Source organism: Kitasatospora sp. NBC_00458, assembly GCF_036013975.1.
GTDB lineage: Bacteria > Actinomycetota > Actinomycetes > Streptomycetales > Streptomycetaceae > Kitasatospora.
In genome coordinates, this window is record NZ_CP107904.1 from 6189144 (window position 1) to 6245359 (window position 56216).

At 74.4% G+C, this 56216-nt stretch carries 50 protein-coding genes and 2 tRNA genes (2 of these 52 cut by a window edge); 27 read left to right on the plus strand and 25 right to left on the minus strand.

Features of this window, described 5'->3' with window-relative positions:
* Both OG550_RS25820 and OG550_RS25825 read right to left on the minus strand, forming a co-directional pair.
* Positions 1-280, minus strand: partial view of an enoyl-CoA hydratase/isomerase family protein gene (locus tag OG550_RS25820; RefSeq protein ID WP_327684145.1) — the beginning only. It extends 533 nt beyond the left edge of the window; the window shows 280 of its 813 coding nt (coding positions 1-280); its start codon is at positions 278-280; the stop codon falls past the left edge of the window.
* A gap of 130 nt (positions 281-410) precedes the next feature.
* On the minus strand, positions 411-986 hold the full coding sequence (locus OG550_RS25825; RefSeq protein WP_327681374.1) for a GNAT family N-acetyltransferase: 576 nt from the start codon (positions 984-986) through the stop codon (positions 411-413).
* Between the two features lie 133 nt (positions 987-1119).
* On the opposite strand from OG550_RS25825, the gene OG550_RS25830 reads away from it, so the two are divergent.
* On the plus strand, positions 1120-1788 hold the full coding sequence (locus OG550_RS25830) for a TetR/AcrR family transcriptional regulator (RefSeq protein WP_327681376.1): 669 nt from the start codon (positions 1120-1122) through the stop codon (positions 1786-1788).
* Between the two features lie 259 nt (positions 1789-2047).
* Here OG550_RS25830 and OG550_RS25835 read toward each other — a convergent pair.
* Positions 2048-2120, minus strand: a tRNA-Arg gene (locus OG550_RS25835).
* Between the two features lie 645 nt (positions 2121-2765).
* On the opposite strand from OG550_RS25835, the gene OG550_RS25840 reads away from it, so the two are divergent.
* From OG550_RS25840 to OG550_RS25860, 5 genes are all read left to right on the plus strand, one after another.
* Positions 2766-3299 (plus strand): single-stranded DNA-binding protein, encoded by a 534-nt coding sequence (locus OG550_RS25840; RefSeq protein ID WP_327681378.1) that lies wholly within the window; start codon positions 2766-2768, stop codon positions 3297-3299.
* Between the two features lie 361 nt (positions 3300-3660).
* Positions 3661-5160, plus strand: coding sequence for a Cys-Gln thioester bond-forming surface protein (locus OG550_RS25845; protein ID WP_327681380.1), 1500 nt, complete (start codon positions 3661-3663; stop codon positions 5158-5160).
* 255 nt (positions 5161-5415) lie between these two features.
* Complete coding sequence (gene ettA, locus OG550_RS25850; protein WP_327681382.1) at positions 5416-7080, plus strand: energy-dependent translational throttle protein EttA; 1665 nt, start codon at positions 5416-5418, stop codon at positions 7078-7080.
* 110 nt (positions 7081-7190) lie between these two features.
* Positions 7191-7634: an acyl-CoA thioesterase gene (locus tag OG550_RS25855; RefSeq protein WP_327681384.1), complete on the plus strand. Its 444-nt coding sequence runs from the start codon at positions 7191-7193 to the stop codon at positions 7632-7634.
* A 47-nt stretch (positions 7635-7681) separates the two neighbouring features.
* Positions 7682-8377, plus strand: coding sequence for a hypothetical protein (locus OG550_RS25860; protein ID WP_327681386.1), 696 nt, complete (start codon positions 7682-7684; stop codon positions 8375-8377).
* A gap of 65 nt (positions 8378-8442) precedes the next feature.
* On the opposite strand, the gene OG550_RS25865 is transcribed toward OG550_RS25860, so the two are convergent.
* The 10 genes from OG550_RS25865 to OG550_RS25910 all read right to left on the minus strand — a co-directional run bounded on the left by OG550_RS25865 (position 8443) and on the right by OG550_RS25910 (position 22148).
* Positions 8443-8847 carry a globin gene (locus OG550_RS25865; protein WP_327681389.1) on the minus strand — a complete coding sequence of 135 codons (405 nt, stop codon included), beginning with the start codon at positions 8845-8847 and terminating at the stop codon, positions 8443-8445.
* Between the two features lie 96 nt (positions 8848-8943).
* Positions 8944-10119 (minus strand): ABC transporter permease, encoded by a 1176-nt coding sequence (locus OG550_RS25870; RefSeq protein WP_327681391.1) that lies wholly within the window; start codon positions 10117-10119, stop codon positions 8944-8946.
* A complete protein-coding gene (locus tag OG550_RS25875; protein WP_327681393.1) occupies positions 10116-11033 on the minus strand; it encodes an ABC transporter ATP-binding protein in 918 nt (305 codons plus the stop codon). Before OG550_RS25875 ends, OG550_RS25870 begins: the two co-directional genes overlap by 4 nt.
* A 183-nt stretch (positions 11034-11216) precedes the next feature.
* A complete protein-coding gene (locus OG550_RS25880) occupies positions 11217-12482 on the minus strand; it encodes an FHA domain-containing protein (RefSeq protein WP_327681395.1) in 1266 nt (421 codons plus the stop codon).
* 73 nt (positions 12483-12555) lie between these two features.
* A complete protein-coding gene (locus OG550_RS25885) occupies positions 12556-13914 on the minus strand; it encodes a vWA domain-containing protein (RefSeq protein WP_327681397.1) in 1359 nt (452 codons plus the stop codon).
* A gap of 186 nt (positions 13915-14100) precedes the next feature.
* Positions 14101-15495: a PP2C family protein-serine/threonine phosphatase gene (locus OG550_RS25890; RefSeq protein WP_327681399.1), complete on the minus strand. Its 1395-nt coding sequence runs from the start codon at positions 15493-15495 to the stop codon at positions 14101-14103.
* 3 nt (positions 15496-15498) lie between these two features.
* Positions 15499-18189: a serine/threonine-protein kinase gene (locus tag OG550_RS25895; protein ID WP_327681401.1), complete on the minus strand. Its 2691-nt coding sequence runs from the start codon at positions 18187-18189 to the stop codon at positions 15499-15501.
* 5 nt (positions 18190-18194) lie between these two features.
* Positions 18195-19562, minus strand: coding sequence for a hypothetical protein (locus tag OG550_RS25900; protein ID WP_327681402.1), 1368 nt, complete (start codon positions 19560-19562; stop codon positions 18195-18197).
* A 179-nt stretch (positions 19563-19741) separates the two neighbouring features.
* Positions 19742-20695, minus strand: a complete 954-nt coding sequence (locus tag OG550_RS25905) for a glutamate ABC transporter substrate-binding protein (RefSeq protein WP_327681404.1) — start codon at positions 20693-20695, stop codon at positions 19742-19744.
* Positions 20696-20711: 16 nt separating this feature from the next.
* The gene (locus OG550_RS25910) at positions 20712-22148 is read right to left on the minus strand and encodes a hypothetical protein (protein WP_327681406.1); all 1437 of its coding nucleotides are present in this window, start codon (positions 22146-22148) and stop codon (positions 20712-20714) included.
* Positions 22149-22439: 291 nt separating this feature from the next.
* On the opposite strand from OG550_RS25910, the gene OG550_RS25915 reads away from it, so the two are divergent.
* From OG550_RS25915 to OG550_RS25925, 3 genes are all read left to right on the plus strand, one after another.
* Complete coding sequence (locus OG550_RS25915; RefSeq protein ID WP_327681408.1) at positions 22440-23015, plus strand: nucleosidase; 576 nt, start codon at positions 22440-22442, stop codon at positions 23013-23015.
* Between the two features lie 51 nt (positions 23016-23066).
* Positions 23067-23657 (plus strand): DinB family protein, encoded by a 591-nt coding sequence (locus OG550_RS25920; RefSeq protein WP_327681410.1) that lies wholly within the window; start codon positions 23067-23069, stop codon positions 23655-23657.
* Between the two features lie 108 nt (positions 23658-23765).
* Entirely contained in the window at positions 23766-25322 is a 1557-nt protein-coding gene (locus OG550_RS25925) for a trypsin-like serine peptidase (RefSeq protein ID WP_327681412.1), read from the plus strand.
* Positions 25323-25419: 97 nt separating this feature from the next.
* On the opposite strand, the gene OG550_RS25930 is transcribed toward OG550_RS25925, so the two are convergent.
* Together OG550_RS25930 and OG550_RS25935 are read right to left on the minus strand one after the other, a co-directional pair.
* Positions 25420-26340, minus strand: a complete 921-nt coding sequence (locus tag OG550_RS25930; RefSeq protein ID WP_327681414.1) for a sigma-70 family RNA polymerase sigma factor — start codon at positions 26338-26340, stop codon at positions 25420-25422.
* A 176-nt stretch (positions 26341-26516) separates the two neighbouring features.
* Positions 26517-27137: an isochorismatase family protein gene (locus tag OG550_RS25935; protein ID WP_327681415.1), complete on the minus strand. Its 621-nt coding sequence runs from the start codon at positions 27135-27137 to the stop codon at positions 26517-26519.
* Between the two features lie 95 nt (positions 27138-27232).
* Here OG550_RS25935 and OG550_RS25940 point away from each other — a divergent pair, with 95 nt between their 5' ends.
* Entirely contained in the window at positions 27233-28201 is a 969-nt protein-coding gene (locus OG550_RS25940) for a GlxA family transcriptional regulator (protein ID WP_327681417.1), read from the plus strand.
* A gap of 49 nt (positions 28202-28250) precedes the next feature.
* Here OG550_RS25940 and OG550_RS25945 read toward each other — a convergent pair whose 3' ends face one another.
* Positions 28251-29216 carry a TetR/AcrR family transcriptional regulator C-terminal domain-containing protein gene (locus OG550_RS25945; protein WP_327681419.1) on the minus strand — a complete coding sequence of 322 codons (966 nt, stop codon included), beginning with the start codon at positions 29214-29216 and terminating at the stop codon, positions 28251-28253.
* Between the two features lie 202 nt (positions 29217-29418).
* Between OG550_RS25945 and OG550_RS25950 the strand changes: the two genes are divergently transcribed.
* The gene (locus OG550_RS25950; protein ID WP_327681421.1) at positions 29419-30534 is read left to right on the plus strand and encodes an FAD-dependent monooxygenase; all 1116 of its coding nucleotides are present in this window, start codon (positions 29419-29421) and stop codon (positions 30532-30534) included.
* Between the two features lie 113 nt (positions 30535-30647).
* Positions 30648-31148: a cupin domain-containing protein gene (locus OG550_RS25955; RefSeq protein ID WP_327681423.1), complete on the plus strand. Its 501-nt coding sequence runs from the start codon at positions 30648-30650 to the stop codon at positions 31146-31148.
* Between the two features lie 79 nt (positions 31149-31227).
* Here OG550_RS25955 and OG550_RS25960 read toward each other — a convergent pair whose 3' ends face one another.
* The 3 genes from OG550_RS25960 to OG550_RS25970 form a co-directional block, all read right to left on the minus strand.
* A complete protein-coding gene (locus OG550_RS25960) occupies positions 31228-31926 on the minus strand; it encodes a hypothetical protein (protein WP_327681425.1) in 699 nt (232 codons plus the stop codon).
* A gap of 101 nt (positions 31927-32027) precedes the next feature.
* A complete protein-coding gene (locus tag OG550_RS25965; RefSeq protein ID WP_327681427.1) occupies positions 32028-32405 on the minus strand; it encodes a hypothetical protein in 378 nt (125 codons plus the stop codon).
* A gap of 110 nt (positions 32406-32515) precedes the next feature.
* Positions 32516-33007 carry an ATP-binding protein gene (locus tag OG550_RS25970; RefSeq protein WP_327681429.1) on the minus strand — a complete coding sequence of 164 codons (492 nt, stop codon included), beginning with the start codon at positions 33005-33007 and terminating at the stop codon, positions 32516-32518.
* 169 nt (positions 33008-33176) lie between these two features.
* Between OG550_RS25970 and OG550_RS25975 the strand changes: the two genes are divergently transcribed.
* From OG550_RS25975 to OG550_RS25990, 4 genes are all read left to right on the plus strand, one after another.
* Entirely contained in the window at positions 33177-34130 is a 954-nt protein-coding gene (locus tag OG550_RS25975) for a helix-turn-helix domain-containing protein (protein WP_327681431.1), read from the plus strand.
* Positions 34087-34224 (plus strand): DUF397 domain-containing protein, encoded by a 138-nt coding sequence (locus tag OG550_RS25980; protein ID WP_327681433.1) that lies wholly within the window; start codon positions 34087-34089, stop codon positions 34222-34224. Before OG550_RS25975 ends, OG550_RS25980 begins: the two co-directional genes overlap by 44 nt.
* A 122-nt stretch (positions 34225-34346) precedes the next feature.
* Positions 34347-35672 carry a hypothetical protein gene (locus OG550_RS25985; RefSeq protein ID WP_327681435.1) on the plus strand — a complete coding sequence of 442 codons (1326 nt, stop codon included), beginning with the start codon at positions 34347-34349 and terminating at the stop codon, positions 35670-35672.
* Positions 35673-35742: 70 nt separating this feature from the next.
* Positions 35743-35826: transfer RNA gene (locus tag OG550_RS25990), tRNA-Leu, on the plus strand.
* A gap of 190 nt (positions 35827-36016) precedes the next feature.
* Here the strand turns inward: OG550_RS25990 and OG550_RS25995 are convergent.
* Positions 36017-36766 (minus strand): hypothetical protein, encoded by a 750-nt coding sequence (locus OG550_RS25995; protein WP_327681436.1) that lies wholly within the window; start codon positions 36764-36766, stop codon positions 36017-36019.
* Between the two features lie 617 nt (positions 36767-37383).
* Here OG550_RS25995 and OG550_RS26000 point away from each other — a divergent pair.
* From OG550_RS26000 to OG550_RS26010, 3 genes are all read left to right on the plus strand, one after another.
* Positions 37384-37758, plus strand: a complete 375-nt coding sequence (locus OG550_RS26000; protein WP_327681438.1) for a hypothetical protein — start codon at positions 37384-37386, stop codon at positions 37756-37758.
* A 290-nt stretch (positions 37759-38048) separates the two neighbouring features.
* On the plus strand, positions 38049-38369 hold the full coding sequence (locus OG550_RS26005) for a hypothetical protein (protein WP_327681440.1): 321 nt from the start codon (positions 38049-38051) through the stop codon (positions 38367-38369).
* 284 nt (positions 38370-38653) lie between these two features.
* Complete coding sequence (locus tag OG550_RS26010) at positions 38654-38944, plus strand: hypothetical protein (RefSeq protein WP_327681442.1); 291 nt, start codon at positions 38654-38656, stop codon at positions 38942-38944.
* Between the two features lie 277 nt (positions 38945-39221).
* Here OG550_RS26010 and OG550_RS26020 read toward each other — a convergent pair whose 3' ends face one another.
* Positions 39222-39821 carry a TetR/AcrR family transcriptional regulator gene (locus OG550_RS26020; protein ID WP_327681444.1) on the minus strand — a complete coding sequence of 200 codons (600 nt, stop codon included), beginning with the start codon at positions 39819-39821 and terminating at the stop codon, positions 39222-39224.
* 113 nt (positions 39822-39934) lie between these two features.
* Between OG550_RS26020 and OG550_RS26025 the strand changes: the two genes are divergently transcribed.
* The gene (locus OG550_RS26025) at positions 39935-40987 is read left to right on the plus strand and encodes an alpha/beta fold hydrolase (protein WP_327681446.1); all 1053 of its coding nucleotides are present in this window, start codon (positions 39935-39937) and stop codon (positions 40985-40987) included.
* Positions 40988-41217: 230 nt separating this feature from the next.
* On the opposite strand, the gene OG550_RS26030 is transcribed toward OG550_RS26025, so the two are convergent.
* Positions 41218-42426 carry an alpha/beta hydrolase family protein gene (locus OG550_RS26030; RefSeq protein WP_327681448.1) on the minus strand — a complete coding sequence of 403 codons (1209 nt, stop codon included), beginning with the start codon at positions 42424-42426 and terminating at the stop codon, positions 41218-41220.
* Between the two features lie 400 nt (positions 42427-42826).
* Here OG550_RS26030 and OG550_RS26035 point away from each other — a divergent pair, with 400 nt between their 5' ends.
* The 4 genes from OG550_RS26035 (at position 42827) to OG550_RS26050 (ending at position 51574) form a co-directional block, all read left to right on the plus strand.
* Complete coding sequence (locus tag OG550_RS26035; RefSeq protein ID WP_327681450.1) at positions 42827-46189, plus strand: FtsX-like permease family protein; 3363 nt, start codon at positions 42827-42829, stop codon at positions 46187-46189.
* Positions 46190-46394: 205 nt separating this feature from the next.
* Positions 46395-49244, plus strand: a complete 2850-nt coding sequence (locus OG550_RS26040; RefSeq protein WP_327681452.1) for a hypothetical protein — start codon at positions 46395-46397, stop codon at positions 49242-49244.
* Between the two features lie 65 nt (positions 49245-49309).
* Positions 49310-50233 (plus strand): ABC transporter ATP-binding protein, encoded by a 924-nt coding sequence (locus OG550_RS26045; protein ID WP_327681453.1) that lies wholly within the window; start codon positions 49310-49312, stop codon positions 50231-50233.
* Between the two features lie 330 nt (positions 50234-50563).
* On the plus strand, positions 50564-51574 hold the full coding sequence (locus tag OG550_RS26050) for a M12 family metallopeptidase (protein WP_327681455.1): 1011 nt from the start codon (positions 50564-50566) through the stop codon (positions 51572-51574).
* Between the two features lie 181 nt (positions 51575-51755).
* Here the strand turns inward: OG550_RS26050 and OG550_RS26055 are convergent, their stop codons facing one another.
* From OG550_RS26055 to OG550_RS26065, 3 genes are all read right to left on the minus strand, one after another.
* The gene (locus OG550_RS26055; RefSeq protein WP_327681457.1) at positions 51756-52334 is read right to left on the minus strand and encodes a rhodanese-like domain-containing protein; all 579 of its coding nucleotides are present in this window, start codon (positions 52332-52334) and stop codon (positions 51756-51758) included.
* A 121-nt stretch (positions 52335-52455) separates the two neighbouring features.
* On the minus strand, positions 52456-53292 hold the full coding sequence (locus OG550_RS26060) for a sulfite exporter TauE/SafE family protein (protein WP_327681459.1): 837 nt from the start codon (positions 53290-53292) through the stop codon (positions 52456-52458).
* The gene (locus OG550_RS26065; RefSeq protein WP_327681460.1) at positions 53289-53462 is read right to left on the minus strand and encodes a hypothetical protein; all 174 of its coding nucleotides are present in this window, start codon (positions 53460-53462) and stop codon (positions 53289-53291) included. Before OG550_RS26065 ends, OG550_RS26060 begins: the two co-directional genes overlap by 4 nt.
* A gap of 217 nt (positions 53463-53679) precedes the next feature.
* Between OG550_RS26065 and OG550_RS26070 the strand changes: the two genes are divergently transcribed.
* From OG550_RS26070 to OG550_RS26080, 3 genes are all read left to right on the plus strand, one after another.
* On the plus strand, positions 53680-55224 hold the full coding sequence (locus OG550_RS26070; protein ID WP_327681462.1) for an MBL fold metallo-hydrolase: 1545 nt from the start codon (positions 53680-53682) through the stop codon (positions 55222-55224).
* 137 nt (positions 55225-55361) lie between these two features.
* A complete protein-coding gene (locus tag OG550_RS26075; RefSeq protein WP_327681464.1) occupies positions 55362-55628 on the plus strand; it encodes a metal-sensitive transcriptional regulator in 267 nt (88 codons plus the stop codon).
* Between the two features lie 336 nt (positions 55629-55964).
* A protein-coding gene (locus tag OG550_RS26080; protein WP_327681466.1) for a glycoside hydrolase family 18 protein crosses the window boundary here: on the plus strand, positions 55965-56216 show its beginning. It continues 1116 nt past the right edge of the window; only the first 252 of its 1368 coding nucleotides appear in the window; it begins with the start codon at positions 55965-55967; its stop codon lies off the right edge, out of view.

Below are 56216 nucleotides of genomic sequence, written 5' to 3' on the forward strand. Positions count from 1 at the left end.
CCGGATCGCCGTAGACCCCGGCGAGTTCGTCGATGTCGGCGCCGGCGCTGAAGGTGCCGCCCGCCCCGGTGACCAGCAGGACGCGCACGCCGGGCTGTTCGGCCAGCCGCAGCAGCACCTTCGGCAGGGCCTGCCAGATCTCCAGGGTGACGGCGTTGCGGCGGTGCGGGCGGTCGAACTCCAGGACCGCGACGCCGTCCTCGCCGAGGTGGGCGTTGAGGCCGTCGACGTGGGTGGGCAGCGGGGCTCGGTCCCGCGTCAGCAGCGGCCGGGCGGCCATGGGCACCTCCGGAAGGGTGTGGGTGCGGCCACTCTCTCAGCACCCGCTCCGCCGGAGCGGGCCGGGGGCGCGCGTCCGGTCCGGGAGGTCCGGGCCGGCCCGTCGGCCGGCCCGGGCGCCGCCGGCGGGGTCAGGACGCCGCGGTGGCCCCGGACGCGCCGGTTCCGGGCTTCCACTCGTGGGTGAGCATCGACCAGACCTCGCCGTCGTGGTGGACGCCCTGGTGCAGGTAGGACTCCCGCATGACGCCCTCCAGCGTGAAGCCCAGCCGCTGGGCGACCGCCCGGCTGCGCAGGTTGTCGGGCCGGTTGTGCCACTCGATCCGGTGCATGCCCCGGGTGGTGAAGGCGTAGTCGACCAGGAGCCGGACGGCGGTGCTGATCAGCCCCCGGCCCTCGGCGGCCGGTTCGGTCCAGACGCCGATCTCGCAGGTGCCGGTCTTGGAGTCCCACTGCACGAACATCACGCCGCCGACCAGCGTGCCGTCCAGCCAGATCCCGAACAGCCGGGCCGAGTCGGCGGCCTGCCGGTCGGCGTAGCGCTGCAGGACGGTGCGGGCCGATTCGAGGTCCGTGGCGAGGGCGGCCCAGCCGATCCACCGGTCGATGTGGGCGCGGCCGCGCTCGATGTGGGCCAGGTACTCGGGGGCCTGCCACGGCTCCAGCGGGCGGAGCACGGCGTTCTCGGCGAGGGGGATGGCGAACATGGGCGGGCCTTTCGCGGCGCGTGGGGCGGACGTGGTGCGGACGTGTGGGGCGGGGCGCGGTGGTGCCGGTCGTTCGTGTCGGTGTTCGTGCTGAGTCCATACATAACAAACGTTTGGTACGTAAGATAGCCCCATGACGCCGGCCCGTGGAGATCATGAAGCCCGCCGCACCGAGGTCTCGCAGGCCGTGTGGCGGGTACTGTCCACGCGCGGTTTCGAGGGGCTCACGCTGCGTGCGGTGGCCGCCGAGATGGGCTCCAGCACCGGGCTGCTCACCCACTACTTCCCGAGCAAGAAGGCCCTGGTCGCGCACGCGCTGGACGTCCTGGAGCGGCGTTCGGGCGCGCGGCCGCGGCGCACCGCGCCGACCGACGGCAGTCCGCCGCCGACCGAGGGCCTGGCCCGGCTGCGGGCGGCGCTGCTCGACATCCTGCCGCTGGACGCGGCCGCGACGGCGGGCAACCGGATCTGGGTCGGCTCCTGGGACGTCGCGCTGGCCGATCCGGACCTGGCCGCCGCGCACGCGGCGCGGTACGGGCGGGCCCGTACCGTGCTGGCGGAGCACGTCGAGGCCGCGCAGCGGCGCGGGGAGCTGTCCCCGGAGGTGCCGGCGGCGCAGCTCGCGGCGGGGGCGCAGGCCTTCGCGCTGGGGCTGGTGGTGCAGTCGCTCTTCGCCCCGGGGGAGTTCCCGGCGGAGCGGCAGGTGGAGCTGCTGGACGCCTACCTGGTGGGGCTGGTGGCCGCGGCGGGTGGTGCCGGTCCGGACGGTGCGCCGGGTGCGGCCGTGGGCGCCGGGGGCTGAGCGGCGGTCGGGGCGGACGGTGCGGCCGGTGCGGACGGGCCGGGGCCGACCCGTCGGGGCGGACGGCCGGGCGGCGGAAGGTTCGAAAACGGGCATTCCGCCGGGCGCGGATTGCCGTTGTCCCTTTTCGCGGCGCTTTTGTGCGCGGTCATGACACGGATGGTCACGGGTTATGCGCTGTGGGTGCCCGGCATTCGCCGCGGCGGGGGGCGTGATGACAGGTCCGCCGTCTGCGCGGCCTGCGGGGAAAACGGTGTTGCGCCCCCAGCAGGATTCGAACCTGCGACCTACCGCTTAGAAGGCGGGTGCTCTATCCGCTGAGCTATGGGGGCGGGACGGGCGGCGCCCGGATGGGCGTGACCGTTGCCGGGATCGGACGGTGGGCGCCAGGCGCCCGCTGTCCGTCCCCGTACCTGAGGGTGGGGTGTGGGGGTAGGCGGGCCCTTGCCCTGTCGGGGACAGGATAAGGGTGTCCAGAACCTCGGCCGGTTGTTACGACACCGCCGTTGGTGTGTCGGCCTCGGTGGAGCGGTCCGATAATCGCAGGTGAAGGCCGTGAGTGCAGCGGTCTGGCGGTGTTCCGCGCCGGACGTTGTGCACTCGTTACGGGGCTGTCTCCCCACCCGTTATGGATTCGGCACGGAGAAAGCGCCGCCGTCGAGGCCGGTCCCGGTGCGGGTGGGGGGCCGCATTCGGGTTCGCCCGGTCGGATGACGTGCGCGGACGGTCGGCCGCCCGCCCGCGGGGGCGTGCCGGACCCGGGCCCGACCGGGGCGTTTGTTGTCATGGACCCGCAGATCCGGAGTCGGATGGTCGCACAAAGGCTGAAATTCACCCCTGCGAGTGACAGCGGTTTTCCACAGGCCCGAGTTGTCCACAGGATTTCCGATCCCCCTCGCGCGAATTTCCCGGGAAGCGCACTCTCGGCACGCACCGGTCGATTCCGTACGGTGCAACCGAGAGGACGGAGCGTGGCTGTGAACGAGACCCTCGTGACGGTGATCGGGAATGTCGCCACCGATGTGAGCTACACCCGGACGGCCGGCGGGGTGCCGGTCGCGACCTTCCGGCTGGCCTCGACCGAGCGCCGGTACGACCGGGCCGGGGAGGCCTGGGTGGACGGCGAGACGCAGTGGGTGACGGTGACGGCCTGGCGGACGCTGGCGGGTCACCTGGTCGACTCGCTGGCGAAGGGGCACCCGGTGGTGGTGAGCGGGCGGCTGAGGGTGCGGGAGTGGACGGAGGGGGAGGCCCGGCGCAGCAGGGTCGAGATCGACGCCCGGTCGGTCGGGCACGACCTGAGTCGCGGCACGGCGGTGTTCAGCTGGGCGTCGGGGGTCCGGGGCGGGTCGGCGGGCGGCGCCGGCTCGGCGGGGGAGGGGGCCGACGGGGGCGCGGGGGAGGCGGTGCCGGGGTGGATCGTGGACGCCCTGAGGGTGCGGCAGGCCTCGGCCGCGGAGGCGGTGGGTGTCGGCGAGGTGCCGGGGGAGGGGATCGGAGGTGGCGGCTAGTGGGTCTCCGGGTGGTGCCGGGGCGCCTGGACTGTCGACAAATATGTTGATCGAGAAGGTTGTTGGGATCGTGTGTGCAATCTCGTTCCGGTTAACGGAAAGATCCTCACTTTCTGGCAGATCGTCAGCTTGTGTGGATACTGAGAGCGTTGATAACGATACAGATACGGTATCGTCCTAATTTCGCATGGGGGTTTCAGGGCTCCTGGGGCTCAATAGGATTCGTCTGGTTCACATCGTGAAGCAGCGCCACAGGGGGCGCGGCAAGCAAGGCGGGCTGCCCATCGGCAAGGCCCGGCCCCGGAGGGATCCCAGGATGTTCAAGAGGCAGGGGCGGAGTCTTCCGCGCATAACCACTGTCATGCTCACGACCAGCGCTGCGCTGGGCGGGGGCCTGTTCGCGGCCGGTGCGGCGGCTGCGGCCGACGCGCCGGGCGGCGGTGTCACGGCAGTGGTCCAGCCGACCATGATGAGCGAGGAGATCGCCATCGAGGGGGGCCACTCGGTCCAGGGCGGGCTGTTCACCCTCAAGACGGCCGACGGCGAGATCAAGACGTACTGCATCGACATCGACCACCCGGTCGACATCACCAAGGCGATCGAGTACCGCGAGTCCGACTGGAAGTCGAGCTCCCTCGGCCGCCCGGAGAAGGCCCAGGACGCCTCCAAGATCCGCTGGATCCTGGAGAACTCCTACCCGCAGGTCACGGACCTCAAGAAGCTGGCCGCCGACGCGGGCGTCAAGGGCGAGCTCACCAAGGAGGACGCCGCCGCCGGCACCCAGGCCGCGATCTGGAAGTTCTCCGACGGCAAGAACGCCGTCCCGGTGGACGCCGAGGCCAAGCAGCTCCGCGACTACCTGGTCAGCGAGAAGAACAAGGGCATCGCCGCCGAGCCCAAGCCCTCGCTGAGCCTCACCCCGGACTCCGTGTCGGGCAAGCCGGGCACCAAGCTCGGCCCGTTCACCGTCAACTCCAGCGCCAACGAGGTGAAGCTGGCGCTCGCCGGCGACTCCGCCGACAAGGTCAAGCTGGTCGACAAGGACAACAAGCCGGTCTCCGACCTGGCCGGTCCGATCGCCAAGGACACCCAGCTGTGGCTGGACGTCCCGGCCGGCACCCCGGACGGCACCGCCACCATCGACGCCGCCGCGGAGACCGTCGTGCCGAGCGGCCGCGTCTTCCTCAGCAAGGGCTACACCGCGGAGAAGCACAGCCAGACCATGATCCTGGCGGGCTCCACCAAGCTCAGCGTCAAGGACGCCGCCAAGGCGACCTGGAAGGCCGCCAAGGGCCCGCTGGTCGACAGTACCGCCGTGGTCGAGTGCGTCGCCAACGGCGTCAAGGTCTCCGTCGCCAACGGCGGCGACGAGGCGGCCACCGTCTCGGTGAAGCCGGGCAAGGACCTCACCGTCCAGCCGGGCAAGATCGAGACCGTCGTCGTCCCGGTCGCCGAGGACACCGCCTACGACATCACGGTGACCGGCCCGAACGGCTTCACCAAGAACTTCAAGGGCATCCTGGACTGCAAGACGGCCAGCGGCGCCACCCCGACCCCGACGCCGAGCGCCACCCCGACGACCAAGCCGTCGACCCCGGCGCCGACCACCCCGGCCCCGACCGCCACCGCGTCGGTCACCCCGAGCGCCACCGCCACCCCGTCGGCGTCCGCCAGCACCACGGCCGCCCCGGCCCCGGTGGCCACCAGCTCGGCCCCCGGCACCACCGGCGGCCTGGCCGCCACCGGCGGTAACGACGCCACCCCGGTCATCGCCGCCGTCGCCGGCGGTCTGGTCGTGGCCGGCGGTGCCGCGGTCTTCCTGCTGCGCCGTCGCGGCCGCCACGGTGGCACCGCCGCCTGAGGCAGCCGCCTCAGCGACCGGAGCGACCGGAGCGCCCACTGAGGCGCCGAGGCACTGACGACGGCCCGGCCCCCCGCACCACGTGTGCGGGGGGCCGGGCCGTTCCGCGCGGGAGTTCCGAAGGGGAGCAGGCGGGCGGGGAGCCCGTCCGGATACCCCACCGGGGCACAGCGGGCGGTTCTGGGCTCCCGGTCGGGTGCGGCACAATGGAAGGCTGCAAGCCGAATACTCCCGACGACGCCGGAGCGATCTCACGTGGCGGAATACATCTACACGATGCGCAAGGTGCGCAAGGCGCACGGCGACAAGGTCATCCTTGACGACGTGACGCTCAGCTTCCTCCCCGGGGCGAAGATCGGCGTCGTGGGCCCCAACGGCGCGGGCAAGTCCACCGTGCTGAAGATGATGGCCGGCCTGGAGCAGCCCTCCAACGGCGACGCCTTCATCTCGCCCGGGTACACCGTCGGCATGCTGCTCCAGGAGCCGCCGCTCGACGAGACCAAGACCGTCCTGGAGAACGTCGAGGACGGCGTCAAGGAGATCAAGGGGAAGCTCGACCGCTTCAACGAGATCGCCGAGCTGATGGCCACCGACTACTCGGACGCCCTGCTCGACGAGATGGGCAAGCTCCAGGAGGAGCTGGACCACGCCAACGCGTGGGACCTGGAGGCCCAGCTGGAGCAGGCCATGGACGCGCTGGGCTGCCCGCCCGGCGACTGGGCGGTCACCAAGCTCTCCGGTGGCGAGAAGCGCCGCGTCGCGCTCTGCAAGCTGCTGCTGGAGGCGCCCGACCTGCTGCTCCTCGACGAGCCCACCAACCACCTGGACGCCGAGTCGGTGAACTGGCTGGAGCAGCACCTGGCCAAGTACGCGGGCACCGTCGTCGCGGTCACCCACGACCGGTACTTCCTGGACAACGTGGCCGGCTGGATCCTGGAGCTCGACCGCGGCCGCGCCATCGGCTACGAGGGCAACTACTCCACCTACCTGGAGTCCAAGCAGTCGCGGCTCAAGGTCGAGGGCCAGAAGGACGCCAAGCGCGCCAAGCGGCTCAAGGAGGAGCTGGAGTGGGTCCGCTCCAACGCCAAGGGCCGCCAGGCGAAGTCCAAGGCGCGTCTGGCCCGCTACGAGGAGATGGCCGCCGAGGCCGACAAGATGCGGAAGCTGGACTTCGAGGAGATCCAGATCCCGCCGGGCCCGCGTCTGGGCAGCGTCGTCATCGAGGTGGAGAACCTCAACAAGGCCTTCGGTGAGAAGGTCCTGATCGACGACCTCAGCTTCACCCTGCCGCGCAACGGCATCGTCGGCATCATCGGCCCGAACGGCGCCGGCAAGACCACCCTGTTCAAGATGCTCCAGGACATGGAGACCCCGGACAGCGGCTCGGTCAAGGTCGGCGAGACGGTCAAGATCAGCTACGTCGACCAGAGCCGCGCCAACATCGACCCGAAGAAGACGCTCTGGGAGGTCGTCTCCGACGGCCTCGACTGGATCAACGTCGGCCAGGTCGAGATGCCGTCCCGCGCCTACGTCTCGGCGTTCGGCTTCAAGGGCCCGGACCAGCAGAAGCCGGCCGGCGTGCTCTCCGGCGGTGAGCGCAACCGCCTCAACCTGGCGCTCACCCTGAAGCAGGGCGGCAACCTGCTGCTCCTCGACGAGCCGACCAACGACCTCGACGTCGAGACCCTCTCCTCGCTGGAGAACGCGCTGCTGGAGTTCCCCGGCTGCGCCGTGGTCATCTCCCACGACCGCTGGTTCCTGGACCGGGTCGCCACCCACATCCTCGCCTACGAGGGCGAGAGCAAGTGGTTCTGGTTCGAGGGCAACTTCGAGTCGTACGAGAAGAACAAGATCGAGCGGCTGGGCGCCGACGCGGCCCGTCCGCACCGGGCCACCTACAAGAAGCTGACCCGAGGCTGACACCCAACCGTCACAACGGCCCGGCAGACTCGCCCCCGAGGGCGGCCTGCCGGGCCGCGGCCCACCGGCACCAACGCCCGGCGGGTCACCGGACGTCGAGGAGAACACCCGTGGCACGCCACATCTACGCCTGTCCGCTGCGCTGGTCCGACATGGACGCCTTCGGGCACGTCAACAACGTGGTCTTCCTGCGCTACCTGGAGGAGGCCCGGATCGACTTCATGTTCACCCAGGCCGCCGCGGCCGGTGCGGGGGAGTTCGCGGGCGGTTCGGTGGTGGCCCGCCACGAGATCGACTACAAGCGTCCGCTGGTGCACCGGCCCGAGCCGGTCACCGTCGAGACCTGGGTGACCAGGATCGGCGTCGCCTCCCTGACGGTCTCCTACGAGATCAAGGACACCGCCGAGGACGGCACCGAGACGGTGTACGTCCGGGCGTCCACCGTGGTCGTCCCCTACGACCTGGCGGAGGCCCGGCCGCGCCGGATAAGCCCGGTCGAGCGGGGCTTCCTGGAGCGTTTCCTGGACGGGGAGCCGGTCGCCGCCGCGGTCTGAGCGGACCCGCAGCACCCCCGCCCCGCAACCGGATGTGAGCTGAAGCGTTGATCAGTACCGCCCCCCTCGCCCTCGCCGACACCGGGGAGGCCGCCGACCTGGCCGCCTTCCTGGTCCGCCTGCTGCGCTTCGACAAGGCGGCGGCGGTCCGGTTGCAGGGGGTGCCGCGGTCCGGGTCCGGCGACGGCGTGCTGGCCGTCTTCGGGCGGCTGCCGCTGGGCGGTTCGGGCGCGCTGGCGGTGCGGACGGTCCGGCTGCTGGCCGGGCTCGGCGGGCCGGTCGACCTGACCGTCTCGGCCGGGCAGCTCCTGGACGGCGTCGACGGGGAGGCCAACACCGTCACCCTGCCCGCCCCGGTCACCGGCCCGGCCTGGGCCGGCCTGCTGCCGCCGCGGACCGGCTGGCGGCCGGCGGGTGAGCCGCCGGTGGCCCGGGTGTACCCCGAACTGATGGCCGCCGTGCGGGAGTTCCGGGAGCGCAGCGAGGCCGTCCCGGCCCATCACCGGACCCGTGCGGTCCTGGACGCGCTGGCCGACGAGATCTGGTCCCGCCCGGTCTCGGCGCTGCCCGAACTGCCGCTGCGCGCCGCCCACGCGGCCTACGTGATCGGCTTCCTCACCCCGGCCGCCCCGCTCACCGTGCACCGGGCCGGCGGCTGGCTGCGGCTGAGCGCCCCGGCCGGGTCGGTGGCGGTGCGGACGGCGGCCGCGCCCGGCGCGGGGCTGGGGCTCAGCCCGCTCTGACGCGGGCCCCTCCGGGGACCGGCCCCTCCGGGTACCGGCGCCGCAGGGCCCGGGCGTCCGCCGGGTCAGCCCTCGGTGTTGACCATCGAGGCGGCGGCGTAGGTGAGGTAGTCCCAGAGCTGGCGCTCGGCGTCGGCGGGCAGGGCCAGTTCGTCGACGGCCACCCGCATGTGCCTGAGCCAGGCGTCGTGCGCCGCGCGGTCCACCCGGAACGGCACGTGGCGCATCCGCAGCCGGGGGTGGCCGCGCTGCTCGCTGTAGGTGCGCGGGCCGCCCCAGTACTGCATCAGGAACAGCGTGAACCGCTCCTCGGCCGGGCCGAGGTCCTCCTCGGGGTACATCGGCCGCAGCAACTCGTCCTCGGCGACGCCCTGGTAGAACCGGTGGACCAGCCGCCGGAAGGTCGGTTCGCCGCCGACCTGCTCGAAGAAGGTCTCCTCGCTGAGCGTGCCACGCCGGATCTCTTTCACCCGACCATGGTCGCAGACGACGGCGGGGCCGTACACCGGGACCTGGGGACCAGGTCCGGAGGTGTACGACCCCGTGGCCGCGGAGGCCGCGCCGGGTCAGTCCTCCCAGCGGAAGAGCTTCCAGGAGATGGCGGTGAACACGGCGGCGAAGGCCAGCAGCCCGCCCATGGCCGGCAGCGCGTCCGTCACGCCGCCGCCCCGGGAGAGCACCGACTGGGCGGCGGTGACCAGGTGCTTGAGCGGCATGGCCTCGGAGATCGCCTTCAGCCAGCCCGGCATGTCGTCGGTCGGGAAGAAGGAGCCGGACAGGAACGACATCGGCAGCACGATGATCTGCGAGAGGCCGTTGGCGGCCTCCTCGGTCTTCGCGATCGAGCCGGCCAGCAGGCCGATCGACATGAAGGCGACGGTCGCGCAGACCACCAGCGGGATGACCAGCCACCAGTCGCCGGTGAGCTGGAGGCCGAAGAACGGCGTGGTCGCGACGACCAGGAAGATCGCGGTCTGGGCCAGCGCCGTCAGCACCGACACGGCGATCCGGGAGGCCACGATCGACCCGGCGCTCACCGGGGCCAGCCGCAGCCGGCGCAGCACCTTCTTCTGCCGCCAGCCGACCAGGGTCAGCGAGGCGCTGAACACCGCGCCGGTGGCCACCGCCCAGCCGAGCAGGCCGGGGGTCAGGAACTGGATCGGCTTCAGCGCCTCGTCCTCGACCCTGCTCGCGTCCATGGTGAACGCCGGGGGCTTGCCGGACGCGGCCTGGTTGGCCTGCTGGACCACGGAGTTGACGATGCCCTGGACCGAGCCGGCGCGGACCTGGTCGGCGGCGCTGTAGCGCACCACGACCCTGCCGTCCGGGCCCTCCTTGATCATCGCGTCCAGGTCGCCCTTGCGGACCTTCTCCAGCGCGGCGGCCTCGTCGTCGCCGCGGGTGATGGTGAGGACCTGCTCCAGCCCGGCCCGGCCCTCGCCCTGCACCGCGTCCAGGACCTTGACCGCGCCGACCTGTTCCACCTTGGCGTGCGGGCTGGAGGCGCCCTTCAGCAGGGTGCCGAACAGCAGCAGGAACATCAGCGGGAAGAGCATCACGAAGAACAGCGCGGTGCGGTCGCGGAGGAACGCGACCACCATCACCCGCGAGAGGCTCGCGAAGGCGGAGACCCGCTCGCGCCCGGGCGGGTCGCCGGCCCCGTCCGGTCCGGCGGGCGCGCCCGCCGGGGTGGTGGTCCGCTGGCCGGGGACGGCGGCGGACCCGGTGCGTTCGGCGCTCATGCGCGGTACTCCCGTCCGGTGAGCTGGAGGAAGACGTCCTCCAGGGTGGCGCCGCGGACCTCCAGGCCGCGCAGCGCGTTGCGCTCGGCCAGGACGGCGAGCACCGGGGCCGGCAGCCGGGTGGACAGCGAGAGCGAGACGCCGTCGTCCTCCAGCGAGGTGATCTCCGCCCCGGCGGCGGTGAACAGTTCGCGTGCGGTGTCCAGGGCCAGCTGGCCGGACTCCACGGTGATCCGCACGCTGTCGTCGATCTCGCGGACCAGGATGGCCGGGGCGCCGGTGCGCAGGATCCGGCCGCGGTCCATCACCGAGACGCGGTCGCAGAGCACCTCGGCCTCGTCCAGGTAGTGGGTGGTCAGGACGACGGTGCGGCCCTCGGCGTTGATGTCCCGCAGGAGGTCCCAGAGGTTGCGGCGGGCCTGCGGGTCGAGGCCGGTGGTGGGCTCGTCGAGGAAGACCAGCTCCGGGCCGTGGACCAGGGCGCAGGCGATCGAGAGGCGCTGTGCCTGGCCGCCGGACATCTTGTCGGTCATGACACCGGCGGACTCGGTCAGGCCGACCCGCTCCAGCATCGCGTCGGCGCGCTTGGGGCCGACGCCGTAGAAGGAGCCGAAGGTGCGGATGGTCTCACGGGCCGTCAGCTTGTTGAAGAACGCCGAGGCCTGGAACTGCACGCCGATGCGCGGCAGCAGCTTCGGGTTGCGCGGCCAGGGCGCCATCCCGAGCAGTTCGACCCGTCCTTCGTCGGGCTTGCGGATCCCCTCCAGGATCTCCATGGTGGTGGTCTTCCCGGCACCGTTCGGGCCCAGGATTCCGTAGAATTCGCCGGCCTCGACGGTGAGCGACACCCCGTCGACGGCCTGCACGTCCCCGTACCGCTGACGGATTCCGTCGGCGGATATAGCAGCAGTCATGGGCAGTGAGCGTACGGGCGCCGGGGGGTCTTGGGCAGGGCCTGGCACGCGATTTGATGATCATTTTTACAACGATGTCGATCACCCCGGTGGAACGGACGGTGAGGTCCGTTCCACCGGGGCGGCGAGGTCCGTGCCGGCGGGGCGGTCGGGCGGCCGCGGCGGGGGCGGGCCCGGCGGGGCTCAGGCGCGGTGCAGGGTGATCGTGGTCCAGGCGCCGATGTGCACCCGGTCGCCGTCGTTCAGCGGGATCGCGGTGTGCGGGGCGATCGGCTCGCCGCCGCCGTTCACCGTGGTGCCGTTGGTGGAGTCCTGGTCGACCAGCACCCAGCTGCCGTCCGCCTGTTCGGCGAGCAGGGCGTGCTGGTGCGAGGCGCCCGGGTCCTCCGGCGGCACCGAGAGGTCGATCTCCGGCACGGTGCCGCGGTGCTGGCTGCGCCGGCCGATCCGCAGCTGGCCGCGCCCGGTGAGCGGGATCCGGCGCTCGGGGCAGTACGGCGGGAAGAACAGGCCGGCCGCCTCGGGGCCGCTGCGGGCCATCATGTCGGTGAAGTAGTCGCGGTCGGCCGCGACCACCGCGAACCAGGTGCTCCGGACCGGCTCGGGGGCCGGTGCCTGGGTCTGCTGGGCCGGCGGGGGCATCGGCGGGGCGAGGTGGAACGAGGTGCCGAACTCGTCGCCGCGCCGGGTCGGACCGGGCTGGGCGTAGACCGGCCCGGAGTCCTCGCGCGGCGGGGCGCCCGGGTGCGGGGCCTCCCGGTACGGGGCTTCCTGGTACGGCGCCGCCTCCTGGTAGGGAGCCTCCTGGTACGGGGCTTCCTGGTACGGGGCTTCCTGGTAGGGCGCCGCCGCCTCCTGGTACGGGGCCTCCTGGTACGGGGCGGCCGGGTAGCCGGGTGCCTCCTGGTAGGGCGCCGCCGGGTAGCCGGGCGCCTCCTGGTAGGGCGGGCCGGCGTGGACGGGGGCGGGCCCCTCCGGTCCCCCGTGCGCGGGCGGCGGGTAGCCGTAGCCGGAGGGCGGACCGGGCTGCGGCGGGGCCGCGGGGGGCTGCGGCGCACCGCCGTACGCCGCGGGGATGTTCAGCGGCGCGGGCGGCGGGGGCGGGGCCTGGGCGGGGACGCCGAAGGGCTGCTGGGGGCGCTGCGGTGCCGAGAGGTCGTAGTCGTACCCGCACTCCTCGCAGAACCGGCCGGTCTGCGGGCTGCGGCAGATCGGGCAGACCACGAGGCCCTCGGTGAGGTCCGGGAAGCCCTGCGGGTTCGGCGGCGGCGTCGGAGCGCCGTACGGCGCTCCGGGCGCACCGTGGCCGCCGTGCGCCCCCGGGCCCCCGGGCGCGCCGGGGAGTGTGCCGGGCGGCGGCGGTACGGGCTGCGGCGGCGTCATCGGAAAGCCGCAGAAGTCGCACCAGTCCTCGGCCTGCGACTCGTGGCCCCTCGGGCAGATCGGCATCAGGTCCCCCCTCAATTCCCAACAAGCCGGGGCAGTGTCCGACCGGGCTGCGGCCCGGTCGGCTCTTCGGCGGTCACTTCTTCACACGGACGGTTTTGGTCGACCGGGTCTCAAGGGTCATCGAGTCGGCCTCGCTCACGTTCTTACGGAACCGAACGGTACCCTCCTTCGGGTCCACCACGTCGACCACCTTCTGCAGCAGTTTGAAGGTGCCCTCGTTGCCGGTCGCGTGGGCGATCCGGACGGCGGCGCCGAGCTTCGAGGTCGCCCGGTCGACGTCCCCGGCCCGGTGCGCCTCCAGGCCCTCCTGGATGGACGAGGCCAGCTCGGCCTGCCCGGTGTAGTGGGCGACCTGCGGGCTGATCCGGGTCGACGAGGCGAGGTCGTCGGTCCAGAAGGCCCTGACCAGGCCCTGCGACAGCACCTCGGGCGTCCCCCCGGCGACCGACGGCGGCAGGACCAGGCTGATCCGCGCGGCGAGCATCTCGTTGCCGACGGAGGCGGCCGGGACCTCCACGCAGACGTGGTAGTCGCGGCTCTCGTCCCCCCACGAGCCGGTCGGGTAGTCGCCGGCCCGCGGCCCGGCGTCGGCCCGGCGGGCGGTGAGGTCCTCGACCGCGGGGGCGACCTGCTTGACGAACCTGACCACCGCGTTGGCGGGCGTCCAGATCCGCAGCGCGACGTCGGCGACCTGCTTGCCCATCGCGCCGGCCATCATCGAGCGGAAGTCCTCGGCCAGGCCGGAGGGCTCCGCGACGATGTCGACGGTGCCGAGCAGTGCGGAGGAGATCCTGCGCAGCTCGTCGACCCGCCAGTCGGTGCCGACGCCGCGGCAGTCGGCGGTGAAGTGGCCGCTGACCCTCTCGATGGCGCGCTCCAGGTCGGCGGCGGTCTCGTGCTCGTTGTTGCCGTCGGTGAGCAGGATGGCGTGCCGGATGGCGATGTCGCGGCGGGTCAGGAAGAGCTGGTCGGCCTTGGCCAGCCAGGTGCCCATGGCGGTGCCGCCGGCCGCGGTGAGCCGGCGCAGCGACTCCTTGGCCTGGGCCCGGGTGCCGTCCGAGGCGATGGCGAGGGTGCCGTCGCCGGGGAAGACGTCGCGGGCCTCGTGGGTGCCGGCGACCACGGCGAAGGCGACGCCGTCGCGGACGGTGTCGATGGCGGCGGCGGTGGCCTCGCGGGCGCCGCGCAGCTTGCTGGCCGGGTAGTCCATCGAACCGGAGCAGTCCACCAGGATCACCACGGCGGCGGACTGCGCGTCGGCGCCGCCCGGTCCGGCGTCGGCGAGGCCGAGCGGGCGGCCGCCCGAGGTGCCGCCACCGGTCGCGGTGACGGTGACGATGGCGTTCACCTCCCGGGCGCCGTCCGCGAGGAACTCGTTCTGGAAGATCTCCACGTCGAACCTGGGCAGGTTCGGCTTAGCCAGTGTTGCCATGGGCCGGTGGCTCCCGTCGGATGGTCGGATGGTGCGAGCGGTCGGTGGGCGGACAGCGGTGGCGCGGTGGCGCTGCGCTGCGGGCGGTGCACGGTCCGGGTGGTTCGCGGTGCGGGCGGTGCGCGGTGCGGCCGGCGGAACGGCGGGCAGCCGGGACGGCGGGCCCGCCGTCCCGGCCGCCCGGTGTCAGCGCGGGGGCTGGGCCGGGGGCCGGGTCGGGCGCGGCGGGACGGCCGGCGGCTGCGGGGGCAGGGGCGGTGCCGGGGGCAGCGGGGCGGCGGCGGAGCCGATCACCGGGATGTCCGGCAGGGTCGGTTCGTAGTCCTCGTCGTCCGCGCCGGCCGGTGCGGTCCCGGCCGCGGTGATCACCGGGAGGTCCAGCGCGGTCGCGGTGCGGCCGTCCTCGTCGTCCGCGGCCCCCGCCACCGCCGCGGGCGGCGGGTCGATCGGCAGGACCGCGACGGTGATGTTGTCGTGCCCGCCGGCCGCGACGGCGAACTTCACCAGGGTCTGGGCGGCCGCGAGCGGTTCGGTCCGGGCGTCCGGGCGGACGTAGTAGGCGAGGTCGGTGGCGGCCTCGGCGTAGTTCCAGAGCCCGTCGGTGCAGATCAGCAGCACGCCGGGGACGTGCGGGGTGAAGTCGAGGGTGTGCGGGACGACCTCCTCGGCGTCGGCGCCGAGCCAGCCGGTGATGGCGTGCGCGCGCGGGTCCGCGTAGGCCTCGGCCTCGCCCATCAGCCCGGCCTCGACCATCCGGGCGGCCCAGGAGTCGTCCTGGGTGAGCCGGAACGGCTCGGCGGAGACCCGGTCGTCCGGGATCCAGTACGCGCGGGTGTCGCCGACCCAGCCGATGGTGACCCGGCCGCCGGTCGCGATCGCGCTGACGTAGGTGCAGGCGGGCGCGTTGACGTCGGGCCTGAGCGGCTTGGTGCCGTCGGTGGCCAGGAGGGCGACGGCGGACGCCGCGTCGGCGATCGCCGCGCGCATGGCCGCGGTGGGCTCGCGCCCGGCCTCCAGCGAGCTGAGCAGGGACTCGGAGGCGGCGTCCACGGCGGTCTCGGACGCCTGGTCCGGCCGGTCGGAGGAGGACACGCCGTCGCAGACGACGGCCACCACGACCGGTTCGCCGCCGGGCAGCGAGGTGGCGGCGACGGTGAAGGAGTCCTCGTTGCGGTGGTGCCGGACGCCCCGGTCGCTGACCCCGGCGACGCCGCCGAGCGACTTCTCCATGTGGTCGCGCGGGCGGGGCTGGGCGCGGCCGCAGGCCTCGCAGTAGCCGTCGCCGGTGACCTGCTGGAGCCCGCAGTGCGCGCAGGCCGGTCCGCCGTGCGCGCCCGGGGCGGTCTGGGCGCCCGGTGCTCCCGGGGCGGTCTGGGCGCCCTGGGCGTTCTGCGCCGGGACGGTGGGGGTGTCGGGCAGGGTCGGCGGGTGCTCCCCGTCACCGCCCCGGGCGGCCGACCAGCTGGGCGGCATCGCGCCGGGGGCGGGCCGGCCGTCCCGGTTCGCCCCGCAGGACCCGCAGAAGACGTCCTCCGGGTCCATCGGCTCGGCACAGCTCTGGCACACGGTCTGCTGTGGCATCTGTTACACCCACGTCCTGGGGCGGGCGCGGTTGGCCCGCTCCACCATCTCGATCCTGTTCTCGGCCCGGTCGGCCAACCGGGCGAGCACCCGGTATGACTGCTCCAGGGCGAACCGCAGTTCCCGTTCCACCGCGGGCCGTCCCAGCACGCTGACCTCGCCGGTCGTCCGGCCGACGCCGGTCTCGCCGGGGGACCCGGCGGTGACCCAGCCGAGCGCGGCGCCGAGCACCTCGACGGCGAGCTCCTCGCGGCGGCGGTCGTCCAGGCGCAGCGCGGTCAGCTGCTCGGAGCTCGCGCCGAGGTCGGCGCCGAGCGGGTCGGTGGCGGGCCGCTCGCGCAGCCGGGCCCGGACGGCGGCGATCCGGGCGGCGGTGTACTGGCTGGAGGTGGCCGGCACGGACTCCAGGACGGCGACGGCGCCGGCCCGGTCCTCGTCGGCGAGCCGGACCCGGGCCAGCCCGAAGGCGGCGCTCAGGTAGCTCTGGTCGGTGCTCCACACCAGGCGGTAGAACTCGGCCGCGTCGCCGCCGTCGCCGAGGAGCTCGGCGCAGGCGGCGAGGGCCAGCTTGGGGGCGGCCTCGCCGGGGAAGGCGTCGTAGACGGCGTCGAAGGCCTCGGCGGCGGCGCGCAGCGCCTCCTCGTCGGGGGCGTCGCCGGGGGTGGCGGGGACGGCGGAGACCAGGGAGGTCAGGCCGCGGTACCAGACCACCCGCCAGTCGTCGGGGTACTGCCGGTCGAGTTCGGCGAGCGCCTCGGCGGCCCGCTCGTGCCGGCCGAGTTCGAGGACGGCGCGCAGTTCGCGCAGCCGGCGTTCGGCGGAGTCGGCGGGTGCGCCGTCGAGGGCGGCGAGCGCCTCCCGCGGGTCGGCGGCGAGCAGGGTGGCGAGGAAGCCGGCGTTGGGGTCGGCCGGGTCGACCCGGGGGACGGGCAGGGCGAGGGAGGCGGCGGCCGGGTCGAGCGCGGTCAGCCGCAGTTGGCCGGGCCGGACGGTGGGGGCGACCAGTTCGTTGTCCACCACGCGCAGTTCGGGGCCGAAGAGGGTGGAGGGCGCGGGCCGGGCGCGGCCGTCCTGGAGGGCGAGCACCTCGCGGAGCACGCCGGTGAGCTGGTCGGCCATCTCCTCGGCGGAGGAGAACCGGCGGGCCGGGTCCGGGTCGGTGGCGCGGACCAGGAAGCGGTAGTAGGACTCGTACGCGGCGAAGACCGGCACGGACTCCGGGCCGGGCAGGGTCTCCCGGTAGGTGGTGGAGTAGCCCTGGAAGTCGAAGCTGAGCACCGCGAGGGTGCGGGCCACCGTGTAGAGGTCGGAGGCGGGGGAGGGGCCGTCGGTGGCGATCTCCGGGGCCTGGTAGCCGATGGTGCCGTAGATCGGGCCGTCGTCGTCGAGGCGGCGGACGGCGCCCATGTCGATGATCTTGAGCGTGTCGCCGCTCTGGATCACGTTGTCGATCTTGAAGTCGCAGTAGATCAGCCCGCGGGCGTGCAGGTAGCCCAGCGCGGGCAGCGCCTCCAGCGCGTACGCGATGGCCTGCTCGACCGGCAGCGGCTCGCGCCGGCCGTCCGGGGTGCGGCGCCCGTTGGCGATGTCCTTGAGCGACTTGCCGCCGACGTACTCCATCACGATGTAGCCGTCGGTCGCACCGGTGCGCAGGTCCGGGTGCTCGGCGAAGTTGATGATGCGCACGATGTTCGGGTGGTCCACCTCGGCGAGGAAGCGGCGCTCGGCCACCGCGACCGCCAGCGCGTCCTCGTCGCCGGTGTCCAGCAGGCCCTTGAGCACCACCCACTTGTCGCTGACCCGCCGGTCCACCGCCAGGTAGATCCAGCCGAGCCCGCCGTGCGCGAGGCAGCCCACCACCTCGTACTGGCCGCCGACCAGGTCGCCCCGGCGCAGCTTCGGCGTGAACGAGTACGGGGTGCCGCACTTGGTGCAGAACCCCTCCGGGCGGCCGGGCGTCCCGTTGCGCTCGCGGCCCACCGGGGTGTCGCACTTGGAGCAGAACCGCTTGCGCTCCGGGACCTCCGGGTTCTCCAGCACCGCCTGCGCCGGGTCGGCCGCGGTGACGGTCGGCACCGTCACCAGGCCGGCGCCCAGCCGGTGGCGGGTGCCGACGGTGCCGCTGCCCCGGCTGCTGCGCACCGAGACGGAGCGGCCGGAGCCGGTCCGGGTGGAGCGGTGCGAGCGGGAGCGGCCGGACAGCGAGCGCGACGAGCCGGTGCGGGAGGAGCCGGTGCGCGACGATCCGGTGTCCGGGTCGAGGGCCACGTGCGCGGTGGCGGGGTACGCGGTGGACCGCGAGGCGGGGGCCTCGGGCGGGGTGAGGCCGCACTCGTCGCAGTAGCCGTCCGCGTCGATCGTGCCGGAGCAGGAGCGCGGGCACGGCAGGCCCGGGCCCGCCGGTGCCGGCTGCCGGGCGGGGGGCACCCAGACCTGCCCGGTGCCCGCGCCGGTGGCCGCGGCGGCTCCGGTGCCGGCGGCCTGCCCGGTGCCCGTTCCCGCGGCCGGTCCGGACCCGGCCGGTCCGGACCCGGTCGGTCCGGACCCGGTCGGTCCGGACGCGGTCCGCCCGGACGCGGTCTTCGCGGAGACGGAGGAGGCGCCCGCCGGGGCGAGCCCGCACTCGTCGCAGTAGCCGTCGGCGTCGATCGTCCCGGTGCCGGTGCACCCGGTCCGTACGCAGGTCTCGCCCATCACCCTCAGCCCCCCAGTCCCTGTCCCTGTGCTGCCTGTCCGTCGACCGGCTCCCCGCCGGCCGCCGCCTGTGCCGCCTCGCCCTGCGGGGGCCGCAGCGACTGCTGGAACCGGGCCACCGCGGCGGCCGCCGCCCGCAGGTCGCACGGCGCGCTCCAGAGCAGCCAGCGCGCCTTCTCGTACCGCTCCACGACTTCCGGGTCCTCGGCCACCCGCAGCCGGGCCGCCATCGCCTTGTACGCGTCCAGGCGCCCGCGCAGCTCGGCCCGGACGGCCAGCGGCTGGGTCACCTCGGTGAGCGACTGCCGGGCCCGGGCCAGCTCCTTGGCGGCCGCGTCCTCCAGCGCGTCCAGCAGCGGCGCCAGCCGGTACCACTGCCCGTTCTGGCGCAGCTCCAGCGCCACCACGATCCGTTCGCGCAGCGCCGAGGCCGGTCCGGGGACGGCCGGCACCTCGGTCGCGGCGATCTTCGCCAGCACCTCGCCGCGCGCCCGGCGGGCCTCCGCCAGCGTGGCGTCGGCCCGCTGCAGGAGGTCCCCGACGCCCTGGAGGCGCTCCTCGGCGTCGTCGCGCAGCCGCAGGAGGTTCTCCAGCTCCAGCCGGACGCCGTCCAGCGCCCGCCCGGCCCGGTCGAAGCGCTCGGTGTCCACCACCCCGGAGGGCGAGGCCAGCGCGCCGCCGTCCGGGACCGTCCCGCGCTGGGCGGGGACCCTGGCCGGCCGCCACAGCGCCAGCGGGTCGCCGCGCACCTCGGTCCGGAGCCCGGTCAGGTCGGCGTCCAGCCCCACCAGGTCGTCGCCGAGCGGGTGGGCGCCGGCGTGCACGCCGAGCGAACCGGCCAGGGTCTGCACCCGGCGCAGCTCGGCGAGCAGCAGGTCGATCCGGGCGGGCAGCGCCGTCCAGACCGCGTCCGCCGCGGAGACCACCTCCAGCACGGTGGCGTACCAGGCGTTCATCCGGCTCATCAGCCCGTCCAGGCTGACCCGCTCGACCAGCCGGGCGGGTGCGCCGAGCAGCTGCGGGCCGTCCGGCGCGCCGCCCGGGACGGTCACCGCGTCGCCCGTCAGCAGCTCGCTCAGCTCGGCGAGTTCGGGTCCGCCCGGCCTGGCCTTGCGGGCCCGCACCGCGCGGGCCGAGGCGAGCGCCTCGGAGTAGCGGTCGAACAGCGCCCAGAGCATCGGCAGGCCCTGCCCGACGACGGCCCAGCGCTCCTGCGTGCGCCCGGTCAGCGCGGCGCCGTCGAGCAGGCGCAGGCCGGGGTGGTCCTGGAGGGAGAGCAGCGCGGACTCGACCGCGTCGCGCTCCGCGCCGAGGCGCGCCAGCGCGCGGTCCACCTCCTCCCGGCTCAGCACCGGGCCAGCAGAAGCCGCCAACGCCCTCTCTCCTCCTTCGCCTGTTCCGTCGTCCGGTGCTCCCCGCCCGCGCGCCCCGCGGGGCCGGTGCCGGGATCCGCCCCGACCCTAGCCGGTGTTCCCCGGGGCACCCCCGTCCCTGCCCCCGCCCCGGCCCGTGCCCCGGCCCGTGCGGCCCTCACCGGGCCCTCATCGGGCGCTCACCGCTGCGTCGGCCAGTAGTGCTCGGCGTCGTTGAGCATGTAGGGCTTCAGCCACTTGTCGTAGCCCGCGCGCCAGGCGCCGCTGTTGTGGTACTCGGCGAGCACCTGGTTGACCCGGGCCGTCAGGTCGGTGCTGTTCTTCAGCATCGCGATGCCCATCACGGCCGGCCGGACCTCGCCGTCCACCACGCGGACGGTCTGGTCCTGGGCGGCCTGGCTGGCCGCCAGCCCGTCGTCGGTCATGGTGGCGTCGATCCTGCCGAGCTGCATCAGCACCAGGCAGTCCAGGTGGTTCTCCACCGAGACCAGCTTGCCGACCTTCGGCCGGGCCTTGAGCTCGTCCTCGGCGGAGGAACTGGACGCCGCGCAGACGGTCTTGCCGTCCACCGCCTCGTCGATGGTGCGCGCCGTCGAGGACTTGGGCACCAGGACCCGCTGGCTGCTGTTGAAGTAGGGCTTGGAGAAGGCGACCTGCTGGAGCCGGTCGCAGGTGATGGTCATGGTCCGGACGATCAGGTCGACCCGGCCCTCCTGGACGAACTTGATCCGCTCGGAGGTCGGCACGGCCTTGAGCGTCACCTTCTCCGGGTCGCCCATGATCGCGGTGCCGATCGCCCGCGCCAGGTCGATGTCGAAGCCCTCGATCTGACCGGTGTTCGGGTTGCGGGCGCCCCAGCGGAAGCTGTTCTGGTCCACCCCGATGACCAGGTTGCGCCTGGCCTTGATCGCCTTGACCGCCGCGCCGTCCTCGCCGCTCGGCGGCACGCTCTGGTAGACGTCGCAGTCGTTGCCGGCCTGCGCCTGCTGCGGTGCCGAGGCCTGCCGCAGCTCCGGCGTCGCGCCGGCCGTGGGGGCGCCCTGCGGGCCGCCCGCGCCGAGCACCACCGCGCCCGACGCCAGCAGCGCCAGCGCCACCGCAGTCCGGGTCGCCCGTACCGTTGCCCTGCCCATCGTTCCCGTCCCCCCTCTACCGGTACTCGGCCAGTCGGCGGCCGAGCCCGCGGACCGCCGAGGCGGCCGCCAGCAGGCCCAGCAGCGCGACCGCCACGGCGGCGGTGCGCAGGTCCTTGTCGACACCCAGTGCCGCGTCCCGGAACCCGCCCTCCTCCAGGACGGCGGCCCGCTGCAGCTGCTGGTCGACGGCGTTGAACGAGGCGTCGGCCGTCTTCGGCACGTCCGCCTCCTTGACCGTCACCGTGGTGTCCAGCGCGCCCTGGTAGTCGCCGTCGACGTTCTCCAGCTTGACCGCCACGTCGTGCCGCTCGCGCCACTGCTGGTAGCCGCGCAGCGCCTGGTCGACCGGCCCCCCGGCGTCCGGCGGCGCCAGCCGCTGCGCCTCCACCAGCGTGCCGACCGGCCCGCGGCCCGGCGTGCCGCCGTCGAACAGGTGCCCGGTGGTCTTCGACCAGAGCTCCGCGTACTTGGTGCTGGAGCCGCGCGCCACCAGGTGCAGGTTCTCCGCCAGCCGGGCGGTGAGCACGTCCACCCGGGCGGCGTTGAGCACCCGCAGCGGTGCGGCGCCCTCGCGCTCGGCACGCCGGAGCGTGGAGTCGGCGCCGGTCGCGGCCACGGTCAGCCAGAGCGCCGCGGACAGGACGGCGGCGGTCGCGGTCAGCATCCCGATGTTGAACACCCGGTTGGTCCGCCGGAACAGCGCCAGCTGCACCCAGACCAGCGCCGTCAGCGCCACCAGGCCCAGCAGGTAGCCGGCCCACGGGGTGGCCCGGGCGTCCGCGAGGTCGGCGGCCAGCGCGTCGTTCTCGGCCGCGGTGAGCTTCGCGGCGGCCGGCAGCAGCACGGTGCGCATCTGCTCGGAGGCGTACCGCAGGTAGGCGCCGCCGAGCGGGAAGCCCTGCCGGTTCTCGGCCCGCGCGCTCTCCACCAGACCGGCGTACACCGGCACCTGCTGGTTGAGGGCGGAGAGCCACTCCTGGGCGGGGGAGGAGGTGGTGGTCCGGGCGGCCGCCTCGGAGATCAGCTGGGAGGCCCGCCTGAGGTCCTCCTCGTAGCGTGCCCGGACGGCCCTCGGCTCGGCGCCCGCCAGCAGGAAGCCGGTCGCCGCGGTGGTGTCCGCGTCGGCCAGCGAGAGATGGATGTCGGCGGCGGCCTGGCTCAGCGGCTGGCTGTAGCTCACGACCCGGTTCGCCGCCTGCGCCCGGGAGTTCAGCTGGGCCGCGGTCAGCGCGCCGAAGGCGAGGGTCAGCACCGCCAGCAGCGCCCCGGCCAGCCGCAGCCGCCCCGGGGCCGTCCGGGTGGCCTGCGTCAGCCGGGCGAACGGCCCCGCCGCGGCGGCGGCGATGCCCGGTGCCCGGCCGCCGGCCCGCCTCGCCGGGACCGCCGATGAGCCGTCGGGCCGCCCCGGTGCGTGCGCGCCCGACTCCTTCGTACGTACCGGTGTCGCCACCAGCCTCACCCTCCCCTGTGGCCCGCACCCGTATTCGGGGCCCGGCCGTTGCCAGCAGTATGGCCGTCACTCCCCGCGGCCACACCCGAGTTGCGCCGATCTTGAGCTTCTCCGTACCGCTGCGCGCCGCCGGACCGGGGGTCTCCCGGGCCCCGCGCCCCCAGGGTGCGGGGCGGGCGGCGATCGGGTCGACGCGGGATGCACCCTATGCGGTTCCCCGGGCGGCCGGAGGGCTGGGGTCCGGTTGTGCCGGTCCGGTGGTGGTGGCGGGTGCTCCGTACGATGGGCGCCATGCGCCTTCTGGGAACGATCTCCGCCGACCGTCCGCTGCTCGTCGTCGCCGTCCGGGAGGAGGCCGCCCACCTCGGCGACAGCCTCCCCGTGCTGCTCACCGGCATCGGCAAGCTCAACGCGGCGGCCGCGCTGGCCACCGTCCTCGCCCGCGGGGAGCACCCCTCCGAGGTGGTCAACCTGGGCACCGCCGGCGCCCTGCGGCCCGGCTGGGAGGGCACCCACACCGTCACCCAGGTGCTCCAGCACGACATCGACACCCCGGCCCTGTTCGCGCTGACCGGCCGGACGTACGGCGCCCCGCTGGTCGTCGGCAAGGGCGACGGCCCGGTGCTGGCCACCGGCGACCTCTTCGTCTCCGACCCGGCGGCGCGCGACCGGCTGGCGGAGCACGCCGACCTGGTCGACATGGAGGGCTACGCCGTCGCCACCGTCGCCCACCGCGCCGGCGTCCCGGTCCGCCTGGTGAAGCACGTCAGCGACGAGGCGGGCGACGGCGCCGTCCACACCTGGCGCGAGTCCGTCGACACCTGCGCCCGCCACCTCGCCGACTGGCTGCACGGCCAGGGCTGGTGAGGAGTCCTCAGGCCGTCCCCCGGGCCGCGGTCGGTGGCTAGGGTGGCGGGCGTGACCGAGAACGCCACGACCCAGCCCGCCACGACCGAGAACACCGAGACCGGGGGCGCCGAGACCGGCGCCGCGGCCGGTGCCCCGGCAGCGGGGGGCACCGACCTGCGGCCGCCGGGGATCGACGCCGACGAGCACACCACGCTGCTCACCTTCCTGACCTACCTGCGCACCTGCGTGATCGCCAAGACGGAGGGCCTGTCGGACGAGGACGCCCGGCGGCCCGCGGTGGCGTCCGGGACCAGCCTGCTCTGGCTGGTGCGCCACCTCACCGCCGTCGAGCTGAACTGGTTCCTCCTGGCGTACCGGGGCGACGACGTCGAACCGTGGGACGACGACGCGCCCTCGCCCGGCGACGAGACGGTGGCGGACTCGGTGGCCGCGTACCGGGCGGCGATCGCCCGGGCCGACGAGGTGATCGGCGCGGCGGCGGCGGTCGGCCTGGACCGTCCCGGGGTGCGGTCGCTGAGGCCCAACGCCGAAGCGCCGTCGATGCGTTGGCTGCTGGTCCACATGATCGAGGAGACCGGGCGGCACGCCGGGCACGCCGACATCATCCGGGAGCTGCTGGACGGCGCGGTCGGCCGCTGACGGGGGCGGGTGGGCGGCCTGCTGACGGGCAGTGGAATACTCCCCCGCGCACCATCGGCGCCGCTCCGGCGGCGCCGTGCGCTTTCACACAGGGGGATTCACAAGTTCATGTCATCGTCAGGTAGGAATGCGGGCCGTCGTACGGCTCGCACCGCAGGGAGCGCCCTCGGGGCGTCCGTTCTCGCGCTGACCCTGCTCACCACCGCGGCCTGCGGCCCGGACAACAGCTCGGCCGACGCCGCCGTCACGGCGGGCGCGCAACCGAATCTCGGACTGCCCGCCAATCTCGAAGACCTGAGGAAGTGGAAGTTCGACGACTGGGAGAAGTGGGCGAAGGACTACGCCCTCCCGGCCGCCGCCAAGGGCTTCTGGAACCTGGAGAAGCTGCTCAAGGCCAAGCCGGTCGAGCCGATCGCGCCGCCGGCGCCGCCCGCCCAGCCCGCTCAGCCTTCGCAGCCTGCCCAGCCTTCGCAGCCCGCCCAGCCTTCGCAGCCGCCGGCCCAGCCGTCGGCGCCCGCCCAGCCGACGGCGCCGGGGGCGCCGTCCGTGCCGGGCACCAAGCCGCCCGTCGGCCAGCCCACCCAGCCGGGGCACCCGACCACCCCGGCGGCGCCCAAGCCGTCCAGCACCCAGCAGCCGGCCTCGCAGGCCCCGGCCCCGCCGGCCCAGCCGCCCGCCGGTCAGCCGACGCAGCCCGGCCACCCGACGCAGGCCCCGGCCCAGCCCGCCCAGCCGCCGGCCGCCCCGTCGCAGCCCGCGCAGCCCGTCCAGCCGTCGCAGCCCGCCCAGCCCGCCCAGCCCGCCCAGCCGTCACAGCCCGCGCAGCCGGTCCAGCCGGCCGACAACGGGAACGACCCGCTGCCCAAGACCGTCAACGCCCAGCCGCTCCCGCACCCGTACACCAAGCTCGGCGTGCACGGGAAGCTGTTCGCCGACGCCCCGGGCAGCGGCCCGGACGCCGCCGCCGGGCTCAACCACTACCAGTGCTCCGCCACCGTGGTCGCCGACCCGGCCCACCCCGGCAAGAGCAACCTGGTCTGGACGGCCGGCCACTGCGTCCACCAGGGCAAGGGCGGGGCGTTCTTCAGCAACATCTCCTTCATCCCGGCGTTCAACAGCAACGGGGCACTGAGCGGCGGAAAGCAGGCCGACGAGTCCCAGTACGCGCCGCTCGGCATCTGGAACGCCACCCAGGCGGTCACCTCCCCGCAGTGGAAGGCGGAGGGCGGCACGGGCGGCGACCCGGCGACCCACTACGACTTCGCGATCATCCGGGTGGCGCCCGCCGACGGCGCCAAGTCGCTGGAGGAGACGGTCGGCGGCGCGGTGCCGGTCTGGTTCAACGCCCCGCGCGAGCAGCTGAGCATCACCGAGTACGGCTACCCGGCGGCCCCGCCCTTCGACGGCATGGAGCTCAACCGCTGCGAGAGCGGCCGGCCGACCCGCCTGTCGTACGAGCCGAGCCGCCCGTCGATGCACGCGATCGGCTGCACCATGACCGGCGGCTCCAGCGGCGGCGGCTGGCTGGCGGTGAAGGACGGCAAGCCGGCCCTGGTCAGCAACGTCTCGGTCGGCCAGCACACCGGCGATCCGAAGTTCCAGGCCGGTCCGTACCTGGACGACGTCGCGGCCGGCGCGTACGACTTCATCTCCAAGAAGGGCTGAGCCCCGCACACGCCCGGGCCCCGCACGCCGCGGGGTCCGGGCACGGCAGCGGCCGCCCACCGCCCGGGAAACCGGCGCGGTGGGCGGCCGCGTCCGGCTACGCGTCGAACGCCGTGAGGTCCAGCGCGTCCAGCCGCTCCGGGTCGCTCAGGACGTCGATCGCCACGATCGACCCGCCGACCACGGTGAAGGCCATGACCGACATCGGCCGCCCGTTCGCGCCGATCACCACGACACCCGCCGCGCCGTTGACCAGCGCCGGGCGCGCGTACGGCGCGAGGCTGTGGAACATGACGGCCTGGCCGGCCACCGTCCGGGCGCCGTTGAGCACCACCGGCCGCCGGTCCCGCGGGCCGGCCGACCCGTCGGCGCGCAGCACCACGTCCGGGTCGAGGACGGCGAGCAGCGCCTCCAGGTCGCCCTCCCGGGTGGCGGCGAAGAAGGCGTCGACGGCCACCCGCTGCCGGGCCAGGTCACGGTCCGGGGCGGGCGCCTGCCCCTGGACCTTGCGGCGGGCCCGGCTGGCCAGCTGGCGGGTGGCGGCCGCGGTCTTCTCGATCAGCGGTGCGATCTCCTCGAAGGGCACCGCGAACATGTCGTGCAGCACGAACGCCACCCGCTCGGCGGGCGCCAGGGACTCCATCACGACCATCAGCGCCAGCCCGACCGAGTCGGCCAGCAGCACCTCCTGCTCCGGGTCGACGACGTCCGCGCGCCCGATCAGCGGGTCCGGTATCCGCGGCACCTCGGCGGCGCCCGACTCGGCCCGCGACTCGAAGGACTCCTCGCGGCGCTGGGCGCGCGAGCGGAGCTGGTTCAGGCAGAGCCGCCCGACCACCGTGGTCAGCCACCCGCCGAGGTTCTCGACGTCGGAGGTGTCGGTCCGGTCGTACCGGAGCCAGGCGTCCTGGACGGCGTCCTCGGCCTCGCCGACCGAGCCGAGCATCCGGTAGGCGACGGCCCGCAGGTGGGGCCGGTGCGCCTCGAACAGTTCGGCCGACAGAACTCTCTCTTCCACCCGTGTCACATTCCTTCGTCGCCGGGGTCATTGCTCCGGAGCACGAAACTAGCGGCTCGCGTGGGAAGACCGGCTCCCGGGCGGCCCGGGCCGCCCCTACCGGGCGGGCGGCAGGCTCACCCCGGCGGGCGCCGAACCCGGCACCCGCACCTGGGAGGCGTTCCTCGCGGAGCGGGTCACGGCCGGCCGACCGCCGCCGCGCCCGTCCTCGCCGCGGCCACCACCGACTCCGTGGTGACCACCTTGGCGAACCGCATCGCGTGCAGCACCGTGCCGGTGGCCCGGGCCAGTTCGGCGGCCGGGACGGTGACGCCGTCGGGGCCGGCCATGTCGAAGGCGTGCATCGCGTCGATCGGGAAGACGGCGTCGTAGCCGAGGTTCCCGGCCATCCGGGCGGTGGTCTCGTTGCAGACGTTGGTGATGATCCCGATGGTCACCACCTGCTTCGCGCCCCGCTCCTGGAGCCAGGCGTGCAGGTCCGGGGTGCCGTAGAAGGCGCTGTTCACCGTCTTGGTGATGTGCAGGTCCGGCCGGACCGCCGCCACGAAGTCCTTCAGCTCGTGGCCCGGGGTGCCCTCCGCGAGCGGTCCGGTCGTCGAGCTGTGCTGCACCGTCACGATGGGCCGTCCGGTCTCCTGCCACACGTCGATCAGCTCGCCGATCCGCTGCTCGGCGGCGGGGTTGTCGCGTCCGCCCCAGAACGCGGTGTCCTCGAAGCCCTTCTGGACGTCGATGACCACCAGGACGGCGTCGGGGTCGATGGTGAGCGGGGCGTCGAAGGCGCTGGTGTTCGTCATGCGTCCATCCTGCGGCGGGCACGCCCGGCGGGGTGATGGGCGGTGGAGCCACCCATCGATACGATCCCGCCAAACCGACAGAGGGGTGGAGTGCCGTGCTCACGGTGGGTTGTCCGGTCTTCGACGGCGTCCGGGCCTTCGACTACGCGGTGATCGGGGAGGTGTGGGACAACCGGCCGAGCCGGCCGGGGCTGCCCGACTTCGAGCTGCGGGTCTGCGGGCCGTCCGGTGCCCGGGTCCGACTCGGCGGCGGACTCGAACGGGTGCCGGACCACGGACTGGACGCGCTGTCCGGGTGCGACCTCGTCGTCGTCCCCGGCATGGAGCGGCCGTTCGAGCCGCGCGACCCGGCCGTGCCGGCCGCCGTGCGCGCCGCCCACGAGCGCGGCGTGACCGTCGCCTCGCTCTGCGCGGGCGCGTTCGTGCTCGCCGAGGCCGGGCTGCTGGACGGGCGCACGGCCACCACGCACTGGGCGCTGGCGGGCGAACTGGCCCGCCGCTTCCCGGCGGTGGACGTCCGGCCGGAGGTGCTGTTCACCGGTGAGGACGGGATCTGGACCTCGGCCGGGGTGGCGGCCGGCATCGACCTCTGCCTGCACCTGGTCCGCGCCGCCCACGGCGAACGGGCCGCCGCGAGCATCGCCCGCGCCATGGTCACCGCGCCGTTCCGCTCGGGCGGGCAGGCGCAGTTCATCCCGTCCCCGGTGCCGGAGGACGGCGGCGCGGACGGCGGGGACCCGCTGGCCCGGGCCCGCGCCGAGGTGCTGGCCACCCTCGACTCCCCGTGGACGGTCCGCCGGATGGCCGGGCTCGCCCTGATGTCGGAGCGCTCCTTCGCCCGCCGCTTCGTGGCCGCCACCGGGACGACGCCGCTGCGCTGGCTGCTGGAGCAACGGGTCCTGACGGCCCAACGCCTGCTGGAGGAGACCGACCTGCCGGTGGACGCCGTCGCCGTCCGCTGCGGCTTCGGCTCCGCCGTCTCGCTCCGCCCGGCCTTCACCGCCCGCGTCGGCGTCGCCCCGCGCGAGTACCGCCGCGCCTTCCGCGGGAGGGACGCGGGCTGACGGGACGCGGGCTGAAGCGCGGGGTCCGCCGCGGGGCGGGCCGCGGCCGTCAGGATCCGGCGTTCTCGATGCGGGGGGTGAGGCCGTCCAGGAGGTTGGCCAGGCCGAGTTCGAACAGGGCGTCCAGGTCGAGGTCGTAGCCGTTGGTGAGTTCGGCCATCAGCCGGGTGAAGACCGGGAAGCGGTGCGCGGTGGTGAGCGGGTCGAGGGCGGGGATCCGGCTGTTGGTCCACTGGTCGGCGGTGACGCCGGTGGCGGCCTCCGCCTGGGCCTCGCGTTCGAGGTTGACGGCGATGCCCTCGATGTAGCTGTACAGCAGCACGTGGATGTCCATCATGGCCGTGGTGTCGAGGCCGTGGCCGTCCAGTGAGGCGAGCGCCCACTCGGCGTGCGCCAGCAGGTTGGGCAGCATCAGCGGCCGGGTGACGGGGCTGAGCTGGGCGAGCCAGGGGTGGCGGCGGAACAGCTCCCAGAGGGTGCGGGCGCCGAGTTCCAGCCGGGGCCGCCAGCCGGCGGGCGGTTCGGCGGGGTAGGGGGCGGCCTCGCCGAAGGCCGCGTCGGCGGCGAGCAGGACGAGTTCGTCCTTGCTGGTGACGTACCGGTACGGGGACATCGCGGAGACTCCGAGCCGGGCCGCGACGGCGCGCATGGAGAGTGCGGGCAGGCCCTCCGCGTCGGCGAGTTCCAGGGCGGCCCGGACGATCCGCTCGCGGTTCAACTCGCCTTCGTGGGCCGTGGGTCGGGGCGGCCGGTGGGGGTCGGCGGGGGTCGGAGCGGCGGGGGCCGGCGCGGTGGTCCCGGCCACCACGGTGCCGATCCGGGGCCGGGCCTCGACGAGGCCTTCGGTGCGGAGCACGGTCAGCGCCTTGGTGGCGGTGGCGAGGGCGACGCCCCAGTCCTGGGCGATGCGCCGGGTCGAGGGCACCCGGTCGCCGGGGGCGAGCTCCCCGGTGCCGATGCGGCGGCGGAGTTCGGCGGCGATGCGCTGGAAGGGCGGGGCGGTCTCCGGTGCCATGGGTCGGGCTCCTCGGGAGAGGTTTTTCGCGGGCGCGGATGTCCTGTACTAGCTCAGACCCTAGCAGCGGCGATCGCGCGGCTGGGCCTGCTGTCCTAGGTCAGATCGTGTGGTGGGAGGCCTGGTGAGCGCTTGCGGCGCTCTGAATTTACGTCGTACATTCAGAGCGCTTACAGCGTACGACACCGATCAGGGAGTCTCCATGAAGACGGTCCTCGTCTCCGGCGGCGGCATCGCCGGCACCGCCCTCGCCTTCTGGCTGCACCGGCACGGCTTCGCCCCGACCGTGGTCGAGCTGGCCCCCGGCCCCCGCACCGGCGGCCAGGCGGTCGACGTCCGGGGCGTCGCCCTCGACGTCGTCGAGCGGATGGGCGTGGGCGAGCCGATGCGCGCGGTCCGGACCAGGATGCGCGGCATGTCCGTCCTCGACGCCGACGGCAACGAGGTGCACCGCTCCACCGAGGAGACCTACAGCAGCGGCCGCCTGGACAGCGCGGACGTCGAGCTGCTGCGCGAGGACCTGGTCGCGATCCTGGCCGAACGCGCCGCCGGTGCGGCCGAGTTCGTCCACGGCGACAGCATCACCGCACTCCGCGAGGACGAGCACGGCGTCCACGTCACCTTCGAGCACGGCGAGCCGCGCACCTTCGACCTGGTGGTCGGGGCGGACGGCCTGCACTCGCGGGTCCGCCGGCTGGCCTTCGGCCCGGAGGAGCGGTTCCTGCGCCCGCTCGGCACCCATGTCGCGATCTTCGGGGCCGACAACTTCCTCGGCCTGGAGGACTGGCAGGTCTGGCAGCGCGACGGCGAGGCCGGTTACGGCGTCTACCCGGTGCGCGACAACCGGGAGTTGCGGGTCACCTTCGGCTGGATGAGCGAGGAGCCCGCCGAGCGGGACGCCGAGGCGGTGCGGAAGCTGGTCGCCGAGCGGATGGCCGAGCTGCGCTGGGAGACGCCCCGGCTGCTGGAGGCGCTGCACCGCTCGACCGACTTCTACGCCGACGCGATGGCGCAGGTCCACTTGGACCGCTGGTCGGCCGGTCGGACGGTCCTGCTCGGGGACGCCGGCTACTGCGCCTCACCGCTGTCCGGCCAGGGGACCAGCCTCGCCCTGGTCGGCGCCTACCTGCTGGCCGACGAGCTCGGCCGCGCCCGGACGGCGGGCGAGGGCCACGCCGCCGCCTTCGACCGGTACGAGCGGCGGATGCGCCCGTTCGTCGGCCTCAACCAGGCGCTCGCGACCGAGAACCCGGGAGGTCCGGCCTCGGAGGAGTCGGTCGAGCGGGCGAAGAACGCGATCTCCCTGGATCAGGATTGACCCATGATTCCAGGTCGAAAATGCACCACTCATCAGGTCTATCAACGCAATAGAGTGATCATCACAAGGTCGCGGCAGGGAGCCGGGACCACCCGAGACGGGGGAGCCACACCATGACCACCAGCCCGCTGAAGCCGCTGCTGACCCGCGCCGCCACCGCCGAGACCACCAGCGACCCGAGCAGCGTCATGACGCTGCTCGCCGACTGCGGCACCGACGGCAGCCCGATCACCAGCTACCGCTCGTCCTTCGCCAAGGGCGCCGTCGGCGCCCCGGCCCACTTCCACACCCGGGCCTCCGAGCTGTTCTTCGTCATCGGCGGGGCGCTCCAGGTGCTGGTCGAGGAGAAGGTCGAGGTCCTCGGCGAGGGCGACTTCCTGCTCGTCCCCCCGCACACCCCGCACGCCTTCGCCGCCGCGCCCGGCTCCGAGGCCGACGTGCTCTTCGTGTTCACGCCCGGCATGCCCCGCTTCGACTACCTGCGGCTCCTCGGCCGGGTCGTGCGCGGCGAGGCCGACCCGCAGGAGATCAAGGACTCCTCCGAGCTGTACGACAACCACTACGTGGACAGCCCGGTGTGGCGCTCCGCCCTGGAGGCCGCGGCCGGCAAGTGACCGACCGGGCGCGCCCGTCGGAGCCGGGCGCGGTGATCGGTGCCGCGGAGCCGGGCGCGGCCGTCGGTGCCGCCGGGCCTCAGTCCCGGGCGCCGGCCGGTCCGCCGCGACCGGAGGCGCCCCGCGGCACGTCGGGGCGCCGTCGCGAACCCGCGGACGACGGCGCGCGCGGCGGCACGGGCCTGGCACGCCGCCGGTGCCGGACGCGCAGCTCGACCGGGACGACCGGGGAGAGCGCCGCGCGCAACTCGCGGTGCAGGGCGGCCGTGTCGGTGTCCGGCGGGAGCGACTTGGGCACCAGCCGGTGACCGGCCAGCAGGGCGGTCAGCGTGACCGTGACCGTGGTCGGCCGCGGGTCGCCGTCGTACGGCTCCTCGGTGGAGTGCTCGATCCGGATGCACTGCAGTACGGAGACGGGCAGGGGCCGGCCGGCCCGCGCTCCCCGGACCAGGGTGACCGTGGCGGGCCCGTCGGCGGGGGCGAACCGCAGGCGGTGCACCTCGTGGAACGCGCTGCGGGTGAGGAAGGCCCAGCCCGCGACGGCCGCCGCGCCGCCGATGACCGCGGCCACCGACCAGACCGGCCCCCACCCCGTACCGGTGAACAGCATCACGACCGCCACGGGGGAGGAGGCCAGCACCCCGAGCAGGAACAGCGCGGGTACGGCCATCACCGACCCGAGCGAGGTCGTGACCGCGTACCGGAGGGAGCCGCCGCGCTCCCAGAGGACCAGGTCGAGCACGCCCGGGTCCGAACGGTCCATCCGTACCGGTTGCATGACTCAACGTTAGGTCGGTCACACCGGTTGTGGAAGTGGGTGTCCGGCCCCGGGCCCGAGACGGACGCCCGGGCCCGGGCGTGACAAGTCGCCCGCCGGGGTCAGACGTTGGCGCAGACCACGTAGACGCTGATGCCGACGCTGTTGTAGCCGGGCTGGTGGCCCAGGGCGATCCAGCCGGTGCCGTCATCGGTCGGGAAGGTACCGTTCAGGACGGAGTCGGTGCCCTGTGCCTCGCCGCCGCCGCCGATCGCCCGCTTGCCGGACGGGCAGGAGACCGTCCGGCGCTGGAAGTTGCCGACGTTGGCGTTGCCCAGCTTGACCACCTGGTAGCCGTCGACGGCCCGGATCGCGGCGTCGCGCGCGGGGGAGTTGTCGGAGGTGACGTCGTTCGCGTCGGCCTGCACGGCCCAGCCCGCTCCGGCGGCCAGGGCGACCGCCAGCAGACCCGCCCCGAGCGCGTGCTTGCTCCGCAGCATCATGTGATCCCTCTCGATACCGGCGGGACCGTCCGTCCGGGCCCGCACTGGTGAGGTCATCGGCTCTGGAGTGGTGGGGAGGTGAGCCAAACCCCACCTTGGGGGGAATCTCAGACCGCGATCATGCTCGGCACCTGCCCGAGCCGCCCGAGGTCGGTGAGCCCGGGGGCCGGGGCGATCAGCGCCCAGACGAACTTGCCGATCCCGCCCGCGCGGGGGCGGCAGCCCCAGTGCTCGGCCAGTTCGTCGACGAGCAGGAGGCCCCGTCCGTTCTCGTCGCCCGTGGCCGCGGAACGCAGGTTCGGCCGCCCGCGGCCCGCGTCGTGGACTTCGAGCCGGAGCCGGTCGGCGACCAGCGCGATCCGGACCTCGACGAAGCGGTCCGGCGGGGCGTCGCTGTGCTGGACGGCGTTGGCGAACAGCTCGCCGAGCAGCAACTCGCCGACGTCCGCGTAGCGTTCACCGCACGGTAGGGCGGCGAGGTAGGCGCGCAGCAGCAGTCGGGCGAGGGGCGCGGACTCGGCCCGCGAGTCCAGCCGGGCGACGAACCCGCGGGGCCGGCGCGGGGCGGCCGGGGGGTGGTGGGCACAGTTCTCGGGCATGGCGGGGCCTCCGGGGGTGAGGGGGAGTGGAAGCAGCTCGCGACCAGGGCGCGCACGCTCACGCTGTGCAAGCAAAAGGCTGCGTTCCGGTAACAATCATCGACCCGCGCAGGTACGGTGACGACCGATTTGCAGTGTGGCGTCTGTGCGGCACGTGAGGGGATCGGTCATGTCACACCGGAGGATCGAGCGCGGACCGACGGCGAGCTCGGCGGTGATGTTCGGCGAGGAGCTGCGGTTCTACCGGGAACTGGCCGGCTACACGCAGGAGGAGTTGGGGAAGCTCCTGCACTGCGACCGCACGGTGGTGACGCGCTGCGAAGGCGGCAAGCGCCGGATGCAGCCCGAGACCGTCGAGGACGCGGACCGGCTGTTCAGCACGGGCGGCTCGCTGAAGCGCATGTGGGACCGGGTGGACTGGAATGCGGAGATCGAGCACCCGGACTGGTTCCAGAACCACGCCGACATGGAGGCCGAGGCGGTTGCGATCAGGGTCTTCCAGTGCTCAGTGGTGCACGGCTTGTTGCAGTGCCCGGAGTACGTGAGAGCAGTCTTCGAGGCCAGCGATGCTGCGGGCAATCCCGCATTGATCGAGGATCGGACCACTGCTCGCCTTGGTAGGCAGAAGAGGTTCCTCGACCCCGAGGGGCCGTTGCTCGTGGTCGTTCTGGACGAGAGCGCGATCCGGACCGTCTTCGGAGGCGCCCGGGTGATGAGGCGCCAGATGGAGCACCTCTTGATGGTCGCCGAGCGTCCCAACATCCTGATTCAGGTCGCTCCGTTCGCCAATCGGCGGACGATCATCGACAAGTCCATGGTCTTTCTGGAAATGCCTGACGGCCAGCACTGGGTGTACTCGGAGAGCCTGGACCGGGGGCATCCCAGTGATCTTCCGGCGATCGTGTCGGGACACCAGCGAAGCTATGATCGCCTTCGCGGGGAAGCACTCTCGACGGACGACTCGCTCGCGCTGATCACTGAAGCGCTGGAAGGGTTCAGGGATGACGAGGAACGGGCCCGGCGAGGCCGTCTGGCGCAAGAGCAGCTACAGCGGCGGCAACGGCGGGGACTGCATCGAGGTGGCCCTCGTATCCCCCACCCCCGGCGTCGTCCCGGTGCGTGACTCCAAGGATCCCTCGGGCCCGGTCCTCCGCTTCCCGGCCGCGTCCTGGCAGTCCTTCCTCTCCGCGCTCCACCGTGGCGACTTCGGCTCCTGATCGGCCCTTTCCGATCGCCTTCGACCGGCACCGGCGGTTCTCCGATACGTAGGGTGACCGGGTCGCTACAGTCACCAGTCGTACACGGATGATCTCCGTTCGACCGGACTGAGGCGGTAGCCATGGCGCAGGAACCCAGGATCGACGTAGCCCTCGCACTCAAGGAGGGCCAGGCGGAACCCGGTTCGGCGGAGGTGGCGGAGCTCGCCGCCACCCTCACCCCCGAGGTGTGGTTCGCCGGTGCGCTGGAGCGCACCGGCGGCAGCGGCCGGGACGCCGATGTGGTCTGGGACTTGAGCGGCACCTACAAGGACCAGGTCGCGCGCGGCCAGGCGGCGGTCTACTACGCCAACCCGAAGATCGGTCTGCGCCGGCCCTTCGTCTTCGCGGACGGCTTCAACTACGGCCCGAGCGACCTGCCCGGCCTGTTCGCCTACTTCAACACGCCGTACGACGGCAAGCCGGGCTTCTTCGACCAGCTGCTCGGCCAGGGCATCGACGTGGTCCTCCTCGGCTTCGAGGAGCGGCACACCCACATCCAGGCCAACGCCGAGGTCGCGATCGACGGCATCCTCCGGGTGATCGCGGAGCGCGTCGGCGAGGAGCGGCTCACGGTCGGCGGCGTGAGCATGGGCGGCATCATCACCCGCTTCGCGCTCGCCAAGCTGGAGACCCAGAAGGTGGACCACCAGACGCAGACCTACATCTCCTACGACTCCCCGCACAACGGAGCCTGGATCCCGCTGATCCTCCAGCAGCTGGCGTACTTCTTCGAGGCCGTCACCCCGCCCGGCCCCGGCGGGGTCAAGCAGGCCGACCTGATCCGCAGCCCCGCCGCCCAGCAGCTGCTCTGGGCCTGGGTCGAGAACTCCAAGTACTCGGGGCCGGTGGCCACGTCCAGCCCGCTGCGCAAGGAGTTCCTGGAGGACCTGAAGCGCTTCGGCGACTACCCGGCCATCCCGCTCAAGCTCGGTGTCTCCAACGGCCGGCGCGACGGGATCGGCCGCCCGCTGCCGGCGGGCGAGGTGGCGTTCGACTGGCAGGCGCTGATCGCCAGCGCGACGGCCCGGTTCCAGGCGGACCGGGGCGAGAAGCAGAAGATCGGCGGCATGCACCTGGGTCTGGAGATCCGCCGCAGCACGACGACCGAGGTCCCGGCGCTGGACGGGGCGCCCGGCGGCACCCTGGACTCCTTCGGGAAGGTCGCGGACGCGCTGAAGGCGAAGATCTCCGACGACTACCGCAGCGGCGCGTTCGTGCCGTCCGTGAGTGCGGCGGCGCTGGCCTTCGACCCGGTGAAGTGGGACGTCGTCCCGACGCTCTCGATCACCGACGCGGACCTCGCCGCAGGCCACCTGGACGAGGTCGCGTTCGACGACGACAACACCGAGCACAGCCACATCTCCGGCCGCCTGATCGACTGGATCGTGGCGCACGTCGGTCGCTGACCTGGCCTGCTCCGCGGAATTGGTTCGAAGCACCCCCACGGATGGGCTATGGTTTACCCATCACCCAGATGCGCGGGTGGCGGAATAGGCAGACGCGCTGGATTCAGGTTCCAGTGCCCGAAAGGGCGTGGGGGTTCAACTCCCCCCTCGCGCACAAAGAGAACGGCCGGTCGGATCCTCGGATCCGACCGGCCGTTCCGGTTTCCGGGCCTCCGGATCGCCCCTCATGGCAGCGTGAGGGCGATCCACGTTCTTGCTGTCCAGGCTTGCGGCCCCGACTCGTCGAGATCGTCCACAATCCCGATGACCGCACCGCGGAAGCCAGGACGAACGGTGTCGGCAGGTCAGCTTCCCCGGGGAACGGTGTGGTAGTACTCCCGCGCGGAGGCATTCGTTGCGATGACGACGAACCTCAGGACGGTGCCGTAGCGGGCTCTGGCCTCCGTCACGCTCATTGCCGCCTGGGGGACGGTCGAGCAGCGCCGGTGGATCCCGTCACCAGCGGCTTCCGGGTCCGGCAGGTCCGCCTCCTCGATCCGATTCACGAGAGGGAAGTCCAACCGGTCCCAATCGATCTCCAGCAATGAGGTTCCGAGCACCGGCGTGGGCATCATCCTGCCATCGGGGTGCCGTCCGTGGCTGCGGTGGTAGTCGATCGCGTAGGTGATCGTCCCGCGTGCGTGCGGCAGGTCCTGCCCCTGCCGGTCCCGCGGCCCCCAGGCCGCGATGTCGGCCTCGCGGATCCGGGCCAGGACGTCGGTGATGTCGCCCTGGACCCCGAAGTAGGAGACCGAGCGCATCCGGCACTGGAGCACGTCTGCGGGTCGTGCTTCGAAGGCCGAGGCGCGATAGGGCCTGGCGCAGGAGTCCGTGAAGGTGGTCAGCACGTGCTCCAGGCCCTCGACGGCGGACAGTCGCGCGGTGAGGTCGTGAATCCTCTCCTGCGCCACCGCCCTGCGGGACTCCGCCTCGGGTGAGGTGGCGTGCTTGCGCAGCTTCCTGTCCGACGGTCCGCGTGAGCTCGCTTCGCTGATCGCTGTCAGGAGTAGCGCCAGCAGCACTCCCGCCGCCTCCTTGCACCTCTTCCAGCTCATCGCGTCCTCCTCTGCAGTCGGGGTCACCGCACACCGGTGGTGAACACATGCCACGACCTCTCGGCCCCGTGGGCATCGCGCGGGTCCGGAGGGCGACCGGCCACCCGGCGGCCGCGGGCCCGCCGCCGGGAAGGCGAGGTCGTCCCTGCGGATCGCATCGGCTCCAGGTGCCCGGCCCATTGTCGCGAGCACCCGCGGGTGCTGGCCTGAGTACCCGTACTCAGGTCGACTCTGCCGGGGCCCCGGCACTCGGCAGACGATGATCATGCTGGTGCGCCGGTCCCACAGGTGCACGGTGCCCGCGAGGTGGAACAAGGCCCCGGCCATTGCCACCTGCTCCACCCGTGTCGAGGCCGCCCCCGGCCGATCCTTGCGCCCGGCTCCAGGGCGTTCCGGTTCCCGGAGGCGACGCGGATCGCCCCTCGCGGCACAGCGAGGGGCGATCCGCGTTTTCCCGGTCGGGCGGGGTGGGGGCGCCGGGGTGGATGGCGGGCCGGGTGCACCGAAGCGCCCACGCCTACTCCGAGTCGGCCCGTCGGCCGCCTTGCTCTGCCTGCGCCGTTGCGTCCTGGACGATGCCACGAGTGCGTGTGCGAGCGGTCGTCTATGGTGTCCGCATGACTGCAGTGAGCGCCGGTGCGACTCCGGCCGGCGTTGCCGGTGTCCGTGGAGCGACCTGCCCGCGGTGTGAGGAGTCGGCGGACACCGGCGTGTTCCGGGAGGACCGCCGCCCGGTCGCCCGGGGCAGGGGTGTCGTACGGTTCCTGGCCGCGGCGGTCCTGGCGGTCACGGGCCTCGAACTCCTGCTCCAGGGCAGTCCGAACGCCGCGGCGGCCGTTCTCGGGGTCGCCGCCCTGTCCGCTGGCTGGTGTGCCAAGGCCGTCGCGGAGGTGCGTTCGTCCGAGTCGGTCTCGGTGCTGCACTGCCACCACTGCTCGCTGCGCTCCTCCGGCACCGGCCGGTCCGGCCCGAGCGGGGCGTTCCAGGACTAGGGAGCGTGTTGGCACCAGCAGCCTGCCTCCGCGGCTCCGTGAGGGCCCTCGGCGTCCGCACCTGCCGGTCCGGGGCCTGGGTCGGTTGGCTGCGGCGGGACGTCCCGACCCGGAGGAACGGGCCGAGGGGCGGCCGTGGGGCGGACGAGGGGCGGAGCCGGTCAGGGCCGAGAGCTCGGGGTGCGACCCCTGCCCAGGGTCGAGGTGCATCCCCTAAGGTGGTCGGGGCCGTTCGGCCGGGGGAAGGGAAGCCGCGCATGATGAGACGTCTTGTTCCGTTGCTCGCAGGGATGTTGGCCCTTGCCGCCTGTAGCTCGGCCGGGTCCGCCGGCCGGCTGGTCGGCAGTGACGGCGAGCTGGCCTGCACGCTGGTGCGGAACCTGCCCGACCCGATGCCCGACCAGCCGGCCAGTGGTTCGTCGGACCAGTCCTGGGACGTCGCGCTGGGCCGGTTGGGGGCGGCGGCGGAGCTGGCCCGGGTGGCGGCCCTGGAGGACGCGAAGCACCAGCCGCTCGCCGACGCACTCGCCACCGCCCGGCAGACGTTCTCCGTCACCTTCGACATCCACCGTGCCGAACCGGGGATCAAGCAGGCGCGCACCCACTGCTGACCGCCACCGGCCCACCGCCGGAGCCGGGCCGCCGGGTGAAGGGTGCCCCCGGCCCGGTCGGGCGCTCGGTGGCAGCCCGGGCGAGGGAGTCGCCGGGGTCGTGCGGGCGGGGCGGCCCCCCGCCCACCGGGGCAGGGCGGGCCTTGTCGGGGCGCCCCGCGGTATCCGGTCGGCTCAGGGCCTGCCGGTGCCGATCCGGTGAGCCTTCCCGGTCCAGGCGGTCTCGTTCGGATCAAGGTGGGGGGTGAGGGACGGCGGTGGTTCCCGGGTGGCACCCTGGGGCGATGCGACCTGGAACCGATATCACCGAGAACGGCCTGCGGCAGCTGCTCAACGAGTGGGATCCGATCGGCGTCGCCGACGAGGTGCAGGACGAGTACGACTGCATGCTCGCCCCTCTCCTCCAGCGGCTCCGGGGTGGGGCCGACCGGACGGAGATCGGCGAGTTCCTGCGGCATGAGCTGGAGGATCACTTCGGTCTTCCCCCTCTGCCGCCGGAGCCGGAGGCGACGGCTGCCCGGCTGATGTCCTGGTGGACGGCCGCCGGCGAGGCCGATGGCACCGGCTGCTCGTAGTCGCTCCCTCCGGATCATCCGGATCATCCGGATCGTCTGTGGTCCGCTGATGGCGTCCGGGGGCGGGTGTTCACCGCGCTTCCGGTCCGGGCGGACGCCGCCGAGGAGCTGAGCCGGATCGTCTCGGTGGACTCCGCGATCGTGCGAGCCCACGAGCCCACGAGCCCACGAGCCCGCTGCCGGAGCCCGCGGAAAGGGGCACCGGCCGGCGAGCCGGACGGCCACGCCATCGGCCGGTCCCGCGGAGGGCCGGCCACGAAGATCCATGCGGAACCGTCTAGTCCTTTCCTTCGAGGCCGTCCAGCACGAGGTCCGCCAGGCGCTCCGGCAGGTCCGGCTCGATCGGGCGGTGGCCGAGCAGGGCGCGGGTCTGGATGGGGGAGCAGAGCAGTTCCAGCGCCAGGGCCGTCTCGGTCTCCGGCGGGAGTTCGCCGCGTTCGACGGCCCGGTTGACGATGGCGCCGGCCTGGTCGAGGCGGGACTGCCAGAAGGTCTGCCAGGCCTCGGCGAGGCCGGGGTCGTCGGAGCTGAGCGCGGCCGCCCGGGCGACCGCGCGGCCGGTCGGGGTGGCGAGGTAGTCGGCCAGTGCGCGGGCGAAGGCGGCCAGGTCGGTGCGGACGGCCCCGGTGTCGGGGACGGGGATGCCCTCGTCGCTCCCGGCGAGCATGGCGTCCAGTACGAGTTTCTCCCGGGTGCCCCAACGCCGGTACACCGTGGTCTCGTTGACTCCTGCGCGGGCCGCGACCGCGGCGATGCTGAGCCGGGCGACGCCCTCCTCGGCCAGGACCTCCATGGCGGCCGTCAGTACGGCCTGGCGGACGCGGGCGGCGCGGCCGCCGGGGCGGCGCCGGATCGGCTCCGGTTCCTGCTCGGTCATGTGTGGATCACCTCGGCCCCACCTTAAGGCAGGACTGCTTGCGTTAAGTGTCCCCCAGGCGCATAGTCGCTAATGCAAGAGTTCCGGCTTTAAGTGCAGCAGGAGGCACCACCATGTCCTTCACCTGGCCCCTGGACCCGCAGGACCTGTTCGTCGAGCGCTACCCGCAGATGACCCTCGGCCTGCCCGTCGACGAGGTGGACGCGGTCCGCGCCGCCGTCACCGAGATGTGGCCCGACCGGCCCGGCGGCTGGGTCCACGAGTGGTCCGCCCTCGCAGCCCGGCACGCCGGGGCCGGGCGCCACCGCCAGGCCGCGCAGGCATACGGCTGGGCCAAGTTCCCCTCACTGGCCGACGAACCCCAGCGCACCGCGCTCGCCCGGCAGGTCGAGCAGTACGTCCTCGCCGCCCCCGGCTTCCCGGTGGAGTTCGAGCGCCGCACGCTCGCCGTCCCGTACCGCGGCGGCGAGGCCGTCCTCCCGGTCCACCTGATGGCGGCCCCCGGCCTGCCCGCCGACGCGCCGGTCGTGCTCGCCAGCGGCGGGGTGGACTCCTGGAAGACCGACCTGCACGGCATGTGGGAGCAGCTCGCGCTGACCCTGCCGGCCCGACTGCTGCTGTTCGACCTCGCCGGCACCGGCGAGACCGCCCACCTGCCGATGACCCCGGACGGCGGGGCCGAGGTGATCGCCGGACTGGTCGCCTTCGCCCGCACGATCGGCAACGGGAGGGTCGGCCACTTCGGCATCTCGATGGGCGGCTACTACTCCGCCCGGGCCGGACTGACCGGCGCGGTGGACGCCGCCGTGGTGCTCGGCGGCCCGGTGGAACGGTCCTTCGCCCCGGGCCGCGGCTTCGCCTTCGGCATGGACGGCATCGTCGGCAACGCCCTGGGCTTCGACGCGATGCCGAGCACGGCCGAGCGCGAGGAGGCCTTCGCGGCCTTCGACCTGCGCCCGCTGCTGGACCGGGGCGCCAACGGGCCGATGCTGGTGGTCAACGGCACCGAGGACGTCCACGTCCCCCTGGACGACACCCTGGTGTTCGAGGGCCGCCGGGACACCCGGGTCGCGCTGATCCCGGACACCGGCCACTGCGCCATCTCGCGCTTCGGCGAGGCGATGGCCGTGATCACCCCCTGGCTGGACGCCACCCTGGCCGGTTGAGCCGGTTGAGCCGGTTGAGCCGGTTGAGCCGGTTGAGCCGGTTGAGCCGGTTGAGCCGGTTGAGCCGGTTGATCGACTGATCCGGCGGCCGTCCGTGCCCGGGTGAGGGCCGACCCGCGACGGCCGGTCACCGCGCAGCGGCCGGTAGACCCGACCCGGCACCGCGTCGGGTCGGGTCTACCGGCCGTTCTGCCGCCCGGGAGGGCGGGCGGATCCGCCGACGGGACGCACTACTTGGCGAAGCGGACCTCCGGGTAGGCGGCGGAGGGCGCGTCCAGGAGCCGGCTCGGGCGGTGGAGCAGGTGCCGGTCGAAGAAGGCGCCGAGGTAGGCCCGGGTGGCGGCGAGCGCGCGGGCGCCCTTGACGGAGCCGTACTGCTCCTGGGCCGTCTCGGGCGGCACCTGGTCGCGGACGCCGAGGGAGTCCACCAGCCAGTGCACGTCGCAGAACGACAGGTGGCCGCCCTCCGGCAGGTCCAGCCAGCGCTTCCAGCCGGTCAGGTGCTGCCAGGTCTCCTCCCAGTTGGCGGTCGGGGTCGCGCCGGCGCGCCGCTGGGCGCCGAGGAGCAGCACCGGACGGGAGAGGCCCTCGGCCGGCGGCGGCACGAAGAAGTCGCCGTCCAGGTTGGCGGCGGCGCGGATCCGTCCGTCCTGGCGCATCGCCTCGACGGCGCTCGCGCCGCCGATCGAGTGGCCGGCCGCGCCGATCCGGGTGCGGTCGATCTGCAGTCCGCGAACGAGTCCGGGCCCGGGGGCGGTCAGCCGGTCGATCAGGAAGCCGATGTCCTTCGCCCGGCTGCGGGTGACCTCGGCCGCCCGCCGGTCGTCCACCTCGTCGCAGATCAGGCAGGTCTCGACCCGTCCGTCGGGGAACTGCACGACGGTCTCGTAGGTGTGGTCCAGCGCGGCCACCGCGTAGCCGCGGGCCGCGAGGTCCTCGGCGAGGGCGGTGAGCGAGGTGCGGCTGTAGCCGTAGCCGGGGGAGAGCACGATCAGCGGGTGGCGTCCGGGTGCGGGCACCGTGCGGGCCTTCACGCCCGTCCGCACCGAGCTGAGGGCCGGGGTGCCGTACAGGGCGGTGGACACCTCGGGGGAGACGTAGGGGATTTGCTCGCCGCGCGCGGACTGGGCCGGGTACCAGAGGGTGGCCATCAGTTCGCGGGTGGCGGCGTCGGGACGCCAGGGGTCGTGCCGGGCGGTGTCCACCAGGTGCACCGAGGCGGCGCCGACCGGGCGGCGCGTGGTGGGCGCGGGCACCTGCGGCGGGTCGGTGGCCGGGTCGCCTGCCAGGGCGGCCGGGGGGCTCGTCGAGAGGGCTGCGGCGGGCGGCCCGGCGGGCGGGGAGGCGGCCAGCGCGGTCTGCGGGCCGGCCAGCGCGAGCAGGACGGCGACGGGCGCGGCGAGCAGCGCGGCCTTCCGCCACCGGGGAGTTGTCGACATGGCGCCACGTTAGGTCGGTGGCCGTGACCTGCGCGTCCTGCCTGTGGTGTAGCCGGCTCGGCCGCAGGTCGGAGCCGCCGCGCCGGGCGGGCCCGCCGCTCGGCCGAGCCCGCCTCCACCCTGTGCGGCCTTGCGCAAGTCGGCTCCTGCTGTCCGGAGTTGGGGTCGGCGGCGGTTCGGGGTGCCCGGTCGGCGGCGGCCCGGTTGCCCCTTCAGGCAGAAAGGCGGTCAATCGGAAACCGGCCGGGTCGAGTCGGCGGGTCGTCGTGCAAGATGGGGCTCCGGGATCGGATTGGTACAGACCACAGTGGGGTTGTCGCGACAGAACCCCACCCCTGTCCGGCAGTTGGACTCGTGGCGTACGGCCCTCCGCCGAGGAGGGCGCCGAGGGGAGCAGGGGATGGCACTGGCGGGGGTGTGGCGTCGGCTCAGCCGGCACGGTCTGGTGCTGGCGGCCGTCGCCGTGAGCATCCTGGTGGCGACGGCGGTGCTGTCCGCGGTGGCCGGGCTGGCCCAGTCGGCCGCCACCGCCGGGGTGCGCCAGCGGATGGCCGCCGACGCCGGCCGCTCGGTCGAGGTGACCGCGCGCTGGTCGGCGCCGGGCCTGCCCGGGGCCGACCGCGCGGTGCACTCGGCGCTGGTCCGGACGATGGGCGGCACCCCGTTCCGCACCGAGACCGCACAGCGCGGCCTCGGCACCGTCGACGTTCCACTGCCGCCCGCCGGGCGCCGCTGGGCCACCGAGACCGTCCTCCCCGTCCTCCCGGTGGTGCTGCCGGACCCCGGCCGCTTCGCCCGCCTGCGCAGCGGCGACTGGCCGGACGCGCCCGGGGCCGCCCCGGCCGTCGGCGACGGGCTGCGCGTCGCCCTCCCCGAGACCGCCGCCGACCGGCTCGGCCTGGACACCGGCGGCACCACGGTCATCCGCACGCCCGGCACCGGCGAACCGCTCACCCTCACCGTGACCGGCGTCTACCGGCAGGACCCGGACGCCGCCGCGTTCTGGACCGGGCTCGGCGGCGCCGAGGGCGCGAGCCAGACCCTCGTACCGGTCGACGGCGCCCGGCTGGCCGCGCTGCCCGGGTTCGACGGCCGCATGCTCGCCGTCTGGCTGGCCCTGCCCGACACCGGGCGGTCGAGCCTCGCCGAACTCGCCGCCCTGCGCGACCGGGTGGCCGCCTTCGCCCGCTCCGACACCGCCCGCTCGGTCTACCGCGGCGCCGAACCGGCCCTGGCCGACACCGCCGTGCGCAGCGGACTGCCCGCCGCCGTCGACGGCCAGGTGCTGCCGGTCCTGACGGCCAGGTCCGAGACCGCCGTCCCGCTCGCCCTGCTCGCCCTGCTCGCCGCGGTGGTCCTCGCCCTGACCGCCCGCCGGCTGGCCGACGCGGTCGCCGGCGAGCAGGCGCTCCGGAACGCCCGGGGGGCCGGCGCGGCGCGGCTGCTCGCGGCGGCGGCCGGCGAGTGGTCGCTCGTCGCGGTCCCGGCGGCGGCCGGCGGGCTGCTGCTGGCCGAGCCGCTGCTCGCCGTCGTGCTGCGCGCCCTCGGGGTGCCCGGTCTGACCGCGGGCGACAGCGGGACGGTCTGGTGGGCCGCAATCTTCGCGCTCCTGGTGCACGGCGCGGCGCTGCTGCTGCCGCTCTCCCGGCAGGCGGCGGACCCGGGCGCGCAGCGGGCGCTGCGGGCACGCAGCCCGCGCCGGCTGGGCCTGCAACGGGCCGGCGCGGACCTGGCGCTGCTCGCCCTGGCGGCCTTCGGCTTCTACCAGCTCCGCCACTACGAGGGGGTGGTGGTGAAGGGTGCCGGTGCCGGGTTCGACTCCTGGGTCGACCCGACGCTGGTGCTGGCCCCGGTGGCCATGGCGGTGGCCGGCGCCGTCCTGCTGCTGCGGGTGCTGCCGGTGGTGGGGCGGCTGCTGGAGCGGGCGGCCGGCCGGGCCCGCGGGCTGGTCCTGCCGCTGGGCGCCTGGCGGCTGAGCCGCGACACCGGCCGCCAGTCCGTGCCGGTGCTGGTGACGCTGCTGGCGGTGGCGTGCAGCAGCCTGGCCGCGGGGGTGCTGGGCGCGCTGCCGACCAGTGACCGGGACCGGGCCGCCTACACGGTCGGCGCCGACCTGCGGCTTTCCGGGGTGTCCGGCGAGCCCGGGCAGCGGCACGCCGTACTGGCCGCGCTGCCGGGCGTCACGGAACTCACCCCGGTGGCCGAGCACACGGCCTTCGTGGGCACCACCGTGGTGCAGACGGTCGCCGTCGACACCACGGCGGCCTCCGCGGCGGGGCTTCCGCGCCTCCGGGCGGACCAGGCCGACCGCCCGGTCGCGGGGCTGCTGGCCCCGCTGACCGCCGTACCCGCCCAAGGGCTCGTACTGCCCGGCGGGCCGACCGCGCTGGAGGTGACCGTCCAGGCGGGCACCGACCTGCCCGTCCCGGCACCCGGCCTGCTCCTGAAGCTCTGGATCCAGGACGCCGACGGGCTGACCGAGCAGCTCACCGTCCCGCTGACGGCCGACGGCCGCCCGCACGTCCTGCCCGTCCCGCTGGCCGGCGGCGACCGGCGGGCCGGTCCGCTGACGCTCAGTCGGCTCGGGGTGCACTTCCCCGGCACCACGGTCCTGCGCTCCACTCTCGACCTGCGCCTGCCGAAGATCACGGCCGTCGGCGCCGCGGGCGAGCGGACCGACCTCGCGCTCCCGCCGGGACAGGGGTGGGCCCGCTCCGGCAAGGTCCTCGCCGCCCCGTCCGCGCTCGACTGCCCCGGTACCGAGCACGGCCGCTCGGAGGAGAGCCCCCAACAGGCCGAGGCCTGCAGCTGGGAGAGCGGGGGGTCCGAGCTGCTGCACACCGTGATGCGCTCCCACGAGCCGGAGAACCCCCTCGACCCGCTGGGCGCGGACGCCGTCCTCGCGGTGCAGCCCGTGACGGACGGCGCGCCCGCACTGCGCACCCTGCCGGGGGGCTCCCTGGTGCCGACGCCGCCCGCGCTGCCCGCGATCGCCGACCGCGCGCTGCTCGACGCGGTGAACGCCAGGGTCGGCGACACCGTTCCGCTGAACTGGGAGCGGGACGGGCGGAGCACCCAGAAGGTCGTGATCACCGGGGAGGTCGACGTGCTGCCCGGCTACGGCCGCGGCCAGGGCCACCTGCTGCTGGACGTGCGCACGCTCGCCGCCAACCGCACGCTCGCCGGGGCCGCCCCGCCGGTCGCCGCCCACTGGTGGCTGGCGAGTACGGACCCGGCGGCCACCTGGGCCGCCGTCGACGGCCGCGGCGAGTTCGGCCGGCCGCAGAGCGCCCTGAGGGTCGCCGCGGGTCTGGCGGACGACCCGTTCCGGGGCGGACTGCGCTGCGCCTGGCTGCTGGTCCTGCTCACCGCACCGCTCTTCGCGGTGACCGTGCTGGCCCTGCACGCGGTGAGCTCGGTCCGCTCCCGTCAGCGGGAGTTCGCGCTGCTCCGCGCGCTGGGGGTGCGGCGTGCCGAGCTGACGGCGCTGCTGCGCGCCGAACAGGTGGCGGTGACGGTGCTGCCGGTGCTGTTCGGAGGGCTGTTGGGCCTGCTGCTCGCGGCCCTGCTGCTGGCGCTCACCGTGCTGGACGACTACGCGGGCCCGGTCTTCCCGGCCCTGGTCGTCGACCCGGGCCGGTCCGCCGCCGTGCTGACGGCACTGGCCGGGGGTCTGCTGCTGACCCTCGCCGTGCTGGTGCTCACCCGGCTGCTGGCCCGGGTCGACCTGGTCCGGGCCCTGCGTGCGGGGGAGGACGGATGAGCCCGGTGGCGGGCGTGCGGCGCCCGGACGGAGAGCGACCGGGCGGCGGGCGTACGGATGACCGCCGCTCGGGCGGCCGGCGTACGGATGACCGGCGCACGGGCGACCGGCTTTCGGATGACCGGTGTTCGGGCGACCGGCGACGGCGCGCGGACCGGCCCGGCGGAGTGCGCGAGGACGGACGCTTCGACGGGGGGAGCCCCACATGCTGACACTGCGCCTGATCCGGCGCGAGGCGCGGATCGCCTGGCCGGTCTCGGCCGTGCTCGCGCTGCTCACCGTGCTGCTCACGGCGATCCCGCTGGCCTGGCCGCCGCAGTTCGACCGGCAGGCGGCCGATACGCTCGCCGACCGGGTGGAGCGCGCCCAGCGGTACGCGCCACTGGTTTCCGCCAGCACCACCACCGTTCCCCTGGACGGGCTCGCACCGTCGGACGCCGGCTCGCTCGACCGGGAGCTGGACGGGCTCGGCGAGCGGGTGCGCACGGCGGCCGGTCCGCGACTGGCCGCCGTGCTCGGCAGGCCGCAGGCCCGCGTCACCACCCAGGGCGTGCGTGCGAGCGGCCCCGGGGTACCGATGCCGTTCGGCAAGGAGCCGGGGTTCGGCCTCGTCCACGCGCAGCCCGACAGCCGGGGCGGGACGGTCGAGTACCTCCAGGGCCGCGAACCCCGGCAGCCCGAGGCCGACCTCCGCCTCCCGTCCGCCGAGGCGGGCCCGATCGAGGTGGCGGTGTCCGAAGCGACGCGCGCCAGACTGGAACTGACGCTCGATCAGCGATTCACGGTGTCGAGCCGCGGCGTGTCCGCCCCGGTGGTCCTGGTCGGGATCTTCCGGACCGACCGCGGCGCGTCCCGGCTCTGGCAGCGGTCCCCGATGCTGGTCGCCCCGTGGACCGTGTCGACCAACGCCGGCCAGGAACTCCACGGCCAGATGCTGACCAGCTCCGGCGGGATCGAGATGATCGCGGCGCAGGGTCTCGCGGTCGGTGTGGCCTGGGAGCTGCCGGTGGCCACCGACCGCTCCGGGCCCGCCGCCACACCGGACGGGCTCGCCGGACTGCAGTCCGCCCTGAGGGAGCTGCGCGTCGCCGGGCCGGAGAAGCTGTGCGGGTTCGGCGTCGGGGACTCCTGCATGCTGGCCGGCCAGATCGTGCCCTCGGTCAACGTCGCCGAGCGGCTCGGCCCGGAGCTGGACGGCTTCGCGGCCCAGCGTCAGCGCATCGAGCAACTGCAGAGCTTCGCGCTCGCCGGGCTGCTCGCCATGGTGGTGGCCACCGCGGTCGCCGCCGCCCGGCTCGGCACCCGCCGCCGGGCCGGCGCCTTCGCGCTCCAACTCTCCCGCGGCGCCGGGCTGCTCGGGATCGCGGGCCGCCTGTTGGCGGAGGCCGCGGTGGCGGTCGGCGCCGGGGCCGCGGTGGGCTGGGCGCTCGGCCGCGCGCTCGCGCCGAGGGGCGCCGAACTCGGCTCGCCGGTGCCCGTCCTGGTCGCCGCCCTGCTGGTCTGGTGCGCGCCGGCCGCCGTGCTGCTGGTGTCGGCCGGGCGGAGCCGACCCGTGCCGCGCTCGCGCCGGATCGTCCTGGAGGCCCTGGTGCTGCTGTCGGCCGTCGGCGGGCTGGTCGCGCTGCGGGCCCGCGGCGCCTACGCGGGCACCGGCATCGACCCCCAACTCGCCGCCGCGCCGGTCCTCCTGGCGCTGGTCACGGTCGGGGTCCTGCTCCGCCTGCTGCCCCCGCTGGTGCGCCGGGCGGCCCGTTCGGCGCGGCGCTCGCGCGGCCTGGTCCCGCTGGTGGCGCTCGCCAGGGCCGGGGCGCAGAGCGGCGCGGCCGCGCTCTCCCTGCTGGTCCTGGTGCTGGCCCTGGGCTACGGCGTCTACGGGGGACTGATACCGCGCACCCTCGCGGACGGCCAGGCGCAGCTCGCCGACTGGCGCACCGGCGGGGCGTCGGTGGCCCTGGTCGGGCCGACGGACCGGCTCGCCGGCGACCTGCCGCCGGTCCCCGTCGCGGGGCGGCAGGTCACCGTCACCGGCGCGCGCGGGGAGATCGTCGCGCAGGACGACGGCACCGCCTTCCCCGGCGCCCGGTTCGTCGGGCTGGACGCCGCCGCCCTGGGCGCCGCCGACCCGTCCTCCCCGGTGGCCCGCGCCCTGCTGGCCGCCGACGGCGCCGACGCTCCGGTCGGGCGGAGCGGCGCCGCCGGCGACGTGCCCGTGCTCACCGCCCTGGCGGACCCGGCGCTCGCCGCCCGGTTCCCCGGCGGCACCTTCGAGCTGTCCGCGCTCGGCACCGGCCGCGCCCTGGTCCACGTGGTCGGCGGCCTGCCCGAGGAGGCGCTGCGCGACCCGGTGCTCGGGCCGGTGCTCGGCGACGGGCCGGTGCTCGGTGACGGGCCGGGCTCCGGGGCGCTGCTGGTGTTCACCGGCCCGTCCGCGCTGCGCCTGCCCGCCCAGGCCAACCACCCCTCCGCCCTCCTGCTCTACCCGCCCGCCGGCGGACCGGATCCGGACCCCGCCGAGGTGCGTACCGCCGCCGTCGCGCAGCTCGCCCCGACCGGGAAGTTCGGGCAGCAGGTCGAGTTCCGGTCCCGGAGCGGCGAGCTCGAAGCGCTCCGCACGGACGGGCTGGCGCGCACGGCCCGGGTCGCCTTCCAGGTCACCACCGTGCTCGGCCTGCTGCTCGCACTCGGCACGTTCGCCCTGGACCTGCTGCTCAGCGCCACCGAACGCGCCCGTACGACGTCCTACCTGCGCACCCTGGGGATCGGCAGCCGGGCGGTGCTCGGTCTGCAACTGCTCCAACTGGTGCCGCTGCTGCTGGCGGCGGCGGTCGGCGGCACCGCGCTCGGTCTGCTGCTGCCCGTCGCGCTCGGCTCCGGCCTGCGGCTGGGGGCGGTCACCGGCGGGCCGTTCGAGCCCGCCACGCACATCGACTGGACGACCACCGCGGCGCTCGGCGTCGCACTGGTGGCGCTGATGACGGCGGCCGCCGTCCTGGAGGCGGCGATCAGCCGCCGCCGCGGACTCGGCGCCGTGCTACGACTGGGGGAGGCATTGTGACCGTCCGGCCGACCGGCGGGCCCGCGTCCGGGACCGACCGATCCGCGTCCGGGGCCGACCGGCCCATGGTGGTGTGCGAGAGCCTGGTGCGGATCTTCCGCACCGGCACCCGCGCCCGTGACGGGGTCGAGGTCCAGGCCCTCCAGGGGCTCGACCTGACCGTGCGGGAGGGCGAGATGACGGCCCTGGTCGGCGCGTCCGGCTCCGGCAAGTCCACCCTGCTCGGCATCCTGGCCGGCCAGGACGCCCCCAGCGCCGGTACCGCCGAGGTGGCCGGCACGGACCTGGGCACGCTCAAGCGGCGCGAGCGGACCGCCTACCGGCGCCGGACCGTCGGGGTGATCCAGCAGCAGACCGCGCGCAACCTGCTGCCCTACCTGACGGCCCGCGAGAACGTGCAGCTGCCGATGGGCTACGTCGGCGTGCCGCGCGGCCGGCGCGCCGCCCGGGCGATGGAACTGCTCGACCTGATGGGTATCGCCCGGGCCGCCGACCGCACCCCGGCCGGGCTCTCCGGCGGTGAGCAGCAGCGGGTGGCGATCGCCATCGCGCTGGCCAACGAGCCGCGGCTGCTGCTCGCCGACGAGCCCACCGGCGAGCTGGACACCGCCACCTCGGAGGAGATCTTCGGGGCCCTGCGCACCGCCAACAGCGAGCTGGGCACCACCGTGCTGATCGTCACGCACGACGCCCTGGTGGCCGACCAGGTCAGCCGCACGGTGCGGATCCGCGACGGGCGCACCTCCACCGAGGTGCTGCGCCACACGGAGGCCACCGGCGCGGAGGGCGCGCTCACCGCGCAGGAGTACACGGTGCTGGACCGGGTCGGCCGGCTCCAGCTGCCGCGCGAGTTCACCGAGTCGCTGGGGCTGGCGGACCGGGTGCGGCTGGTCCTGGAGCGCGATCACATCACCGTGTGGCCCGACCACGACCGTCCGGCGGGTGCGGGTGCGGGTGCGGGTGCGGGTGGGGCTGATGCCGAGCGGTGAGGGTGGCGGCGTCCGGCCGCCCCGGAGTCACCCGCCGGAGCCGGGTGGTGACACGGCGTCGCCGTAGTCGCCCGGGTGCGGAGCGTGGCCGAGGGGGTGTCACGGCCGCTCCCGGCTCGGCCATCTGACCCTCCGCCCTATCTGGACGCCGGTCGAGGGTTGTGGTACCGCCCGGACGGCGAGACGATGAAGGAAGGATTTCCAGAGGCCCGACAGCCACCCCAGCCGTCCTCAACCAGTCGCACCCGTGCGCTGGTTCGCAGATGGGAGGATCTCCTCATGGCTGGTGGAAAGAGAGCGGCGGCCTACCCGGCGTCGCAGCTCTGTTCTGTGAAACCGTCCGCCCCACGAGTTCCCCGGTTAGGCCTGGCCCCGGATCGGGCCGGCGCAATACTCCAGACGAGGAGCAAGTGGCTGAACGGCACCGTTCTGCACTACTGCTTCCTCGACCAAGGCGGCCCCGACCGCCCGCCCGGCCAGGCCGACGCCGTCCGCAGTGCCATCCAGGAGTGGGAGGACCTGGGTATCGGCCTGGACTTCCGAGAGGTCGCCGACCGTTCGGAGGCCGAGGTCCGCATCAGTTTCAAGGGGGACAAGTCCGAGTCCGCCGTCGGCCGGGGGGTGTTGCAGATCAGTCGGCAGGCGCCCACCACCAGCTACGGCTGGGACCTCACCGACGAGTCGGGCCGCTCCACGGCGCTGCACGAACTCGGGCACGTCCTGGGCTTCGAGCACGAGCACCAGAACCCGAACGCCGGCATCACCTGGGACAAAGAGGTGGTCATCGAGGCCCTCGCCCAGCCCCCCAACGAGTGGGACCGGGCCACGACCATCTTCAACATCATCCGCAAGCTGGACCCGTCCGAAGTCACCGGTTCGCCCTTCGACAAGGACTCGGTCATGGAGTACCCCATCCAGCCCGGATGGATCCTCCGCCCCAAGCGGCTCCGTCTGGACGGCATCCCCGAGCCGTTGTCGCTCTCGGCGACGGACAAGGAGGAAGTCCTGAGGTGGTACCCGACGCTGGTGGCCCGGCCCCACGCGCTGCAGCCGCGCGTGTCCGCGCTGTTGCCCACGGGGGTCGGTGATCAGGCCGACTTCGAGATCACGCCGGCCGAGACCCGCAAGTACGCGATCGCCACCTTCGGGGACGCCGACGTGGTGATGGCCCTGTTCGAGCGGATCAACGGCGAGCTGAGGTACGTCACGGCCGAGGACGACAGCGGCGAGGACCGCAACGGCCGCCTGGACGTCAAGCTCTTCAAGGGGCGCAGCTACGTGCTCCGGGCGCGGATCTACTCGGTCTGGGGCGCCGGTGAGGCGTCGTTGATGCACTGGTGACATCCGCGCTGACGTCCCGTGGGCGTCCGTGGTTCACGTCCGTGGTTCACGTCCGTGTCACGTTCGCGGTGGCGTCGGCTCCCGCCCGGGGGCGGCGCGGGCCCGCTGCGGCTTCGCAGGAGCCCACGCCGTCCCCGGTCGGTGTGCGGCGGTGTGCGGCGGTGCGTGCGCGGTGCGGGGGTCAGCGGTCGAGAGCGGCGAGGACGGAGTCGAGGTCGGGCGCGCCGCGGCGGGGGCGGTTGTGGGGGAGCCGTCCGAGGACGGCGCCCATGGCGCAGGTGTCGGTGACGGCCGCGAAGGCGAGTCCCGCGCCGACCGCTGCGGCGAGCCAGCGGGCGCCGGGGAGGACGAGGTCGGCGAGGACGCCGAGGAGGACCAGGGAGCCGGCCGCGAGGCGGACCTGGCGCTCCATGCCCCAGACGGCCCGGGCGCCCGCGACGCGGTCGAGGGGGTGGCCGCTCCCGGCCCAGGCGGAGGTGCCGCCCGTGAGGCTGCGCGCGGCGACCCCGGCGGCGGCGAGCGTCCCGCACGCGGTCCGCGAGCGGTTGCCGGTCGCGCAGACGACGGCGAGTCCGCCGCGTCCGGCCGCCCTGCGCAGGGCGGGGACGGCGTCGTCGAGCCGGTCGAGCGGGATGTTGTGGGCGCCGGGGATGTGCCCGGCGGCGTACTCGCCGGGGGAGCGGACGTCGATGACGGTGAGCCGCTGGAGCCGGGGGAGGAGCTGCTCGACGGTCAGGGGTGCGGTCGTGGGCGTGGTCATGGGGTGGGTCCTTCCTGCGGGGGTGCGGGGGTGCGGGGGAGTGGGGGAGTGGGGGCGGGTCCGGTCGGGGTGGTGACCGGGTGGGGGTCGGGTGGTGGCCGGGTGGGGGCGCCGGTCGCCGTCAGACGAGTGCGTCGACGAGCATCAGGGCCGCGACGGCGATCAGGGCGGCGGCGAAGACGGTCCGCAGGGTGCGCCCGCTGAACCGTTCCGCGAGGCGCTTGCCGTCCCAGGCGCCGAGCACGGCGGCGGCGGTGAACGGGGCGACGACCGCCCAGTCGAGCGCACCGGTCGAGCCCAGTCGCGGGACCAGGGCGGCCAGCGAGTTGGCGCTGATGACCAGGAGGCTGGTGCCGACGGCCTCGGCCATCGTGAACGCGAGCACGGACACCAGGGCGGGGACGGCGAGGAACCCGCCGCCGACGCCGAGCAGTCCGGTGACCGCGCCGAGCCCGGCCCCGGCGGCTGCCGAGCGCGCGGGGCCGCCGCCCGCCGTCGGGGTCGCGGTCGTGTCGTCGGGGCCGGGCCCGCGGTGGTGGCGGGCGGTGTCCGCGGGCGTACGGGGGGTGTCCGCGGGCCGGGCGCCGTCCTCCGGGGTGCGGGCCTGGGCGAGCATCCGCCAGGCGGCCAGCGCGGCGAGGACTGCGAACGCGACCGTGAGCAGGCCCGGGGGCAGACGGGCCGAGAGCGCGCCGGCGGCCGCCGCGACGGGCAGGCCGGCGGCGGCGAACAGCAGCCCGGTCCGCCAGCGGACCCGGCCGGCCCTGGCGTGGGCGAACAGGCCGGTGAGCGAGGTGACGGCCACGATGAGCAGGGCGGCGGTGCCGGCGTGGGCGGGGGTGAAGCCGAGCAGGTAGATCAGGGCGGGGACGGTGAGCATGCTGCCGCCGCCGCCCAGTCCGCCGAGTGTGAGGCCCACCACGGCGCCGGCGACCAGGGCGAGGACGAGCGTGCTCATATCCCCGGCCTGTCGGGGCTGTCCGGCCCGTCGGGGGTGCTCGCCGGGGTGCCCGCCGTGAGGCTGTCGGCGGCGGGGCTGGCGGCGGCGGGGGTGTCGGCGGCGGGGGTGCGCGCCGTGGGGGTGTCGGCCGTGGCGGTGCCGGGGTGGTCGTCGTCGGAGGAAGGCATGGGTGAACTCCGGTGCGGGGTGGTGCGATCGGGGGGATCCGGAAACCGCTCGGCGGGCGGGTGGCCGGCTGGGGCCGGGCCCTGCACGGTGGGGGCGGCGGTCGTCCGCGGCGGGGCGCATCGGGCCCCGCTGTCCGACTGGACGAGGCCAATAATACCCACGGGGGTATGCTTGGGAGCAAGACGGATACCCCCACCCGTATGTTCAGGAGCCGATGTGTACTTCGCCCAGCACTACCTCGACTGCCTCTCCCAGGCCTCCTACCTGATCGCCGACGAGACCACCGGCCGTGCGGTGGTGGTGGATCCGCGCCGCGACGTCGACGAGTACGTCGCGGACGCCGAGGCGCACGGCTTCACCGTCGAGGCCGTCGTCAACACCCACTTCCACGCCGACTTCCTCGCCGGCCACCTCGAACTCGCGGCCCGCACCGGCGCCTGGATCGGCTACGGCCGGCGCGCCGAGACCGAGTACGAGATCCGCGGCCTCGCCGACGGGGAGCGGATCAGCCTGGGCGACGTCACCCTGGAGATCCTCGAAACCCCCGGCCACACCCCCGAGTCGATCAGCGTCCTGGTCTACGAGCACGCCGACGACACCGTCCCGTACGGGGTGCTGACCGGCGACGCGCTGTTCGTCGGCGACGTCGGCCGCCCCGACCTGCTCGCCTCCACGGGCGTCACCGCCGACGAACTCGGCCGGATGCTCCACGACAGCGTCCAGCGCAAACTCATGGCCCTCCCGGACGAGGTCCGCGTCTTCCCGGCCCACGGCGCCGGATCGGCCTGCGGCAAGAACCTCTCCGCCGAACGGCACTCCACCATCGGGGTTCAGCGCGCCACCAACTACGCCTGCGCCCCGATGGACGTGGACCGGTTCGTCGCCATCGTCACCGCCGGCCAGGGCGCCGCGCCCGGCTACTTCGGCTACGACGCCGAACTCAACCGCCGGGAGCACCGGCTCTTCGACCCGGCGCAGGCCGAACGGCCGCTCTCCGTCGAGGAGTTCCGCACCCGCCGGGCCGCCGGGGCGGTCGTGGTCGACGCCCGCGACCCGCAGGAGTTCGGCGCGGGCCACCTGCGCGGCTCGATCAACGTCCCCGCCGACGGCCGCTTCGCCGAGCAGGCCGGAACCGTCCTCGCGCCCGACGCCGACCTCCTCGTCGTCGCCCCCGCGGGCCGTGAGGGGGAGACCGTCACCCGCCTCGCCCGGATCGGCTTCGACCGGGTCTCCGGCTACCTGTCCGGCGCCGACGCGGCGCTCGCCGCCCTGGCCGACGACCTCGTACCCGCCGGCCGCCTCACCGTCCACCAGCTGCGCGCCGCGCTCGCCGGGGCGGGAGGGGTGCCCGGGGCGGGCGGTGTACCCGGGGCGGCCGTGGCGGCCGGTGGGGACGGGTCGCGCGGCGGGGCCGGGGAGGCCGTGCGGACGCCCGCCGTGGTCGACGTCCGAAGCTGCTCGGAGCGGGCCGAGGGGTTCATCCCCGGCTCCCTGCACATCGCGCTGAGCGACCTGCCCCGACGCCTCGACGAACTGCCCGCCGACCGGCCGCTCGTCCTGCACTGCGCCGGCGGTCACCGCTCCTCCGTCGCCGCCAGCCTGCTGCGCCACCACGGCTTCCGGGACGTCTTCGACCTGCTCGGCGGCTACGGTGCGTGGCGGGCGGCGGAGCAGGCGGCGCCCGGGGAGCCCGGGGAGCCCGGGACGTCGGCGTCGGCGGCTGCCTCGGCTGCCTCGGCGGACCGGCCGGCCGGGGCCTGAGCGCGCCGGTGTCCGCGCCGTCGCCGGGGCCGTGCCGCGGGGGGCGGACCCGTGGGCCGGTGACGGCGCGGACACCCGTCGGCCATACCCCTCCCGGTACACTCGTTCACGACATTTCATCTGGAAGGTGGCTGGTTGTGCAGGTCGACGAGGATTCGGTCGGCGCGGTCCTGAACCGGCTCCGCCGGGCCCAGGGTCAGCTCGCCGGCGTGATCGCGATGATCGAGGCCGGGCGTGACTGCAAGGACGTCGTCACCCAGCTCGCGGCGGTGTCCCGCGCCCTCGACCGGGCCGGTTTCAAGATCGTGGCCAGCGGCATGCGCCAGTGCATGGCCACGGCGGACGGCGACGCGCCGCCGATGAGCGAGGCCGAGCTGGAGAAGCTCTTCCTCGCCCTGGCCTGAGGCGAGCCCCGCGACGGTCCGGCCGCCGCTCCGGTCGGACCGCGGGGCGGACGCCGCCGGTGCCGCCGGTACCGGACTGGGCGTCAGTTGATCGAAACCCCGGGGAACTTGGGTCGTGCGGGGGCGATCCGCCGCCAGAGGTGCGGCGTTTGCAAAACCTTTGCCTGAATCGGTTGACAGGTCTAGACCTACCCCTGTTGAGTCGTCGCGCCCCGTCCGGCGGGCTCCCGGGGGCGGTTCGTCCTCCGGGTCGCCGTGCGGGGCGGTGGTCTCCCTGCCGCAGTCCTCCGTTTCCCACGACCGTGCGGCCCCCACCGCACTAGGGGTGATCTCGTCATGCGTCCCAGTTCCACGCCTCGCAGATCCACCACCCGGCTGACCCTCGGCGTCGCCGCGGCAGCCGTCCTCGGCCTCCTCGCCCCGCTGGCACCGGCCGCCGCCGCGGCCGACCTCGACGGCGCCGCCGACTCCGGCCGGCACGGATCCGCCGCCTACAAGCGGGTCGGCTACTTCATCCAGTGGGGCATCTACGCCCGCAACTTCCACGTCAAGGACCTGGAGACGAGCGGCACCGCCGGCAAGCTCACC

What these genes read in the sequence shown, in the direction of transcription:
- OG550_RS25960 (WP_327681425.1), bottom strand. Translation starts at nt 31,926, where the DNA reads ATGCAACCGGTACGGATGGACCGTTCGGACCCGGGCGTGCTCGACCTG.
- OG550_RS25845 (WP_327681380.1), top strand. Translation starts at nt 3,661, where the DNA reads ATGCTCACGACCAGCGCTGCGCTGGGCGGGGGCCTGTTCGCGGCCGGT.
- OG550_RS26035 (WP_327681450.1), top strand. Translation starts at nt 42,827, where the DNA reads ATGGCACTGGCGGGGGTGTGGCGTCGGCTCAGCCGGCACGGTCTGGTG.
- OG550_RS25915 (WP_327681408.1), top strand. Translation starts at nt 22,440, where the DNA reads ATGCGCCTTCTGGGAACGATCTCCGCCGACCGTCCGCTGCTCGTCGTC.
- OG550_RS26065 (WP_327681460.1), bottom strand. Translation starts at nt 53,462, where the DNA reads ATGCCTTCCTCCGACGACGACCACCCCGGCACCGCCACGGCCGACACC.
- OG550_RS25885 (WP_327681397.1), bottom strand. Translation starts at nt 13,914, where the DNA reads ATGGCAACACTGGCTAAGCCGAACCTGCCCAGGTTCGACGTGGAGATC.
- OG550_RS25825 (WP_327681374.1), bottom strand. Translation starts at nt 986, where the DNA reads ATGTTCGCCATCCCCCTCGCCGAGAACGCCGTGCTCCGCCCGCTGGAG.
- OG550_RS25830 (WP_327681376.1), top strand. Translation starts at nt 1,120, where the DNA reads ATGACGCCGGCCCGTGGAGATCATGAAGCCCGCCGCACCGAGGTCTCG.
- OG550_RS25880 (WP_327681395.1), bottom strand. Translation starts at nt 12,482, where the DNA reads ATGCCGATCTGCCCGAGGGGCCACGAGTCGCAGGCCGAGGACTGGTGC.
- OG550_RS26045 (WP_327681453.1), top strand. Translation starts at nt 49,310, where the DNA reads ATGGTGGTGTGCGAGAGCCTGGTGCGGATCTTCCGCACCGGCACCCGC.
- OG550_RS25975 (WP_327681431.1), top strand. Translation starts at nt 33,177, where the DNA reads ATGTCACACCGGAGGATCGAGCGCGGACCGACGGCGAGCTCGGCGGTG.
- OG550_RS26055 (WP_327681457.1), bottom strand. Translation starts at nt 52,334, where the DNA reads ATGACCACGCCCACGACCGCACCCCTGACCGTCGAGCAGCTCCTCCCC.
- OG550_RS26020 (WP_327681444.1), bottom strand. Translation starts at nt 39,821, where the DNA reads ATGACCGAGCAGGAACCGGAGCCGATCCGGCGCCGCCCCGGCGGCCGC.
- OG550_RS25950 (WP_327681421.1), top strand. Translation starts at nt 29,419, where the DNA reads ATGAAGACGGTCCTCGTCTCCGGCGGCGGCATCGCCGGCACCGCCCTC.
- OG550_RS25985 (WP_327681435.1), top strand. Translation starts at nt 34,347, where the DNA reads ATGGCGCAGGAACCCAGGATCGACGTAGCCCTCGCACTCAAGGAGGGC.
- OG550_RS26025 (WP_327681446.1), top strand. Translation starts at nt 39,935, where the DNA reads ATGTCCTTCACCTGGCCCCTGGACCCGCAGGACCTGTTCGTCGAGCGC.
- OG550_RS25890 (WP_327681399.1), bottom strand. Translation starts at nt 15,495, where the DNA reads ATGCCACAGCAGACCGTGTGCCAGAGCTGTGCCGAGCCGATGGACCCG.
- OG550_RS25925 (WP_327681412.1), top strand. Translation starts at nt 23,766, where the DNA reads ATGTCATCGTCAGGTAGGAATGCGGGCCGTCGTACGGCTCGCACCGCA.
- OG550_RS25995 (WP_327681436.1), bottom strand. Translation starts at nt 36,766, where the DNA reads ATGAGCTGGAAGAGGTGCAAGGAGGCGGCGGGAGTGCTGCTGGCGCTA.
- OG550_RS25945 (WP_327681419.1), bottom strand. Translation starts at nt 29,216, where the DNA reads ATGGCACCGGAGACCGCCCCGCCCTTCCAGCGCATCGCCGCCGAACTC.
- OG550_RS25895 (WP_327681401.1), bottom strand. Translation starts at nt 18,189, where the DNA reads ATGGGCGAGACCTGCGTACGGACCGGGTGCACCGGCACCGGGACGATC.
- OG550_RS26000 (WP_327681438.1), top strand. Translation starts at nt 37,384, where the DNA reads ATGACTGCAGTGAGCGCCGGTGCGACTCCGGCCGGCGTTGCCGGTGTC.
- OG550_RS25970 (WP_327681429.1), bottom strand. Translation starts at nt 33,007, where the DNA reads ATGCCCGAGAACTGTGCCCACCACCCCCCGGCCGCCCCGCGCCGGCCC.
- OG550_RS25965 (WP_327681427.1), bottom strand. Translation starts at nt 32,405, where the DNA reads ATGCTGCGGAGCAAGCACGCGCTCGGGGCGGGTCTGCTGGCGGTCGCC.
- OG550_RS26040 (WP_327681452.1), top strand. Translation starts at nt 46,395, where the DNA reads ATGCTGACACTGCGCCTGATCCGGCGCGAGGCGCGGATCGCCTGGCCG.
- OG550_RS26010 (WP_327681442.1), top strand. Translation starts at nt 38,654, where the DNA reads ATGCGACCTGGAACCGATATCACCGAGAACGGCCTGCGGCAGCTGCTC.
- OG550_RS26030 (WP_327681448.1), bottom strand. Translation starts at nt 42,426, where the DNA reads ATGTCGACAACTCCCCGGTGGCGGAAGGCCGCGCTGCTCGCCGCGCCC.
- OG550_RS25875 (WP_327681393.1), bottom strand. Translation starts at nt 11,033, where the DNA reads ATGACTGCTGCTATATCCGCCGACGGAATCCGTCAGCGGTACGGGGAC.
- OG550_RS25955 (WP_327681423.1), top strand. Translation starts at nt 30,648, where the DNA reads ATGACCACCAGCCCGCTGAAGCCGCTGCTGACCCGCGCCGCCACCGCC.
- OG550_RS25905 (WP_327681404.1), bottom strand. Translation starts at nt 20,695, where the DNA reads ATGGGCAGGGCAACGGTACGGGCGACCCGGACTGCGGTGGCGCTGGCG.
- OG550_RS26060 (WP_327681459.1), bottom strand. Translation starts at nt 53,292, where the DNA reads ATGAGCACGCTCGTCCTCGCCCTGGTCGCCGGCGCCGTGGTGGGCCTC.
- OG550_RS25870 (WP_327681391.1), bottom strand. Translation starts at nt 10,119, where the DNA reads ATGAGCGCCGAACGCACCGGGTCCGCCGCCGTCCCCGGCCAGCGGACC.
- OG550_RS25935 (WP_327681415.1), bottom strand. Translation starts at nt 27,137, where the DNA reads ATGACGAACACCAGCGCCTTCGACGCCCCGCTCACCATCGACCCCGAC.
- OG550_RS26005 (WP_327681440.1), top strand. Translation starts at nt 38,049, where the DNA reads ATGTTGGCCCTTGCCGCCTGTAGCTCGGCCGGGTCCGCCGGCCGGCTG.